We start from the raw sequence: 56004 nt of genomic DNA, 5'->3' as shown, positions 1-56004 counted from the left end.
CCGTTGCGTTCGCAGAGGCCGAGCTACGCTCTAGGGGATGGAACCCCCACATCTGCAACAGCGACGCCGTCGGCCAACATGTGGCCAAAACGCAGCAAGGTTTAACAATATCACCCTGCAATCACTCATTACCGGCTTGAACTGCCGCCACTCACTCACAAAATCCCCCGCATATCTGAGGGATAGCCAATGTATGACATTTCAATTATGACTTGGTTATGGGAAATTTACCCACGCTTTCCCCCGTTTGGACATCGGGCAGGCGTTTGCAGGTAACAAAGGTAAAACAATGGCAGATATCGGGGCCTATCTGAAAAAACACACAGAAGCGCTGGTCAAGGATGTTGGAATCGAAGCCGCGTGTGAAATTACAGGGAAATCCAAGGCCACTTTGGGGCGATACTATTCCGACAATGCTGAACACGAGGACCGGTTCATGCCTGTGGACGCGGTGGCCCGCCTTGAAAACGCGGCGACGTATCCGCATGTGACGTCGGCTTTGGCGGACCTAAAGAACATCACTTTGTCCTATAGCGACCGCAACACCTCTACCCCCCGCACCGGTGGTGTCAATTCGGATGTCATTGCGCTCAGCCAGCGGTTTGCGATGTTGATGACCGAGTATCAGGCCGCAATCGAAGACGGAATCATCACCGTCAACGAAGCCAAACGGCTGCTGAAAGAAACCAGTTTGCTGCAACAGGTTCTGATCGAGATGAAGCTGCATCTGGAAGAAGAAAGCGTCAGCTAGCCGGGGTCGGGAACCGTTGCACCCGTGACTGGCCAGTTTTCGCCTGTGCGGCCTACCTCTTTTCATGCTCGAAAAGACACAATCGCTGACTGTGCCTGTTGCCTCAATTCAGTCACGTCTGTCCTGTAAGGTCCGTCGCGGGCAAGAACGTCAAGGGCAGTGGACCATGCAGAAATCGCAGGGAACATACAGTATTTTCGCAGACCGGGTGGTTCTGCGTTTTTTTGTATGCGCCTATGCGGCACTTCTGGTGTTACTGGCCCTGAGTGGTCATCAGGAAGGCTCTGACGACGTGATGCGCTGGGTGGTCGTGCAGGATCTGTTGCAGGGGCAGGGCTGGTTCGACAGCCATCAGTATCGGCTGGGCCCCGAGGGCGGTACGCTGATGCATTGGTCTCGATTGATCGACGCGCCGATTGCTTTGCTCTACGGAACATTCGGGTTGGTTTTGCCGCCCGATATGGCCCTTCAGGTGACGGCATTCGTCTGGCCCTCACTTTTGGCGGGTCTGACCTTGTGGGCCTTTGCGGTGACGGGCAGCGTTTTGGGCGCGCGGGAAGGCGCTGTTTCGGCGCTGGTTGTGGGTGTGTTGGCGCTCGAACACTCGCGGAAGTTCGACTATTTTTCGTTTGATCACCACAATGCTCAGATTCTTCTGTTCGTCACGGCCCTGATGCTGTTTGCTTTGCGCAGGGACAAACCATATGCCGGATGGCTGCTGGGTGCCTGCCTGGCGCTTTCGGTGTCGATAGGCACCGAATCGATATTGCAGATCGCACTTGTCGCCGTGTTTTTTACCATTGACTGGATCGTAAACGGCGAACCGACCCGTCGCCGGACCATGGCGTTTGGTATCGGGCTGGTCGTGACGCTTGTGCTGACCAGCCTTGCAACAACGGGACACGAGGCCTTTCTGTTTCCAAGTTGTGACGCCCTGACTCTCAGCGTGGCATTGCCGGCGAGCGTTGCCGCGGCAGGGCTTTGCATTGCGGCATGGATCGGGTCTAGCTGGTCACTTTGGGGTCGCATCGGCGCATGCGTTGCGGTTGGTATGGTGACATTGGCCTGCGCTTACGGCTTCGCCCCGCATTGTCTCAGCAACCCGATCGAAGCCCTGCCACAGGACATGCGCGACTATTGGCTGAGCCAGGTGGCGGAAGCCCAGAAAATCAACGTCATTCTGCAACTGCACCGGGGCGAAGCGCTGGCCCTGATCGCGATGTCGATCCTGTGCATGGCAGCCGCCCTGATCTTTGCAGTCAGATCGCCTTTCAGACTGGAATACGCCCTGTTTCTGGCTCTGATCGTGACCGGCCTGGTGGTGTTCCTCTATCAGTCCAGAATGATGACATTCCTAGGTGTTTCGCTGGTGGCTGTCCAGGCGCAGATCCTGCGTGTCCTGTACAGCTCTTATGCAAGCCGTCGCCGCGCGTTGTCAGGGTTTGCGATGGTTGCTTTCATCCTCTGCATCTCGCCGAAAACCGGCGCCAGCATCGATGAGCAGCTGGGGCGTTTTGCCGGGCCGTCCCTTGCCGCATCCGCGATGCCGGCCCGACAGTCACAGCAGAGTTCGGGGGCATCCTGCAAAACGCCCGAAGCCTATGCGGCCCTGCGTGATCTTCCAGCCGGCAGGGTCCTTGTTGATTTCGACTTTGCCGCAAACGTGCTGCGCCATACCGACCATTCCGTTCTGGCGGGCAATTATCACCGGAATCAGGCTGGAATTCTGGCGCAGATCGAACTGTTCCGATCGGACGCCGACCAGGTCGGATCACGTCTGACCGAGCTGGACGTGGATTACGTCATGCTCTGCACGTCCGCACCGCGTGCCGAATTCTGGTCCTGGGCCTCACAGGGTCGTGGTTTGCAATCGCACTTGGTTGCAGGTGAAATCCTTGGCTACCTCACGCGGGTACAAACTACGGAAGATGCGGCATTCCAGGTCTTCAAAGTGACGGCGGCACGCTAGGCCGGACAGAACCGGCCATCAGGCGTGGCGCTTCACGATCACCGACCCAACGGAATACCCGGCGCCGAAGGAACAGATCAGGCCAAGATCCCCTTCCTGCAAGTCGTCGGAATACTTCGAAAACGCGATGATCGACCCCGCAGATGACGTGTTGGCATAATCCTGAAGGATGTTTGGTTGCTCGCCCGGTTCGGGTTCGCGGCCCAGAACCTTCTTGCCGATGAAGTCATTCATCGTCTTGTTGGCCTGATGCAGCCACAGGCGTTTCAGATCAGAGTTCCCAACTCCTTCGGCATTCATGTGGTCGCTGATATGTTTGCTGACCATCGGCAGTACTTCCTTGAATACTTTCCGACCGTTCTGCATGAACTGCATGTCGCGCCGGTCAGTCAGCCCATCAGGGCGCGAGCGGCGCAGAAAGCCGTTGTTGTTGCGGATATTGTTGGAAAACGCAGTGGCGCAGCGTGTCGATAGGATTTCGAAATGCGGCCCTTGTGCATCTTCGATCCGTTCGATCAGAGTTGCCGTCGCCACATCGCCAAAGATGAAATGGCAATCGCGGTCGCGCCACTCCAGATGGCCCGAGCAGATTTCGGGGTTCACCACCAACGCCGCCCGCACCGATCCCGACCGCACCATGTCCGCCGCGGCCTGAATGCCGAACGTGGCTGACGAACAGGCGACGTTCATGTCAAAGCCGAACCCGTTGATCCCCAGTTCCTGCTGGATTTCGATCGCAATCGCCGGATAGGCGCGCTCGTGGTTCGAAGCCGCGCAGATTACCAGATCAACATCCGCCGCCGTGCGCCCCGCCTGTGCCAGCGCCTTGTTGCAGGCATCCACCGCCATTTCGGTCATGATGCCGGGTTCATCATCGCTGCGCTGCCGCAGCAGTGGATGCATCACGTCCGGGTCCAGCACGCCGCTCTTGTCCATCACGTAGCGGTTTTCGATCCCCGATGCCTTGACGATGAACTCTTCCGATGAATGCTGCATCGGCTCCATCTGTCCGGCGGCGATGGCTTCGGCATTCTTGGCGTTCTGTTTGTCGGCATAAGCGTTGAATGCTTCGACAAGCTCGGCATTGGTGATGACGTTCTGAGGCGTAAAGACACCGGTACCGGTGATGGCGGGGGTATACATGGCGAGCCCTGAATGTTTCGGATTTGCCCAAAATGCAATCATGGTGTGATTTGATCAAGGTATGTTGACCTAAGGGAATGTGCGCAAAGCCGTAGCTTCATATCTTGAATAGTTCAGAAACTGAAGTATATGACCCCTCCAAACGCGCGGAGATCCCCGATGCCCGACGATATCAGCACCAGGCTTGGCCGCCTCAGCCCCGAGATTCAGGCGATCATGGGGGTATATGCCCTGTACTGGAAACTGGAAGAGACATTCGACAGCATCGAAACCGACCTGAGCCACCCCGAATGCCATATGCTGATCAAGCTGGATCAGCCGAAACGCATGGGGGTTCTGGCTGCGGATATGCTGAGTGTACCGTCCACAATCACCGCCACCGCGGATTCGCTGGAAAAAGCCGGCTATCTCACGCGCGAGCGTGACCCGGAAGACCGCCGCGCCTGGTTGCTGGTGCTGACCGAGCGTGGTGAAGAAGCCCGCAACATGCTGGTGGCCGAGGCCGGAGACCTGTTTCACAGGGCCTCGGGCCTGAACGACGAAGAAACAGCCGAATTCGCGCGACTGGCGCGCAAAATCCGTGACAACGTTTTGAAAACGGGAATTCCCGAGGGACTGAAGAAATGAAACTCCTGACCTCTCTGGGCCTTGCACTGGCCGTTCTGGCAACTCCGATTGCCGCTCAAGATACTCCGAAACCGGTCAAGCTGATGCAGGTGCGCGAAACAACGCCCGGCTTCACCCGCCAGTTCTTCGGTCGTGTTGCAGCGCGGCAGACGGTCGATCTTGCCTTTCAGGTCGCCGGTCAGATCGTCGAAATGCCGGTCAACGAAGGGTTTGTCATCCCCAAAGGCGGCCTGATTGCGCGACTGGATCAGGAGCCGTTCGAACTGCGGCTCGAACGGGCGCAGCTGCAAAAGGAACAGGCCGACCGAACCGTCGCACGCCTGTCGCGTTTGCGGGGCACCACGGCCAGCCAGGTGGCGGTCGATGACGCAGAGACCGAAGCGCAACTGGCCGCGATCGCACTGCGCGATGCCGAATACGAACTGGAACACGCGACTTTGACCGCACCATTTGACGCGCTGGTCTCCAGCCGCGCGGTCGAGGCTTTCACCACCGTATCGGCCGGCACGCCGATCGTCCGCATCCACGACATGTCCGAATTGCGCATCGAGGTGGATGTGCCCGAGATCCTGTTTCAACGCTCGGGCCAGAACGACGACATCACCATCACCGCCAAATTCCCCGTAAGTGACGAAGTCTTCCCGCTGGAAATCCGGGAATTCGACGCTGAAACTTCCAGCGTCGGGCAGACCTTCCGCATTCAGTTCGGCCTGACCCCGCCCGAGGGGCTGCAAATTCTTCCCGGCTCGTCCGTCACAGTCAACGTAAAGGTCCAGGACGAGCGCACAGGCATCATCGTGCCAGCGACGGCCGTCATCGCGGATGCAACAGGTGAGCTGAGCGTCATGGTGTTCTCTCCCGCTGGCGCGGATGAAGGCACGGTCCGCCGCGTTCCGGTGACAATCGAACCCACGCAGTCGGGCGATGTTCGGGTGTTGAAGGGCTTGTCTGACGGTGACGAAGTTGTTGTGGCTGGCGGTGCTGTGCTGACAGACGGTCAGCCCGTGCGCCGGTTCACCGGCTTCGCGAACTGAGGGGAAGACAGATGAACATCGCGCGCGCCTCGATTGATCGACCGCTTTACACATGGCTGATCATCCTCATTGCCCTCTTCGGTGGCATCTGGGGATTCACGTCGCTTGGTCGTTTGGAAGACCCGGCTTTCACCATCAAGAACGCGGTCATCGCCACGCAATATCCCGGTGCCACGGCGGAACAGGTGGCGCTTGAAGTGTCCGAACCCCTTGAATCCGCGATCCAGCAGATGGGCGAGGTGGACGTCATCACCTCGGTCAACCAACCCGGACAATCGCTGATCGAAGTAGAAATCAAGTCGACCTACGACGGGACCGAACTGCCCGATATCTGGACCCGCCTGCGGGCCAAGGTGCGCGATGCCGCCCGCGGGCTTCCGTCGGGTGTCAGCCAACCCTATGTGAATGACGGGTTCGGTGATGTGTTCGGCCTGTTCTATGCGGTGACCGCCGAAGGGTTTTCGGACGCCGAAAAGCATGAACTGGCAACGTTTCTGCGTCGCGAACTGCTGACCGTGGACGGCGTCGCCGATGTCGAGGTTCAGGGCTTGCCGGACGAGGCGATTTTTGTAGAGCCCGACCTGGCGATCTCGGTGAACCAGAACGTCCCGCTCCAAGCGATCAACGAAGCCATAGCCAACGCGGATTCGGTGAATTCCTCGGGGTCTTTGCGGTCTGAAGATGCCCGCACCACCATTCTGACGGCCGAGGGTTCGGACAGTGTCTCGGCCATTGCGGGCCTGTCTGTCGGCTCGCAAGGGCAGGTGATAAACCTGTTCGACATGTCCGATGTCTATCGCGCCCGTCAGAACGATCCGGACATCATGATCCGCTACAACGGGACCGAAGCCTTTACCCTCGGCATCGCCGGTCTGGCGACGGAAAACATCGTCGAGGTCGGCAAGCGGGCTGACGCCAAATTTGCCGAGCTGGATGCGAATATCCCCTTCGGTGTCGATATTCTACCGATCTACCAGCAACATGTGGTGGTCGAGCAGGCCTCGAACGACTTTCTGGTGAATCTGGCCATGTCAGTGGCCATCGTGGTCGCCGTACTGGGAATCTTCATGGGCTGGCGCGCGGCCATCGTCGTCGGTTCGACCCTGTTGCTGACCGTGGTCGGCACGCTTCTGTTCATGTCACTGTTCTCGATCGAGATGGAACGGATTTCCCTGGGTGCGCTGATCATTGCCATGGGTATGCTTGTGGACAATGCCATCGTGGTGGCCGAAGGGATGCAGATCGCGATGTTGCGAGGGAAACCATCGCGCGATGCGGCTGAAGATGTAGCGTCAAAAACCCAGATTCCCCTGCTTGGAGCCACCGTGATCGGCATAATGGCCTTTGCCGGGATCGGGCTCAGCCCGGATGCGACGGGCGAGTTTCTGTTTTCCCTGTTTGCGGTGATCGGCATTTCGCTGCTGCTCAGCTGGATTCTTGCCATCACGGTCACGCCTTTGCTTGGGCACTATTTCTTCAAGCAGGGCAAGGAGGGTGAGATCGACGCCTACGGGGGCATCCTGTTCCGCACATATGGCGCAATCCTGCGGTTTGCGCTCCGTTTCCGGTGGCTGGTTGTTGCGGGTCTCATCGGCGTAACCGTTGCGTGCTATGCCGGGTTCGGGTTGATGAAACAACAATTCTTCCCCAACTCGAACACGCCTTTGTTCTTTGTGCATTACAAGCTGCCTCAGGGCACGCCGATTGCCCGCACGGCACAGGACATGGCGGTTTTCCAAGATTGGCTGACCCAACGCGATGACGTGGTTTCGGTCACGACATTCGTCGGTCAGGGGGCAACCCGGTTCATGCTGACCTATTCGGCAGAGAAACCGAACCCGAGCTATGGTCACATGATCATCCGTACGGAAAGTCTGGATGACATCCCGGCCTTGCAAGCGGATCTGGAAGCGTTCGGGTCGGTCCAGTTCCCCGCAGGCGAGTTCGGAACCAAGCGCCTGGTGTTTGGCCCCGGTGGCGGTGATCCGATTCAGGCCCGGTTCTCGGGCAGTGATCCGGTGGTTCTGCGTCAACTTGCGGACGAGGCCGTGCAGCGCATGGCGGCGGCGTCGCCCAACGCGCTGCTCGTTCATCATGACTGGCGCGAACAGGAACTGGCGGTGCAGCCGATCTATGCCACGGAACGGGCCCAGACCGCGGGTGTTACGCGCGAAGACATTGCGGCCACGCTGCAATTTTCGACCGATGGCATCACGGGCGGTGTGCTGCGGGAACGTGACCGCCTGATCCCCATCATCTTACGTCGTCCGGCGGACGGAGATTATTCCATCGTCGATCAGGTGGTGTATTCGGACCAATCCGGGAAATTTGTACCAATCGAACAGATGGTCGATGGATTCGAGTACAAATCCCTTAATACGCTGGTTCATCGCCGCGATCGTGTTCTGACCATCACTGTCGGCGCGGACATCCCGCCCGACCTGACGGCGGCTCAGGTACACGCCGAAGTTCGGGACGCCATCGAGGCCATCGAACTGCCACCGGGCTACAAGTTGGAGTGGGGCGGTGAGTTCGAAAACTCGCGCGATGCGCAGGAAAGCCTGGGCAAACAATTGCCGCTGAGCCTGCTGATCATGGTGCTGATCTCGGTCCTGCTGTTCAACGCGATCCGTCAGCCGATCATCATCTGGCTGCTGGTTCCGATGTCGGTCAACGGCGTCGTCATCGGCCTGTTGGGAACTGGGCTGCCCTTCACCTTTACAGCCCTTCTGGGCCTGCTCAGCCTGTCGGGCATGCTGATCAAGAACGGCATCGTGCTGGTGGAAGAGATCGACCTGGTTCGCGCCACGGGCAAACCCCTGCGCGAATCCATCGTCGAAGCCTCCGTCTCGCGTTTGCGCCCTGTGATGCTGGCTGCGATCACGACCATTCTGGGCATGGCGCCGCTGCTGACCGATGCGTTCTTCGTCTCGATGGCGGTGACGATCATGGGCGGGCTGGCTTTTGCGACCGTCCTGACAATGGTCGCCGCGCCGGTGTTCTACCTGCTCTTCTTTGCGCGGGATGAAAAACGCGAGGCGCTGGCAGCCTGAACACGGGCCTCTTGTGGGTCCAGCTGAAAAGCTGGGTCCAATCAGGTTAGATCAAAGGAACAAACGGCACGTCACAGGCGGCCAGTGCAGTGAAGATTACGAGAACCAGAAATGTGCGCATTGTTTCATTCTCCTTATGCCTGAACGAAATGCGCGCCCGTTGAGTTCAGGTCAACGGGCGCGCATCTTTTCGTTCATTGATGAGCCAATTGTGGCTCAGGCGGGTTATCCCTGAAGGGATTTCACCTCGACATCCCCTTCGGCCTGCGCCTTGATCGCCAGAGCGGCAGCATGGCTTGCGGCGGCAGTGGTGTAATACGGGATCTTGTCATAAAGCGCGATGGACCGGATGGCCTTGCTGTCCTCGACCGCCTGAGCGCCTTCGGTGGTGTTCATCAGCAGTTGAACCTGACCGTCTTTCAGCATGTCGACCACGTCTGGGCGGCCTTCATAGACCTTGTTGACCACGTCGCATGGCACACCCTGTTCCGCCAGCCAGCTTTGGGTGCCGCGGGTGGCGACCAGCGTGAAGCCTTGTTCGACCAGAACTTGTGCGGCCTCGAGCATCGCCGCGCCCTTGTCGGCATCCTTGATCGAAATGAAGGCCCGGCCCGAAGTCGGCAGCACCATGCCCGCGCCCATCTGCGCCTTGAGGAAGGCGCGCGGGAAATCGCGGTCCCAGCCCATGACCTCGCCGGTCGAGCGCATTTCCGGGCCCAGGATGGTATCGACGCCCGGAAAACGGGCGAAGGGCAGGACCGCCTCTTTCACCGAGAACCATGGCATGTCCGGGTCGGCCAGCGTCATCTGATCTGCGATCTTGGTGTCGTCCACGGTCTTGTAGGGCGGACGCTGCGGGAAGCTCGCCAGCTTTTCGCCTGCCATGACACGCGCGGCGATGGACGCAATCGCACTGTCGGTGGCCTTTGCCACGAACGGCACGGTGCGCGAAGCGCGCGGGTTGACCTCGATCAGGTAGATCTCGTCATCCTTGATCGCGAACTGAACATTCATCAGGCCGACAACGTTCAGCGCCTTGGCCAGCTTGAACGCCTGATCCTTGATCTGCGCGATGATCTCTTTCGACAGCGAATAGGGCGGCAGCGAACAGGCGCTATCGCCCGAGTGCACGCCGGCCTCTTCGATATGCTGCATGATGCCTGCCACATGCACATCGGTGCCGTCGCACAGCGCGTCCACGTCCAGCTCGACCGCGCCAGCCAGATAGCTGTCCAGCAGAACGGGGCTGTCGCCCGAGACCACCACGGCCTCGTTGATGTAGCGTTTCAACTGATCCATGTCGCGCACGATCTCCATCGCGCGGCCACCCAGAACGTAGGACGGGCGGATCACCAGCGGGAAGCCGATTTCCTCGGCGATTTCCAACGCCTGCGTGTCGGTCGAGGCGATGCCGTTCTTGGGCTGTTTCAGCCCTAGTTCATTGATCAGCGCCTGAAAACGCTCGCGGTCTTCGGCCAGGTCAATCGCGTCGGGCGTGGTGCCCAGGATCGGGATGCCCTCGGCCTCGAGCGCGTTGGCCAGTTTCAGCGGTGTCTGTCCACCGAACTGAACAATGACGCCGTGCAGCGTGCCGTTTTCCTGTTCCTTCGTCAGGATTTCCATGACGTGTTCAAAGGTCAGCGGCTCGAAATACAAGCGATCCGAAGTGTCATAATCGGTCGAAACCGTCTCGGGGTTGCAGTTGATCATGATGGTTTCATAACCCGCTTCGGTCAGCGCGAAGCAGGCGTGGCAGCAGCAATAGTCGAACTCGATGCCCTGACCGATGCGGTTTGGGCCGCCGCCAAGAATGACGACCTTCTTCCTGTCGCTCGGGCGCGCTTCGCATTCGACCTCGCCCATCATCGGAGCTTCGTAGGTTGAATACATGTAAGGCGTCTGCGCCTCGAACTCGGCGGCGCAGGTGTCGATGCGTTTGAACACCGCTGAAACGCCCAGATTGCGGCGCGCTCGGCGGACGTTGTCTTCATCACGGCCCGTCAGCTTGCCCAGACGCGCATCGGTGAATCCCAGCATTTTCAGCTTGCGGATGCCGTCCTCGGTGACGGGCAGGCCGTCCTTGCGGAGCTGACGTTCGGCCTCGACGATCTCGCGGATACGGGCCAGGAACCAAGGGTCGAACTTGGTGACGCCGAAAATCTCGTCATCGCTCAGGCCATGGCGCATCGCTTGTGCAATGGTGCGCAGGCGGTCGGGTGTCTGCTGGCTGATCGCCTTGATCACGGCGGCCTTGTCGTCGGCCTCGTCCCAGAGGCCCACGTTCATGCCGGGGATTTCGACCTCATCAAAGCCGGTCAGGCCCGATTCCATCGAGGCCAGTGCCTTTTGCATCGATTCGTGGATCGTACGGCCAATCGACATCGCCTCGCCCACCGACTTCATCGCGGTGGTCAGATAGGGTTCGGAACCGGGGAATTTCTCGAAGGCGAATTTCGGAATTTTTGTCACGACATAGTCGATGGTCGGCTCGAACGAGGCCGGGGTGACTTTGGTGATGTCGTTGTCCAGCTCATCCAGCGTGTAACCCACGGCCAGTTTCGCAGCGATCTTTGCGATCGGGAAACCGGTGGCCTTGGATGCCAGCGCCGACGAGCGCGACACGCGCGGGTTCATCTCGATCACGACCATGCGGCCATCGACCGGGTTGATCGCCCATTGCACGTTTGAGCCGCCGGTTTCGACACCGATTTCACGCAGCACGGCAATCGAGTGATTGCGCATGATCTGGTATTCTTTGTCGGTTAGCGTAAGGGCAGGGGCCACGGTGATCGAGTCACCCGTATGCACGCCCATCGGATCGACGTTTTCGATGGAACATACGATGATGGCGTTGTCGGCAGTGTCGCGCACCACCTCCATTTCGTATTCTTTCCAGCCCAGAAGGCTTTCGTCGATCAGGATCTGACCCACGGGCGAGGCATCCATACCCGAGCGGCAAATATGGATGTAATCCTCACGGTTATACGCCACGCCGCCACCGGTGCCGCCCAGTGTAAAGGCCGGGCGGATGATGGCAGGAAGCCCCACGGTTTCAAGGGTTTCAAGGGCCAGCGCCACACCGGCGTCCAGGTCTTTCTTGCCGCTCTCGTCCTTGGGGGCGGTAACGATCTCGGCCTTGGGGTTTTCGATGCCCAGCCGGTCCATCGCCTCGCGGAACAGGGCGCGGTCTTCGGCCATTTCGATGGCATCGCGCTTGGCGCCGATCATCTCGACGCCGAATTTTTCCAGCACACCCATTTCTTCCAGTGCCAGCGAGGTGTTCAGGCCGGTCTGTCCGCCCATGGTGGGCAACAGGGCGTCAGGGCGTTCTTTCTCGATGATCTTGGCGACCACTTCGGGTGTAATCGGCTCGATATAGGTGGCGTCGGCCAGACCGGGGTCGGTCATGATCGTCGCCGGGTTCGAGTTCACCAGAATGACCCGGTATCCTTCCTCTCGCAGGGCCTTGCAGGCCTGAGCACCGGAATAGTCGAATTCACAGGCCTGACCGATAACAATGGGGCCCGCCCCAATGATCATGATCGACTGGATGTCGGTTCTTCTCGGCATGGCCTTGTTCCTTCGATTGTCCGCGAGTCAGGGCACCGCCCCAGCGCCCAAATTGTCCTGCGTTATAGGGACCGCGCAAAAAGGTGCAAGAGGTATCGGAAACAGGGGCGAAATTGCCGCTTTCCCCTCTTTCACTTGGCAGAGTATTCTCTATATGGCCCCTCACGGCAAATGAGGATGCAAGTGCGTATTCGTTTCGATCAGGGACCGGCCGGGCGAGGAACCCGGTTTCAGCGTCCGTCTCAGGTGATCCGCGCGGATGTGGCGGAGGACGTGCCCCAGGCTCTGGCGGCATTGGACGAGGCGCGCGCAGCTGGTGCCTGGCTGGCAGGGTATGCCAGTTACGAGCTGGGCTATGCGCTTGAACCCCGGCTCAATGGTCTTTTGCCGGAAGAACGACGCCTGCCTTTGTTGTGCTTTGGGGTCTATGATGCACCGGATCGGGTCGCCCTTCCGTCGCCTGCGGGCGAAGTGGGCGCATTCCGGCCGCGATGGGATGAAGCGCGATATGGCAAGGCCTTCAGCGCCGTGCATGACGCCATTGGTGCCGGCGACATCTATCAGGCCAACCTGACCTTTCCGATTGATCTGACCGTCTCGGGCAACAGCGAAACGCTCTATGCCGCGCTGGCGGCGGGGCAGCCGGTGGGCCACGGAGCACTGGTGCAACAGGATGGGCTGCCCGATCTGCTCAGCCGCTCGCCGGAGTTGTTTTTCCGCACCGATGAGGGTGGGCGGATCGAAACCCGGCCGATGAAGGGCACGCAACCGCGCAGTGAAGACCCGGATGAGGATGCGCGCCACCGGGCTTTTCTGAGCGCGGACGAAAAGAATCGGGCCGAGAACCTGATGATTGTTGATTTGCTGCGCAACGATATCAGCCGCGTCGCGCTGCCCGGATCCGTTCATGTGCCTGACCTGTTCCGGGTGGAAACCTATGCCACCGTACATCAGATGGTCTCGCTGGTGCGGGCGCAGCTGCACAAATGCGTGGGGTTGGGTGAAATACTGACAGCACTGTTTCCCTGCGGGTCGATCACCGGAGCCCCCAAGATCCGCGCGATGGAAATTCTGGCGGAACTGGAGCCATGGGCGCGCGACATCTATTGCGGAACGATTGGTTGGGCCGCGCCGGATGGTCGGTCCGAGTTCAACGTGGCCATCCGCACCTTGATGCTTGAGGATGATCAGGCCACTCTGAACGTAGGCGGCGGTGTCGTTTGGGACAGCACCGCCCCGTCAGAGTATGAGGAGGCGTTATGGAAAGCCCGCTTCGCCCGCCAGCTGAACCTGATTTCAGCCTGATTGAAACACTGGCCTTCCGCCCGGATCAGGGCTTTGTCAGGCTGGACCGCCATCTTGCACGAATGGCCCGTACTGCGCGGGTGTTCGAGATTCCTTTCAACCCCGATGAAGCGACCGCCCGACTGAATGGCGCTGCTTGTGACACCCCGCTGCGTTGCCGCCTTACGCTGGATGTGTCGGGCTCGTTCGATCTGTCGACCGGCGAACTGGTGGACAATCCCAGAACCTGGCGCGTCGCTCTGTCAGATCAACGTCTGGCTTCGAATGACCTGTGGTTGCGTCACAAGACCACGCGCCGTGCGCTCTATGATTCCGCGCGCGCAGCGCTGCCCGAAGGGGTGGACGAACTGTTGTTTCTGAATGAACTGGATGAGCTTTGTGAAGGCACCATCACGAACCTGTTTATGGAAATGCCTGATGGCCGGGTTCTGACGCCCGCTTTGTCCTGTGGGCTCTTGCCGGGGATACTGCGCGAAGAACTGCTGGAAAACAAAGCAGTCACCGAAGCCGTGCTGACCTTGACCGACCTGAAAAATGCGCAAACTGTGCGGATCGGAAATTCACTGCGCGGACTGATCGAGGTGGAGCTGATAGACGGGTGACAAAAAACAGCATGATGATCGGACCGCCGGTTGCATTGCGACGGCTGCGGCTGGAATTTGGCCTGTTCTATATTGGCTTGCCGCTGCTGATCGCTGTTCTTTTCCCTCCGAACTGGATGTTTCCGGCGCTGTTTGCGCTGACCGGGCTTGGTATCGTGCTATTGCACCGGACGCCCGGGTTTCAATGGGCCGAACTTCGTTATGACTGGGCCAACTGGACCCTGCGCGAGGTGGCTTTGTTCTCTGCCATCGTGACTGCCTTTTGTGTTGGTCTGATTCAGATCACGCGCCCGGATGCCGCGTTCTTCCTGCTTGTGCACCGCCCCGAAATGCTGGCCTTCATCTGGGTCGGCTACCCACTTTTGTCAGCGCTGCCGCAAGAGCTGCTGTTCCGCCCTCTGTTCTTTCGCCGCTATCACGCGATCCTGCCGGATGGGCGTGCGGCCAATCTGCTGAACGCGGCCATATTCTCGTTCGCGCACCTGATGTACTGGAGCTGGATCGTCGCGCTGATGACATTCGCCGGCGGCCTGCTGTTCACATGGGCCTACCGGCAGCGTGGGTCATTCTTCTATGCGGTGTTGCTGCACGCAATTGCGGGCAATATCATTTTTGCGGTGGGGCTAGGCGTATATTTCTACTCGGGCAATGTGCAAAGGCCGTTTTGAAGGGGCAACCCGCCTTGACTTTCCGGGGCTGACAGGGTGTATCGGCGCGACGAATTCTGCGCCCGAAGGGATATTCCATGCACGCCTATCGCAGCCACACCTGCGCCGCCTTGACCGCCGCCAATGTTGGAGAAACCGTTCGCCTGTCCGGTTGGGTGCATCGGGTTCGAGATCATGGGGGCGTGCTGTTCATCGATCTTCGCGACCATTTCGGCGTAACCCAGATCCTGTGCGACGGCGACAGCGCCGCCTTTGCCGAGCTGGAAAAGGTGCGGTCCGAATGGTGCATCCGTATCGACGGCACCGTCAAAGCCCGTGACCCGGACCTGGTGAACCCGAAACTGCCCACCGGCGAGATCGAGGTTTATGTACGCGAACTGGAAGTTCTGGGGGCCGCCGACGAATTGCCGCTGATGGTCTTTGGCGATCAGGAATACCCCGAGGAAACCCGCCTGCGCTATCGCTATCTGGACCTGCGCCGCGAGGCGATGCAGCGGAACATGACCCTGCGCTCGGACGTGGTTGCGTCCATGCGCAAACGGATGTGGGATCAGGGCTTTCGCGAGTATCAGACGCCGATCATCACCGCCTCGTCGCCCGAAGGCGCGCGCGACTTCCTGGTGCCTTCGCGCCTGCATCCGGGCAAATTCTATGCGTTGCCGCAAGCCCCGCAGCAGTTCAAGCAGCTGATCATGGTGTCGGGCTTCGACAAGTATTTCCAGATTGCACCCTGTTTCCGAGATGAAGATCCACGGGCAGACAGGTCCCCCACCGACTTCTACCAGTTGGATCTCGAGATGTCCTTTGTCGAGCAGCAGGACGTGTTCGACGTCATTCAACCTGTTCTGACCGGCGTGTTCGAAGAATTTGGCGGCGGTCGCAAGGTTGATCAGGACTGGCCGCAAATTTCCTACAAGGACGCGGCGCTGTGGTACGGCACCGACAAGCCGGACCTGCGGAACCCCATCAAGATGCAGGTGGTGTCCGAGCATTTCCGCGGTTCCGGTTTCGCGATCTTCGCCAAGCTGCTCGAACAGGAAGGCACCGAGATCCGCGCGATCCCCGCGCCGGGCGGCGGCAGCCGCAAGTTCTGCGACCGCATGAACGCCTTTGCCCAGAAAGAGGGCCTGCCGGGCATGGGCTATATCTTCTGGCGCGATCAGGGTGAGGGGATGGAGGCTGCGGGACCGCTGGCCAAGAACATCGGCCCCGAGCGCACCGAGGCAATCCGTCAGCAACTGGGTCTGGGTGTCGGCGATGCAGCCTTCTTCCTGGGCGGCAAGCCAAAAGCCTTTGAAAAGGTTGCCGGTAAGGCGCGTGACGTGATCGGTGAGGAATTGAACCTGACCGAAAAAGACCGTTTTGCCTTTGCCTGGATCGTGGATTTCCCGATCTATGAGCAAGACGAAGAAACCGGCGCGATCGACTTCGAACACAACCCGTTCTCGATGCCGCAGGGCGGTATGGAGGCGTTGCAGGGCAACCCGCTGGATGTGCGCGGCTACCAGTATGATCTGGCGTGCAACGGGTACGAGCTGGTTTCAGGCGCGATCCGGAACCACAAGCCGGAAATCATGCTGAAGGCCTTTGAACTGGCAGGCTATGGCGAGGATGAAGTAAAATCCCGCTTTGGTGCCCTGTTCAATGCCTTCCACTACGGCGCCCCGCCACACGGTGGATGCGCGGCTGGTATCGACCGGATCGTGATGCTGTTGGCAGATGAGGCCAATATCCGCGAAGTCATGATGTTCCCGATGAACCAGCGCGCCGAAGATCTGATGATGGACGCACCTTCGGACCCGACCTCGGATCAGTTGATGGAGCTGGGTCTTCGCATTATCCCTCAGGACCAGTAAAAAAATCCGCCCGCGTATCGCGGGCGGTTTTTTCACGCAGGCAGCCTGTGTCAGTCCAGCGGATCTTTCAGATTGGTTCGGTTGACGCGGATGGAACGCGCGGCCTGCCGTGTTTGGCGGTACAGCCAGATGCACAAAAGGGTTGCAGTGATGAAATACGCTGTCACCATTTCAAATCGCCTCTCGCTGTTCCAGTCGGTTCTGCACCATCCCGGCAACCTGCGCCGCCTGCGCCATGATCGGCGTCCCGTTCGCGCGTGACAATGCCAGCTTTCGCGCTGCTTCCGCCAAGGGCCTGTCATTTGCCTCGCGCGCGACGCCGTGCAGGAACTGTGCGGCGTAGTCCAATGTACTGTGATCGTTGGGACCTGCGAGCACATCGGCGATATGGGCCATGTCGTCCTGATAAGCCAAAGGGTCCGGGCGAATGATTTCATCGCGCACGGCATGAAGCCCGCTGGGCCGCCGGTCCTCTGGCAGGCGTTCCAGAATGGATTTCTGAAAATGTGACATTGATTTTAGCGGCTTGGACAAAAACCCATCCGCGCCGGCCGCCAGAGCCATGTCTTCGCTGCCGTCATCGCCCGAAAGGCCCATGATGACACTGATACGGGGCGTGGCCTCGGCCAATTCGGCGATCAGGTCGGCGCCGGAACCGTCCGGCAGGCCCATATCGACCAGGATGACCGAAGGCCGATAGATCTGTAGGTGCCTTCGGGCCGATTTCAGGCAATCCGCACGGCGAATGCGCGCGCCGCTGTGCAGGCACATCAGGCGGATGGCATCGCAAGCGTACCGGCTGTCTTCGACAACCAGTATGGTCTGACCCAGCAAGGGTCGAGTCGCGGTGGGCGCGGCGGTTGTGGTGGCAAGTAGGCCCGAATCGTCCATGGCAGCTCTCCTATGCAGCAGATGCTTCACGCTAGGAACTTCTGGCTAACACGACGTTAACGCGCGATTTGGCGCACTTGTCCTTTGGCGGGTCAGCCCCCATAACCCATGCAACGCAGGACAGCAGGAGTAAGACATGATTGGACGTCTGAACCACGTCGCCATCGCCGTACCGGATCTTGAGGCGGCGTCCGAGCAATACCGCAACGCGCTGGGCGCCAAAGTCGGCGCGCCGCAGGACGAGCCGGATCACGGTGTCACGGTCGTGTTCATCGAACTGCCCAACACCAAGATCGAACTTCTGTATCCGCTGGGTGACGACAGCCCGATCAACGGTTTTTTGGAAAAGAACCCGGCCGGCGGCATCCACCATGTATGTTACGAGGTCGAGGATATCATCGCGGCCCGTGATCATCTGAAAGCGACCGGAGCCCGTGTTCTGGGATCAGGTGAGCCCAAGATCGGTGCGCATGGTAAACCGGTTCTGTTTCTGCACCCCAAGGATTTCAATGGCTGCCTGGTCGAGCTGGAGCAGGTATAATCCCCCAGCCCCGGAGGGCCTGAAATGACCATTACTGCCGCGCTGGTGTTGTTTGCCGTCATCTGGTTCATGACGTTGTTGGTGGTGCTGCCCATTCGCATCAAAACCCAGGGCGATCTGGGTGACATCGTTCCCGGCACGCATGCGGGCGCGCCGGAAGTGCATCACATGAAAAGAAAGATGTGGATCACCACCGGTATCTCTGTGGTTCTGTGGGCGATCATCGCTGGAATCATCCTGTCGGGCGTGATCTCGGTGCGGGATTTCGACTGGCTGAACCAGTTGGAGCCAAGGTAATCCCCGTCAGGCCTTTTGGCCTGACAAGGCATGATAGATATGGGTGAACGTGGCGGCCCCGATGATCGGGATCACCAGGTTCACCAGCGGCACTGAAAGCGGAATGGCCATCAATGTGCCCGCCACCCAGATCGTCGTTGAATGTTTGGCCCGCAGCTTGCGCGCGCCATCGCGCCCGATCCTTCGCATCGCGGCAAGGGTAAAGTATTCACGCCCCAGCAAAAATCCGTTCATCGCCCAGAAGATGAAAGGCGCAAGCGGGGTGAAAATCGCATAGAGGATCAGCGCCAGCAGGTTTGCCACAATCAGAACGCCAAGGAAGCTGAGACCGTCCATAAGCGCCTCTGAGGCCGGGATGCGCCGTGCGGGCGGCAACGCCGGAAAATGCTTGTCCTCAACCGCCTGTGCCACCTCGTCCAGAAAGATCGAGGTGATGGCCGACGCGACCGGCACCATCAGAAAAACGGGCAGGATCAGAACGAGCACGATACCGGAATAGTTCAGAACGTCGTTCAGCCACGGCACAGCTCCCACAAACGGCAGTGAGATTTCGCTGCCGGACAGCCAGTTGATCAACCAGATCGCACCTGCACAGGCCAGAACCAGCAGCAGAATGGTCAGGCCCACGCCGCGCAGCAATACGGCGCGAAACCTGGAGTCTCCGGTCTGGCCGAGTGCGCTGAAAAAGGCGTTCAGAATGATCATTCCGTAATCCACTCTGTCAAAGCGGCAACGTTGGGCCGGGGGCGTTCCGGCGGAGTCGCTCCCTCGGTGGCGATATGGATCAAACCGGCCACGCGTTCGTTTTCGGCAAGCCCGAAAGCATCGACACAGAATTCGCGATCATGTGTTTGCCAGCCCGACAGCCAATTGGCGCCCCAGCCCGCTGCCAGCGCGGCATTCAGCAGCGCCAGACAGACCGCGCCAGCAGAGTAGGATTGTTCGATGGCCGGAATCTTATCGGATTGTTTGCGAACCTCGATGACCGCGACGGTCAGATGCCCCATATCGAACTGGCTGCGCGCCTTGGCGATGTCTTCCGGGCTTTTGTTCAGCCTTTGTCCACAGACCTCGGTCAGGGTCGCCAGGCGTGGCATGGCGCCCTTTTCCAGAACGATAAATCGCCAGGGCTCCAGTTTGCCGTGATCGGGGCTGCGGGCTGCGGCCGTCAGCAACGGCAGCAACTCTTCCCGGGTTGGGGCCGGAGCAACCAGTGTCTTGGCCGGCCGGGACCGGCGCGACTGCAAAAACTCCAGAGCGGCGGGGTTTTTCAGGGACATATGTTAACTTCCTTTACATCGGGACTCTGTATCTTGGTCGGTATTCTGCCCGTTTCAAGGGCACGCCAATGGATTGCGTGGATCAATTTCATTACGACGTGCTTCGTGCAAGACTTTGAGAAAAAAAGAGGAGACAATGGCGAAACCCAAACTGCGCGATCTGCCGGATCTCAGCGCGATGGCGCAGGCCGGGGCCGTTTTCAAACTGAAGGTGACGCCCAAGGCGGCCCGCGATCGGGTGAGCGTCGAAGACGGTCAGATCAAGGTATCAGTTACGGCCCCGCCGGAAAACGGCAAGGCCAACAGGGCCGTGCAGTTGCTGCTTGCAGAATGTCTTGGCGTCGCGCCCTCGACCCTGATGCTGAAGCAGGGGCAAGCCGCACGGATCAAGCTGTTTTCCTATGACCCCTGAGGTCCGGTTTCGCGAATTTGATAAACACCTTCGGGCAGATCCAGCGCGGCCGCCAGATCCCGCACCTGCTCGGGCGACAACGTGATCTTCTGTATTTGATCGGTGCGGGGATCAAGTTGTTCCAGCGTGACGCATTCCGCGAAATTGTTGATCACCACATCTTCCTGCAAAGGTTGTTCACCTTCGTCCACAAGCGTAATGACCGTCGAGTCGAATTCATGCTCAATCGTAAACATGAGGCCAGAGTGCAAGCCGCCGGGGCGCAATGCAAGCCGTTCGTTGAACCGGCGGTGTGGTTTCGCCGGCACGGGCGTACTATGTTGAAATCACGGCCATTCGGTCTCAAAGGATATGACATGCACAGATGGTTTGTTTTTTTGCTGTCCCTGCTGCTTGCGGCATGTGGAGAGGGGGCCTTGCGCGTCCAACCCGCCGAGGAATGGCGGGGGGATGAGCCAGAGGCCGAACCGATGGTGCAAACCTTCCGAGAGGTCAGTCGGGCCGTTGGGGCGGAAGCCCGCAGACAGTGTCTGAAACAGACGACCGGGCAGAATTGCGACTTTCGGATTCTTGTCGACTTGAACCCACAGGCTTCGGTCAATGCATTCCAGACGCTGGATGAAAACAAGCAGCCGGTGATCATATTCACCCGCTCGATGATCGAATCCACTCAGAACGCGGATGAACTGGCGTTTGTCATGGGGCATGAAGCAGCCCACCACGTGTTGGGACACATCGCCAGGCAGAGTGAAATCGCCAGCGCCAGCGCGGCTGAGTTCGGGCGGGTGGCAGAGTTGCGCGGCGGGGACGCCGCCGCCATTGAAGAGGCGCAAAAGCTGGGCGCGCAGGTCGGCGTCCAGGCTTATGTGAAAGACTTTGAGCTGGAGGCAGACCAGCTGGGAACCATCATCACGTATAATGCGGGATACAATCCGTTGGTCGGGGCAAGATTCTTTGATCGCATCCCGGATCCCGGTGACAGGTTTTTGGGAACCCACCCGCCAAATGCACAACGTGTGCAGATTGTGCGGGAAACAGCAGAGCAATTGGGTTTGTCCCAATGACCGAACTTACATGCTTGGGTGTTGTCATGACGGATCGCGGCTCGAAATACGCGGTGTCCGGGGCGCAGGTCACGACGCGGGCTGAAATCGACGCCGTTTTGAACGATTTGAAATCCGACAAGAGCTATGCCAAGGCCACCCACAACACCTGGGCCGCGGCCTTGCCGACCGGCGCGTTGAAAGCTGATGACGGAGAAAGCGGCGCGGGCATGGTGATCCTTCGGATGATCGAACGCGCCGGGCTGAAAAATCACGTAATTATCGTGACGCGCTGGTATGGCGGCAAGAAACTGGGCGGGGATCGCTTTCGCCGTGTTCAGGATGCCACGCGGGCCTATCTGGATCACATCGGCGTCCAATCTTGACCTGAGTCAATGTTTGCCTTCGCGGATGCGCTACCCTTTGGACACAGCGTGAAAGCGAAAGGAAACAGCATGCCCACCCACGAGACCCTGCGGCTGCATGCCGGATTGGTGGACGATATGGCCAGAATGCTGGACATTGATCTTGAGGAAGCCGCCATTGATGGTTCCGTTTCCGTGGACCAGATCTCTGATGCTGTTTTGCGCTGTACCGACTGCCCGAACCCGGATCACTGCAAGAGTTTGCTGAACGATCCCGGATCTGCTCGGCGGACACCCGAATACTGCCGAAATCAGGAATTGCTTCACAATCTCCTGCCTTGACACAAAGGTCTGCCATGACACATCTGGGCGAAATCATGACCCATCTGCGCTTGGTGTTGCGTATGGGGCAAGCAACCGGAACCGACTTGGCCGCGGCCTATCGGAACGGTCATCTGGAACAGGAAGAATGGGCTGAAATCGTGCAGCAGTGTCGCGGCTGTTCCTGGGCCAAGGACTGCCCGGAATGGTTGGAACGGCGCGAACAGGTTGAACAGGCGCCGTCGACATGCCCGAATCGCAAATACTTTGCCGCCCTCAAAACCAAGCAGGTGGAGAACGCTTGATGTCTCAGGTCGCGTTAGGGGAAATCGAAAAGCACTTTTGGCTTACACGCTCAGTTTCACGCTGCATGGGCATTTCAATGACCGAAGCGATGGCCGAAGGACGTCTTTCACCCGAAAAATACGCCGAGCTTGTCACACGGTGCCGCGCTGCCGGATGTGATGTGCAATGCGAGTTTTGGCTTGCCCGGCAACAGGGCACAGCGACCACTGCCCCGGATTTTTGCCCCAATGCCGAGATACTGAATGGGTTGAAAACCTGATCAAAGCCCGTTGTGCGTTCCGTCGCACAAAGGCGGTTTCGAACTGTGTTTGCAGCCACAAAAGAAGACCTTTTTGCTGCTTTCCGCAGTATATTTCACAGGCTCTAACCCGGTGCCTTTGTGCGATCCGTCGCAAAACGGCTGGCGGCTGGATTTGCCGCAGGCGCACCAGAAATAGGTTTTCCCTTCGACGACCTCGACCGGTAATGGCGATTTCTGGGCAACAATGGGCGCGTTTGACATATGGCTTCTCCGTCTTTGGCTGAATTCGCTTCAACAGTTTAGGGCGCCGGAGTCAGAAGAATAGGTTTCACGCCTCAAAGAACATCATTGCGCCATTTGATTGGCATGGATTCGCTGTGACTCACGAAGACGTGATCGATTCAGTTGCCAGATTGCTGTTCAGCCCGTATTCTTAACCTGGCCCCGAAAAGCTGGGCAATATCAGAAAAGTAATAAAGGATTGACGGACATGAAACTGAAACTCGCTGCCGTTGGCGCATTTGCACTGATCCTGACTGCCTGTGCGCAGCAGGAAGAACCGACACCTGTTTACGTTCAGCCCAGCTATGACAAAGCCGGCACACCCAGCTGTCCGGGTGGTTATCAATTGGCCACAACCGAGGCTGGCCAGACGGTCTGTGACCCAATCACTCAGTAAGCCATTCGCAGGCGGCCCGGACCCGGACCGCCTGTACGCTTTCGGGAAAAACCGTCACCAGTTGTGGCGGTTTTTTCTTGCCTGCGTTTTCACAGCTATCGGACAGGTTGCGTTCTTCGCGTTGCGCGAACCCTGTTTAGTGCCTTTTGAGGCCGTAGGTATGCTTGAACTTGAATGACTTGAATTTCTGTCGCTTGACCGAGCCATAGGGGATATGCCCGAGGACACGCCGTTTGGGAGCGGTGTATCGATAAACCGGGGCCGGCTTTTTGATATGCGCCTTGGGCCGCTTGGCATATGAATTGGCCTTCGGGGCCACGTAATACCGGTTTATCTTGTGACGGCCGTTTTTGTGAAAGCTTAGATGTTTGCCGCCAACCGTAATGAATCCGGCAGAGCCGGCCTGTGTAGGCTGGGCGTAACCGGGGGTGGCCACGAAATGCGCGACCATCAGGAAAACCACGTAGTTCAGGCCAGGCTTGAAGATACGAGACATGAAAACCTCCATGATTGGCTTTCAGTCCAAGATCGGGTCTGACCGCGTGTTCGGCCAATAAACTCGGTTCACGCTTTGCCCATATGCCGTGTGCTCGACGCGGTGTCAGACCTTAGAGGGGCTTGCCCCACAAATCGTATTCTCCGGCCTCGTCCACTTCGACCGTGACGATGTCACCGGGCCTGAGGTTTTCGAACCCCTCATCGATGAACAGATTGCCGTCGATCTCGGGCGCGTCTGCTTTGGTGCGGCAGGTGGCGGCCTCGTCATCGACCTCGTCCACGATCACCTCAAGCGTCTGCCCGACCTTCGCTCGCAACTTGGCCTCCGAGATCGCCTGTGCCTTTTCCATGAAGCGATCCCAGCGTTCCTGCTTGATTTCGGCCGGAACGTGATCGGGCAGGTCATTTGACCGCGCGCCATCGACGTTTTCATACTGAAAACACCCGACACGTTCCAACTGCGCCTCGTCCATCCAGTCCAGAAGGGTCTGGAATTCCGACTCCGTCTCACCCGGATAGCCGACGATAAAGGTCGACCGCAGGGTGATATCCGGGCAGATCGCGCGCCAGGCCTTGATTTCATCCAACGTTCTGGCCGACGCGGCCGGGCGGGCCATGCGTTTCAGCACATCCGGGTGGGCGTGTTGAAACGGGATATCCAGATAAGGCAGCACGTTGCACCCGGCATCCGCCATCAGCGGAATCAGGTCTCGCACATGCGGATAGGGATACACATAGTGCAGCCGCACCCAGGCATCGAGCTGCCCCAGCTCGCGCGCCAGATCGGTGATATGGCTGCGCACTTCACCATCTTTCCACGGGTTGATGTCGTATTTCCGGTCCAGCCCATAGGCCGAGGTGTCCTGTGAAATCACCAGCAGCTCACGCACGCCATTTTGCACCAGCTTTTCCGCCTCGCGCAGAACCGCATGCGCCGGGCGGCTGGCCAGTTTTCCGCGCATGTCGGGGATGATGCAGAACTTGCACTTGTGGTTGCAGCCTTCGGAAATTTTCAGATAGCTGTAATGGCGCGGCGTCAACTGCACGCTGCTGGCGGGCAACAGGTCCACGAAAGGATCAGGATCGGGGGGCACGGCGGCATGCACCGCATCCAGCACCTGCTCGTATTGGTGTGGGCCGGTGACAGCCATGATGCGGGGGTGATGTTCGCGAATGTAATCCGGCTCGGCCCCCAGACAGCCGGTCACGATGACTTTGCCGTTTTCCACCAGCGCCTCTCCGATCGCGTCCAGCGATTCCGCTTTGGCGCTGTCGAGGAAACCGCAGGTGTTCACGATGACAGCATCGGCCCCGGCATAATCTGGCGAAATGCCGTATCCTTCGGCACGTAGCCGGGTCAGAATGCGTTCACTGTCGACCAACGCCTTCGGGCAGCCCAACGACACCATGCCGATGGTTGGCTGGTTCGATTGGGGTGTCTCGGTGATCCGGGCAGAAGGTGCCAGGTCGGGGCGGAGGTTCGGCGGGTTTGTCGTCATGCGCGGCATATAGTCGGGAAAGCTTGCCCTTGCAAATGTGATGCGTGATTTGAATGATCACGGCAATGACAAGCCAAAAGGCGGAGAGCAGAAAATGAAATGGCTGATGCGCATCCTGTTTATCGTTGTCGCTGTGATCGCGTTGATCATTGGCGCACTGTTGCTGATGCCGGGGGAAAAGCTTGCCGCGATTCTGGCCGAGCAGGTCAAGGCCCAGACCGGGCGTGAACTGACGCTGACCGGTGATGTGCGCATTTCCTTCTGGCCGGTGGTCGGGATGGAAACCGGGCCGGTGCGTTTCGGCAACGCAAGCTGGGCCGGACCGGAGCCGATGCTCAGCGCGGATAGCCTGGCCGTCGGAGTGGACGCTGCCGGGCTATTGATTGGGGATCTGCGGATCAAACGAGTTTTTGCAGACAATCCCGTGCTGCGGTTGGAACGATCAGATGGGCGCGGCAATTGGGAGTTGAGCGCCCCGACAACCGCGACAACTGCGGTCGCGACCGGGGGGCCCACGCCGGCTGAGCCCTCGGGGCAGGTCACGCTGGATCAGCTGGAGCTGACAAATGCACGGCTGATTTACGTGGAAAATGGTTCGACGCAGATGGATTTCTCGGGCGTGACGCTATCTGCAAGCTGGCCCGAGGTGGCGGCCCCGTTGGTGATGGAGGCCGCCATGCCAGTGCCTGGAGGGGCGGTTCAGGTTGACCTGAAAATCCCGGACTTACCGGCATTTGCCGCCGGGTCAGTGACTGATCTGGAACTGGCTTTGACGGCCCCGGGCGGAGAGATCGGATTTGACGGGCGCGTCAATCTTGCGGGTGAAATGGATGGAACCACCAAGGTCGTAACGCGGAACACGGAAAGGATGCTTGCCGCCTTCGGTCAGGCTGGCACATCCGTACCGCCGGGATTGGGTAAGACCGCCGACATTTCAGCGCATATGACGTATACGCAGGACGGGCGGATTTCCATGCGGAACATGGTTGCGCAATTGGATGACAACCGGTTCGTGGGTGAGGCGGATATCACCATCTCGGACCCGCCGCGTATCGTGGCCCGTCTGGAAGTCGGTGATCTGGATCTGTCGCGGATTTCCGAAACTGCTTCTGCCTCAGGCGGCACGTCTCAGGCAAACGCTCCTGCACCTGAGGGGTGGTCGAAGGACCCTATTGATGCGTCTGCTCTGGCATTGGCGAACGGTAAGATCCGCCTGACGGCGAACTCGATCGCCGTGCCCGGGATGACGTTCGGCAAAAGCGATCTGACCCTGTCGCTGGATCGGTCGCGGGCCGTTCTGGAAATGCACCCGGCCACGCTGTTTGCGGGTCAGTTGCACGGTCAGGTGGTGGCCAACAACCGCAACGGCCTGTCGGTCGGCGGCAACGTGACCGCCACCGGGATCGATCTGAAACAGGCACTGACCACGATGGCCGGGGTCAAACGCCTGTCGGGAACCGCTGCGGGAGCGTTTGAGTTTCTGGGCGTCGGCCAGTCCGAGGATCAGATCATGCGGTCCCTCAGCGGCAAAGGAAACCTGGATGTCGGTCCCGGAGTGATTTCCGGGCTCGATCTGGACCGATTGATGGGGCAGGGCACCGGATCAGGCGGAACCACCGTGTTCAACAGCCTGACGGCCAGTTTCGCCATCGACCAGGGCGTGTTGACGAACAACGATCTGCTCATGTCACTGAAGAATTTCCGCGCAGATGGCACTGGCACCGTGGATCTGGGGGCCCGCAACATCGACTATCTGTTCACGCCTGTGGCGCTGCGCGCCAATTCCGGGCAGGGGATATCGGTTCCCGTTCGCATCAAAGGCCCCTGGAGCGATCCGACGATCAAGCCGGACCTGACCAAGGTGATCGAGGCGGCCGCAGATGTGAAGGTCAAGGAACTGGAAGACGACGCAAAACAGAAGGTTCTTGAAAAGGTCGGCAACGAATTGGATACGACGATCACCGACAGTGATCAGATCGAAGACGCCATCAAGAATAAACTTGAAGAAGAGGCAAAAAAAGGTCTGCTCAAATTATTCGGCGGCGACTGAGCAACCATCGTGCTTGGGGCATCGGGATATGCCCCAAGCAGTTGTGTTCAGATGGTTTGGTCGTATTCGCCGACACCGGGCTCGGTTCGGATGACGGCGTCAATGTCCGCGAAGATGGCGCGCATCTCAGCCTCGCTTTCGCTGCTTTCACAGACGACGACCAGATTGGGGGTATTGGACGAAGCCCGCACCAGGCCCCAGCTTCCGTTGTCCAGAATCACGCGTGCGCCGTTCACCGTGACCACTTCTTTGATTGCGCGGCCAGCGAGTGTTTCGCCCGCATCTCCCTTGGCGACCAGCTTGTCAACCAGCCGCTGAAGGATATCATATTTCTCGGTATCGGCGGCGTGTGGTGACATCGTGGGGGTAGACCAGGTCTTGGGCAGGGCCTTGCGCAGGTCCGACATGCTCTTGCCCGGGTTGCGGTCCATCAGTTTGCAGATTTCGACTGCGACACGCATTCCACAGTCGTATCCACGCCCGATCGGTTCGGCCAAAAAGTAGTGGCCTGATTTTTCGAACCCTGCCAGTGCCCCGATTTCCTTGACGCGGCGCTTCATGTGGCTGTGGCCGGTCTTCCAGTAATCGGCTTTGACGCCCAGGGCCTGCAACTCGGGGTCGCTGGCAAACAGACCGGTGGATTTCACATCCGCAACAAAGGTCGATCCGGGGTGAAGCTTGGCCAGATCACGCGCCATGATCACGCCAACCTTGTCGGCAAAGATCTCCTCGCCCTCATCATCGACGACGCCGCAGCGGTCTCCGTCACCGTCAAACCCCAGCGCCAGGTCGGCACCGCTGGATTTCACCGTGGCGGCCATGTCGTGCAGCATCTCCATAGCTTCCGGGTTCGGGTTGTAGTTGGGGAAGGTAAAGTCCAGCTGGTTATGGCTGGGCACGACCTCAACCCCGATCCGTTCGAAAATCTCGGGCGCAAAGGCCGAAGCCGTGCCGTTGCCTGTTGCGCAGACCACTTTCAGCGGGCGGGACATTTTGAAATCCCCGACCAAGTCGTCGATATAGGCCTCTTTGACGCCATCGACGAACTCGTACGAGCCGCCTTCGCGCGCGACCCCCTCGCCGTTCAGAACGATGTCACGCAGTTCCGACATCTCATCCGGACCATGGGTCAGCGGGCGGTCAAAACCCATTTTGACCCCGGTCCAGCCGTTCGGGTTGTGGCTGGCGGTAACCATGGCCACTGCGGGCACATCCAGATGGAACTGCGCAAAATAGGCCATTGGGCTGAGCGCAGGGCCGATGTCTTTGACACGGATACCAGCCTGCATCAGGCCCAGCATCAGGGCATTCTTGATCGCCAATGAATAATCTCGATAGTCGTTGCCGACTGCGATCACAGGCTCGATCCCGCGTCTGTGCATCTGCGTGCCAAGCCCCAGCCCAAGCGCGGTCATGCCGGGCAGGTTGATCTCTTCAGGATATTTCCAACGGGCATCGTATTCACGGAACCCGGTGGGCGTGATCATCGCGTCGCGCAGAAAGTTCCAGCTGTTGGGTGTTACCTCGGTGAGGGGTTTGATCATAAGAAATCTCAATCTTTAAATCTGTATCGGATTCGCTTTAGCAAGCGCATCAAATCGCATCAATGTGTCAACAAGTAGGGGCATCTGGTCGAGCGGGATCATATTTGGCCCGTCCGATGGGGCCGAGTCCGGATCCTGATGGGTTTCAATGAACACGGCCCCAACACCCAGAGAAACCGCGGCGCGGGCCATCACGGGTGCAAATTCGCGTTGTCCGCCCGAAGATCCGCCCTTGCCTCCGGGTTGCTGCACGGAATGGGTGGCGTCCATCACCACCGGATACCCGGTCTTCGCCATTTGGGGCAGCGCACGCATATCGGCAACCAGCGTGTTGTAGCCAAATGAGGTGCCACGTTCGGTCAGCAGGATATTCTGATTTCCGGTGCTTTCGATTTTGTCGACGATGTTGGTCATTTCCCAAGGTGCAAGGAATTGCCCCTTTTTCACATTGACCGCTTTGCCGGTGTTCCCGGCCGCCAGCAGCATGTCGGTCTGACGGCACAGGAATGCCGGAATTTGCAGAACGTCCACCGCCTCGGCGGCGATGGCGCATTGCGCTTCGGTATGAACATCGGTCAGAACCGGGATACCCATCGTTTTGCGGATGTCATCCAGTACCTTCAGCCCCGCATCGATGCCCATGCCACGCTTGCCCGACAGGGATGTTCGGTTCGCCTTGTCATAAGACGCCTTGAAGACGTATTGCGCCCCGGCTGCGTCGCAGGCTTCTTTCATCTTGCCCGCAATCATCTGCGCATGGTCTGCCGTTTCAAGCTGACATGGCCCAGCTATGATGGTCAGCGGAAGGTCGTTGCCGACTGTCAGGTCGGAGATTTTAACATGTTTCATGAGTTTTATGAGGATACCTGTTCACGAAGGACCGACGCGGTAAGCGAGATCATCAGGTAGATACCAGCAAACAACAGGAATGCCAAAATCGTATTTTCGAACTTGCGCGGATAACTGGGTTCCTGACTGGGAACGGGGTTGACCGAGACGGTCAGATAGCGCACCTGCCGGTTGGCTTCGGACCGGGTCGCTTCCATTTGCTGCATTGCCGTTTGCAGCATCATGTCACGCGCCGCCAGGTCCGCCTGCGCGATCTGGATACGCACGCTCAGCCGCGCCAGCGAGTTTTCGCCGTCCGAGGCATCCTGCATCTCGGCATTCAGTTCTCTCAGAACCTTTTCCAGGCGGGCGATATCTGCCTTGACGCCATCAACCTTTGCCTTGTTCGGGCGCAGGTTGTCCTGAAGCGCGGCGAGCTCAAGCTCTTTGTCCTGAACCAGTATTTCGATTTCGTTGATGCGGGCTCGCAGGCTGGCAATGACGTTTTCGGGGTCAAGAACCGCGCCCTGAAGCTGAAGCTCGATCAACTCTTCCTGAGCCTGCCTGCGCGCTTCCTGCGCCGCTTCGAAACTTTGCAGCGCGTCGCGCATCTGGTCTTCACGTTTTTTTCCGGACAAGGCATTCACCCTGTCTTCGGCATAAGAGATCAGGCGCTCGGAAAATTCGGTCGATGTCTGCGCGTCGGGGGCGGCAACCTCCATCCGAATGACCCCTTCGGTCGGGTCATAGCCGATGGTGATCATGCGTTTGAACAGCTTATAGGCGTCTTCAAGCGAGGCGTCCGGTGCCAGTCTTTGAATAGGGTCGATCCATTCCTGCTTGAAGACATCAGAAAACCCGGCATCGCGGTCCAGCAACAGCAATGCTTCTTTCGATTCCAGAAAGGACTGAACCGAGATCGAATCCTGCGTGGTGGCGAATTGCGTGCCGGCAAGCAGACCGCCGATATTGCCCGGTCCGCCATCCGCTTGCAGGATCAGGAATTCGGAATCGCTGGCATACATCGGCGTGGCGATGCGGTAGAAATAGAAGCCGACAATGAAGGTCGGCAGGAACACAAAGGCCGCCAGACGCGCAAACAGTCCAAACAATTTACGTTTGCGACGACGGGCGATGTCTTTTTGGATTTGGCCAATTTCAAAATTGCGCCGCTCAGCCGGGCTGAGCTCGGGCCCGGGCAGGTTTGTTTTCTCGGCACCCATGGCCTGCGGCAGTTGAACGTTGATCCTGTCCTTGGGTTTGTCACCCTCGTCCGATGGCCTTGCGGCGGCAAGGTCCAGAAGATTGGTGCGCTGGAAGGGGTCGATGCCCTTTTTGCGCAGCAATCGCACCGCGTCATAGTCCGACGTTGCGGCCAGACCGTGTTTCTGCGCCAGACGTCGTGCGATACGCAATTGACGGCCCGTCAGGCCTTCGCGCTTGATGTCATCCAGCTGCGTGCCGGGCTGCGCTTCGCCGGCGGCCTCGGGGCCCTGCGTCGCGTTGCGAATACGCGAGATGGCGTCCGATCGCGCCTCGGCCGAACTTTCCGTCTGGCGTCTGCGGCGCCAGTTGTATTTTCTAACCTTGGGTTTCGTAGTCATAAAGCTGCTTTGCCTCTTCCAAGGAGTCAAACATATACAATTGCCCGTCCAGAAGTACGGCCGCTTTCTGGGCGAATTTCTCCAACACGGACGGGCTGTGCGATACGATCACCAAAGTCGTCGTGCGCAACCTTTCCTTCAGGATCGCCCCTGCCTTTTCGTTGAATTCGACATCTGTTGTCGCCGGCATCCCTTCGTCGATGAGATACATGTCAAAGTCCAGCGCCAGCATCAAAGAAAAGGTGAAACGCGCCCTCATCCCAGAGGAGTAAGTGGCAAGGGGCTGGTCGAAATATTCGCCCAGACCGCAGAGCCATTTGCAGTAGGCCTCGATATAGTCGGGGTCCATACCGTAGATCTTGGCGATGTAGCGCGCGTTCTCAAGCGCTGACAGTTTTCCCGACACGCCACCGGTGAACCCCATGGGGAAAGAAACCCGGCATTCGCGACGGACCACGCCTTCGTCGGGTTTCTCCAGGCCGGCCATCATGTTGATCAACGTGGTTTTTCCGGTTCCGTTCGGGGCCAGAACGCCCAGTGAGGTACCCAGTTCGACCCGAAACGAGACCCGATCCAGAATCACCTTGCGGCGCGTTCCGGTCCAGAAGGATTTGCTGACGTTGTCGAATTCTAGCATTCGGGGTCTGCTGCTCGTTTCGTTCGTGTTGTCGTACTTGCGGGCGGCCAGAAAGGGTATTTTTTACCGTCCCATGTTGGCTACATTATGTCGAATTATGAAACAAATGATCAATGCGGTCCGGTTGCGCGCATGAATGTCTGATTGGGTGCAGCAAAGGTTATCGGTCACTTGGTGCCGCGTCAGGTCGTTATTATCTGTTTTGGCAGCCAACAACAGACCGGATGGGCAGGGGCCTTCAGGATCAGATGAACGCGTTACGTCAGGAAATCCGCGCCTGCCGCTTGTGTGCCGACAGGTTCGCGCAAACAGAAACCGCACACGAGCCGCGCCCGGTGGTCTGGTTCCGCCCCGGAACACCGATCCTTGTCGCGGGGCAGGCACCGGGCGCCCGTGTGCACGAGTCGGGGCGGCCCTTCACCGACCCGTCCGGCGACAGGCTGCGGCACTGGCTGGGGATTGGTGAGTCGGTTTTTTACGATCGCGACCGTGTTTCGATCGTACCGATGGCGTTCTGCTTTCCTGGGTATGATGCGCGCAATGCTGATCTTCCGCCACCTGCGATTTGCCGCAAGACCTGGCACGACCGGGTGATGCAGGACCTGGGGCGTGTGCCGCTGACCGTGTTGGTCGGAGGTCATGCACACAAGTTTCATCTTGGCGCGCGCGGGTCGGTGACGGACACCGTTCGCAACTGGCGGGACCATGCGCCGCGGGTCTTTGCCTTGCCTCACCCGTCCTGGCGCAATACGGCATGGTTGAAGAAAAACCCGTGGTTCGAGGCTGAACTGCTGCCTGTTTTGCGTACACGGGTCCAAGAGGTGCTGAATGACTGAATCCACGGCGTTGGACACTGCGCATGCCGCGATGCAGGCGGACCCGACAAGTGATGCCGCCCGTCTGCGTTTCTTTGAACGGCTTGCGGATAGCGAGCTGTTTCTGATGCTGACCGAAGAAGCGCGGGACGAGAATATCTCGCCCGAATTGTTCGATGTGGCTGACGGGCGCTTTGTTCTGGCCTTTGATCGTGAGGACCGGCTGGCGCAGTTTGCCGAGCGGCCCGTGCCTTATGTGGCGCTGTCGGGGCGGGTGCTTTCGGGGATGCTGTCGGGGCAGGGCATCGGGCTTGGTCTGAACCTGGAGACTGCGCCATCTTCCATGCTGGTCCCGGCGGAAGCCCTGGAATGGTTGGCTGAAACGTTGCAACACAGCCCGCAAGAGGTCGAGGAAGAGCTTGCCGAGTTTTTGCCCCCTGCCGGTCTGCCGCAAAACCTGCTGACCGCGCTGGATGCGAAACTGGCGACGGCGGGCGGACTTGCCAGCGCAGCCTATCTGGTTGCCACCAAGTCCAAATCGGGCGCGCAGGGCCATCTGTTGGGATTTGTCGATGCGATTGAAGGGGCCGAGCCCGCTTTGGCCAAAGCCGCATCCGAGGCGCTGACCTTTTCCGGGATTGAGGCAGGCGCGATGGATGTCGGGTTTTTCACCGCAAGCGAGGCCGCCGCCGCGCTTCTGGCCAAGGTGGGCCTTCGGTTTGATCTGCCCCAGCCGCAAATTGCCGAAGCGGTCCGCGAAGCCCCCGGCAGCAATCCGGACAACCCACCCATTCTGAAATAACCATCCAAACGCAAACACGCGGCACAAGCTGCACCGCGTGTCGTTGCGCCTGGGATATGTTTATTCCGCCGCCGCTTCCAGCTTGTCCTGCGTGCGGGTTTCGAAATCGCTGGCGTCGTGGCGTTCGTGAAGCTGCGTGTGCGGCTCGCCAAAGGCGCGGTTGACCATGCGGCCACGCTGAACCGCAGGGCGCGCGTCGATTGCCTTGGCCCATCGCATGACGTTCTTGTAGGATTCCACGTCCAAGAACTCTGCCGCGCTGTAAAGGCGGCCCAGAACCAACTGGCCATACCAGGGCCAAATCGCCATGTCCGCGATGGAATAGTTTTCGCCCGCGATGAAGGTTTTTTCCGCCAGTTCACGATCCAAAACATCCAGTTGGCGCTTGGTCTCCATGGCGAAACGGTTGATCGGGTATTCCCATTTCTCGGGTGCATAGGCGTAGAAATGCCCGAACCCACCGCCCAGATACGGCGCGCTGCCCATCTGCCAGAACACCCAGTTCATCACCTCGGTCCGCTCCGGGCCGGATGCGGGCAGAAACGCGCCGAACTTTTCAGCCAGATGGAACAGGATCGAGGCGCTTTCAAAAACACGAACAGGTTTGTCGCCCGACCGATCCCAAAGCGCGGGGATTTTCGAGTTCGGGTTGGCCTCGACAAAGCCCGAGCTGAATTGGTCGCCTTCTCCGATGTTGATCAGCCAGGCGTTGTATTCAGCGCCTTCATGACCAAGTGCCAACAGCTCTTCCAGCATCACCGTGACTTTCACGCCATTAGGTGTCGCGAGCGAGTACAGCTGAAGAGGATGCCGTCCGACCGGCAGGTCCTTGTCATGGGTCGCGCCGGCGATCGGCCGGTTGATGTTGGCGAATTGTCCGCCACTTTTACTGTCCCAGGTCCAGACCGTTGGAGGGGTATACGAGGGTTGGTCGCTCATCTCTTGCCTTTCTTGCCTATGTCAGGGCTGCCATACAGCTAATATTGCAAACCGCCGAGTCCAACCCTACTCAACTGGCGTATTCTGTAACAATCCGCCGCCAAACTCTCACGTTTTCTCGTGTCGGGTCACAGCGGCGTTAGGGGGACTACGCACCGCTTGGGAATCGCATATTGTCCTGTCAGACCTGCCGCAAGGCATCACGGATTTAGTTGACCCGAAAAGGATAGACGACATGAAACGCTTTGCATTGACACTCGCTACGGCCATAGCTCTGGCGGTTCCGGCTTTTGCCGGCCCTCAATATATCGACGGCACAGGTTTTGCTGTTTCGGGTTATGATGTCGTTGCCTATCGCAGCCTGGATCAGATGCCAGTTGGCCAGTCGCAGCCCGAAGGTGTGCGTGGAAATACCAACATCACCGCCGAGTACAACGGTGCGACCTGGGCATTTGCGACCGAGGAAAACCGCGACAAATTCCTTGAAAACCCAGCATACTACGCGCCGCAATATGATGGGCACTGCGCTTACGGCGTGTCGCGTGGTGGCAAGGTTCCTGCAAATCCAAACCTGTGGCGGATCGTGGATGACAAGCTGTATCTCAACATCACCGACGTGGTTGTCGGATTTTTCGAGGAAGACATTCCAGGCAATATCAATCTTGCCGAAGGCAACTGGCCCGGTATCGAACCAAGCGACGCCTCGACCAATGTGATCCCGAAATTCACGTCGGAAGGCCCGGTTTCAAACTGATCCGGCATCAAAAGAACCAAGCCCGGCTGGTCAAGCCGGGCTGAGGCCGTTACCCCGCAAGCCAGAATTGATCCCGAATATCCTGATCGGCATCAAACCTGATCCGTACACTTTTGGCCCCCGGAAACTTCCGTTCGCGGATCGTATCGGGGATGATGACTTCTCCGGCGCCGGTATCTTTTGACTGGAAGCTCAGAATTTCAGCCTCGGTGTGACGCGCGTTGGTCAGGACGGTCGTTGGCAAGGCCACGCGATTTGACCCATGATGCACGGGCGTGGTGACAAAATAGGTCAGATGCCGCCCGTAACACCCGACCGCGTCGGGAACGTGATCCGAGACACATGCATCAGATCTGTCCTGAACATCCGCTTCATCGTGCATTTGCGGCAACCTTTGGTCGGGATTCAGCATCGCCTTGCAGGCGGCGATATCCTCCAGCGGAAGTTCGATGATGCGCTTTTTCAAGCGGGGTCGGCGCGGTTGCGGAGGGCCGGAACTGGCACCACCTTTTGTAACCAACCCTTCCTTGCGCAGAAAATCATATGCCGCTTTGGCGCGCGAAAAACCGGAACTGTCCCCATCCGTATGATCGGGATGTGAATGGAAGGCGATCTGCCTCCAGGCGTCCCTGATCGCTTGGGAACCGGCGCAGGGACTCAACCCCAGATCCGCCAACGCATCCGCGCGCGCCCGCACTTTATCGACAGGTTCCATACTCAAAACACTCTTTACAAACTACACAGAACCAGTGTGGTCACAGTCATAGTTTTGTCAAATTTCAGGGATGATTTGCCGGGCTGGGGACAACAATCGCGATGCTGAGATTCAATTGTCCCTCAAAGGCACCGTTTTACGGGCGGGGTTGTGACACAGTACACATCTTCTGAAACGACAAACGCCCGGGCGTAAACGTAACCCGGGCGAATCATTGGGTTTTTTGAAAGTCAGGCGACGTTTTCCAACTCAACGCTCGGTGTAATGCCCAGTGCAAAGCAGACATCGCGCGTCAGTTCGGGACGGTTCAGGGTATAAAAGTGCAGCTTGTCCACGCCGCCTTCGATCAGGTCTGAACACAGCTCTGTGCAGATTGCCGTGGCCAACAGATCCTCACGCTCGTCGCGCACCGCCTTTTCAAACGCCTGTTCGACCCACTGGGGAATATGCGTGCCACAGCGCTTGGCGAAGTTGCGAGCACCTGCCCAGTTCTCGATCGGCAAGATGCCAGGCACGATCGGTTTGTCGATGCCGGCCTTGACGCAAGCATCGCGGAACCGGAAAAAGGTTTCGGCTTCGAAAAAGAACTGCGTCAGCGCTTCGTCTGCGCCTGCGTCCAGCTTGGCCTTCAGCCAGTCCACATCCGCAGCCATGTTTGCGGCCTCGGGGTGGGTGTCGGGATAGGCCCCGACACGAATGCTGAACATTTCGGTTTCGGCCAGTGCCTCGATCAGTTCGACTGAACTGGAAAACCCGTCGGGGTGCGGCACAAACTTGTCCTGACCCTTCGGCGGGTCGCCGCGCAGGGCGACGATGTCCTGCACGCCGGCGCGCGCAAAGGTGTCTGCGATCTCCAGCGTTTCCTGCCGCGAAGCATCGACACAGGTCAGATGAGCGGCCACGTTCAGGCCCGATGACTTGTGAAGGGTCGAAACCGCGTCGCGTGTCAGTTCACGCGTCGTGCCACCAGCGCCGTAGGTGACGGAAACAAAGCGGGGATCCAAAGGGGCCAATGTCTGGACCGTGTCCCAAAGGCGGAAAGAGGCTTCCAAAGTTTTGGGCGGAAAGAACTCGAAGGAAATTTCAGGTTTGGACATCGTGGCCTCACTGGATCAACTGAGCCTCTTGTGCCATGGCGAGCATTGTGAAACAAACTCATATTACTCAACAACAACATGAATGCTGTTTGAAATGCATATTGAATTCCGGCACCTGCGCACCATCAAGGCGATCCATGAATGCGGCGGGCTGGCCCGCGCTGCGGATCAGTTGAACATCACCCAGTCCGCATTGAGCCATCAAATCAAAGGGTTGGAGGATCAGGCCGGGGTCGAGCTGTTTCTGCGCCGCTCCAAACCCATGAAACTGTCGGCTGCCGGTTTGCGCCTGTTGCGATTGGCCGAGCAGATCCTGCCGCAGGTCGAAGCCGCCCAGAATGAATTTTCTTCGCTGCGGGACGGGCGCACAGGGCGGATGCACATAGCCATTGAATGCCACGCCTGTTTCGAATGGCTGTTCCCGGTGCTCGAATCCTTCAGGAAATCTTGGGGTGACGTCGATGTCGATATCCGCCCCGGTCTGGCCTTCGACGCGCTTCCGGCCTTGCAGAAGGAAGAGGTCGATCTGGTGGTCTCGTCCGATCCCGAAGACCTGCCGGGCGTCGAATTTGTCGAACTTTTTGATTATAACGCGGTGTTTGTGGCCGCTTCGACCCATCCCCTGGCCAAGAAAGGCTTTGTCGAGGCCGAGGATTTTCGCGGCCAGACCCTGATCACCTATCCGGTGGAACGCACGCGTCTGGATGTGTTCAGCCAGCTGTTGATCCCGGCACGGGTTGAGCCTGCAACGATCCGGCAGGTGGAACTGACCGCCGTCATTCTGCTGCTGGTTGCATCGAACCGGGGCATTTCAGTGCTGCCGGATTGGGTCGTGCGCGAGGTCAAATACAACTCGGACTACGTCACCAGACCCTTGACGAAAGAGGGTATTACACGGCGTCTCTATGCCGCGGTCCGGTCGGAAGATCTGGAGAAACCCTTTGTGCAGGAACTGGTGAAACTGGCCCGGGAAGAAGCGCGCAAGCTGCAATCCCAGTAACGGCGTTTCCTGCGGGTCTGTTATGCGCATCATTCCTCTTGGCAAGGGCGCGTTGCGGCAGTATACGCGCGGTTTGACCGGACAGGAGCCTTTTGACAATGGTTGGCAGCGCAAATCTCAACATCATGATCAAGGCCGCGCGCAAGGCGGGGCGTTCTTTGGTCAAGGATTTCCGTGAAGTCGAGAATCTGCAGGTGTCGATGAAAGGTGCCGGTGATTTCGTCTCGAAGGCCGACATCGCCGCCGAAGCCATCCTGAAAGAAGAGCTGCTGGGCGCACGGCCGACCTATGGCTGGCTGGCCGAAGAGGGCGGCTCCATCGATGGCGAGGATCCGACCCGCCGCTGGATCGTCGATCCGCTGGACGGCACCACTAATTTCCTGCACGGCCTGCCGCATTGGGCGATTTCCATAGCACTGGAACACAAGGGCAAGATCGTTGCCGGCGTGATCTATGACGCCGCCAAGGACGAGATGTTCTTTGCTGAAAAGGGTGAGGGCGCCTGGATGAACGACACCCGTATTCGCGTGTCGGGCCGTCATCGCATGATTGAATCGGTCTTCGCGACCGGTTTGCCCTTTGGTGGCCGCTCGGATCTGCCTGCGACTTTGCAGGATCTGGCGCGTCTGATGCCCGCCTGCGCCGGTGTGCGTCGTTGGGGCGCCGCCGCGCTGGATATGGCATACGTGGCCGCAGGCCGATACGAAGGCTTTTGGGAACGCCGCCTGAATGCTTGGGATCTGGCCGCCGGTGTGATCATCGTCAAAGAGGCTGGCGGTTTCGTGCAGGCGCTGAACCCTGAAGGCAACGTGCTGGAAGATGGTGAAGTGATCTGTTCGAACGAACCGATCTTCGATCAGTTCGCCAAGGTGATCCGGGGCTAGGCGCCCTTTGAACCAGCTTTAGCGGCGCGGAACGCGCGGAATGCGGGATTGTGACAGCTTGTACTTCGCCTCCGGGTGGGGCGGGTGTCCATGGGTGCGATCCCAGAACTGAATTCCGCCGCGTCTCAGCCACAGCGGTATGCACAGGAACAGGCCAACGGCAAACCCTCCGGTATGGGCCCAATAGGCGATGCCGCCTTCGTCCGGATTGCTGGTGACGCTGCCAAAGAACTGTATCGCCAGCCAGACGCCCAGCATGATGAAGGCGGGAATGGTAAAGACCCTGAAATAGACGATCAGGATCAGCAGGATATCCACCCGTGCTTTCGGGAACAGCAACAGATACCCGCCCATCACGCCCGCAATCGCGCCCGAGGCCCCAACAGTGGGAACTTGGGACTCGGGCCCGGTGATGACGTGAATCAGGCCCGCGCCGATTCCAGCCGCCATGTAAAACAGCAGGAAGGGCAGATGGCCCATCTCGTCTTCCAGATTGTCACCGAAGATCCAAAGAAACAGCATGTTGCCCGCCAAGTGCATCCACCCCCCGTGCAGGAACATGGATGTCACGAGGGTTTCCAGTCCGAACCCGTCGCTGACCCGCGCCGGGATGATGGCGTAGTCGAAAAACAGCCTGCCGATCCGTGGCCCATCATCCATGATCCCCGCATAGCTGAGGAATATCAGGGTATTGGCCGCCAGCAAGGCATAGACAACATAAGGTGTGCGCCCCGAGGGGTTATGGTCGCGGATCGGAAACATGCCGTGACGCTGGGCTTTTGTGCGTCCAGCGTCAAGGCAAGCTTATGCCGCACCTCCCAACAAAGCTGCGTTTCCGCCCGCCGCGGTCGTGTCCACGCAGACATGGCGTTCACCCAGAACACGCGCGCGGTCGGGCTTGCCGGGTATAAGCGGCAGAATCGGGCCGTCGCGGCGCGCCAGATGCTGTTCGATCAGCCGCGCTGTTTCGTCATCTCCCCACCAAAACACGCCCGAAATGCCGGTCAGGTTTTCCAACCGGTGCAGGTCAAGCATCCCGGTCGCCTGAATGGCGGTGCCACCCAGCGCGAGTACAGCATCGGCCTGCGCACGCGCTGCGGCCTCTCCGGGTCCCAAGCACAGAAGAGGCGGACGGGGATACTCGCTCAGGCGGTTTGATTCACCGGTCGGGCCGGGCAGGGACCGGGTTTTGACCTGCGCAGGTTGACCTTGTGCCGCAGGCAGATCAGCCACGGCGCCCCAGGTATCCGCCGTGCTTTGACGGTCGGGAGCGCAGAACCGGATCATGTAGTTCGGCCCGCCCGCCTTGGGGCCCGTGCCTGACAATCCTTCGCCACCAAAGGGCTGAGACCCGACGATGGCGCCGATCTGGTTGCGGTTCACATAGATGTTGCCCGCATGGATCGCCTCGGTCACATGCTGCACGCGGTCGTCGATGCGGGTGTGCAGGCCGAAGGTCAGGCCGTATCCGGTGGCGTTGATATCGGCGATGATCTTGTCGATCTCTTGCGACTTGAACCGGGCGACGTGCAGCACCGGGCCGAACACCTCGCGTTCCAGCGCGGCGATGCCGGGGATCTCGATCAGTGTCGGAGCAACAAAGATACCTTCGGGCGGCAACGGAAGCTCTTTCAGCACCCGCCCTTCGTGGCGCGCCTTGGTCACATGCTCGGCGATGCCCTGGCGGGCCTGTTCGTCGATCACCGGTCCGCAATCCGTCGACAAAAGCCAGGGGTCGCCGACCGACAGCGCATCCATCGCCCCTTTGAGCATGGTCAGAACGTCATCGGCGATGTCTTCCTGCAAATACAGGCAGCGCAGGGCGGAACAGCGCTGGCCCGCCGACTGAAAGGCGCTTTCGATGATCGACTGCACGGCCTGTTCGGGAAGGGCGGTGCTGTCGACGATCATTGCATTCAGACCGCCGGTTTCCGCGATCAGCGGCGTACCGGGGCGCATGGATCCGGCCATCGCCGCGCGGATTTTCAGCGCGGTGGCTGTTGACCCTGTGAAGGCCACGCCCGAGATGCGTGGATCCGACGTCAGCGCCGCACCCACGGCAGGCCCGCCTGGCAACAGTTGCAGCACGTCGCGCGGCACCCCCGCCTCGTGCATAAGCTGAATGGCACGATGTGCGATCAGGGGCGTCTGGGGCGCAGGCTTGGCCAGAACCGCGTTTCCGGTTGCCAGCGCAGCAGAGATCTGCCCAGAGAAAATCGCCAGCGGGAAGTTCCACGGGCTGATGCAGGTGAAAATCCCCGCGGGTTCGGCATCGGGGATGTTGGCTGCATAGTAACGCAGGAAATCCACCGCCTCGCGCAGTTCGGCCACCGCATCGGGCAGCGACTTCCCAGCCTCACGCGCCAGCAGGGCAAACAACTCGCCATAATGGGCTTCGTAAAGATCGGCTGCGGCATTGAGGATGCGGGCGCGTTCGGCAGCGGGGGCATCCCAGGGGTTGGCCGAGGCCAATGCCATTTCCACATCCGCCGCGCTGGCTGGGGCCACCGCGCCGGGCCTGTCCTGCGGCCGTGCCGGATTGATCACCGGCTCATCCGCATCGGGTTTGGCCGCATCGGCCAGCAAGGGTTGCGCATACCAGTGATGGGCGCGGAACTGATCCCGTGCCGCATCAATCTGATCCAGGGTTGGTGTGTGATGCAGGTCAAAACCCTTGGAATTCGGTCTTTCAGGCTGGAACAATTCCGGCCCGGTCGGCAGTGCGGGCGGAGGGGTCCGGATCGCAACAAACGGATCGGCGGCGACCACTTCCGGTGGCACATCCTCGTCCACAATCTGGTTGACGAAGGATGAATTCGCACCGTTCTCCAACAAGCGCCGAACCAGATAAGCCAGCAAGTCGCGATGCGCCCCGACCGGTGCATAGATGCGGCACCGGGTGTTCTGCTTGTCCATCACGATCTGATGCAAGGTCTCGCCCATGCCGTGCAGGCGCTGGAACTCGAACGGTTGATCTTTGGCCATGTGAAGGATGGCGCTGACCGTGTGCGCGTTGTGCGTGGCAAATTGCGGATAGATCCGATCGGTCATGCCCAGCAGTTTGCGTGCATTGGCGATATAGGAGACGTCGGTTGCCGCCTTGTGCGTGAAGACGGGAAAGCCATCTACCCCTTCTACCTGCGCGCGTTTGATCTCGGTATCCCAATAGGCACCTTTGACCAATCGCACCATAATCCGGCGATCGTGACGTTCGGCCATGCCATACAGCGTATCCAGTACCAGGCCTGCGCGCGGGCCATAGGCCTGAACCACGATGCCAAACCCGTGCCAGCCGGCAAGGGCCGGGTCGGACATCACCGCCTCTATCACCTGCAACGACAGCGACAGGCGATCCGCCTCTTCTGCATCGACGTTCAGGCCCATTCCGGCCGCCTTGGCCAGCAGGGCCAGCGCCCGCAGTCGCGGCACCAGCTCGTCCATCACACGCTGTTCCTGTGCCAGCTCATAACGGGGGTGCAGGGCGGACAGTTTTACCGAAATGCCCGGGTTGGCGCGGATATCGTGATGGGTGCAGGCCTCGGCAATGGCCGAGATTGCGCGGGAATAGGACAGGTGATAGCGCGCCGCGTCCGCTTCGGTTCGGGCTGCTTCGCCCAGCATGTCGTAGGAATAGGTATAGCCTTTCTCCTCCATCCCGCGTGCGCGGTCCATGGCGGACTGAATGGTTTCCCCCAGAACGAACTGCCGGCCCATCTCTTTCATCGCGCGTGCCACGGCAGTGCGGATCACCGGCTCGCCCAACCGCTTGATCGCACCGCGCAGCGCCCCGACCGGAGACGCCTTGCCCTCGTCCAGCACCTTTCCGGTCAACATCAGCGCCCATGTCGAGGCGTTCACCAGCGAGGACGAGGATTGCCCCAGATGCTTGCCCCAATCGGAGGGCGCGATCTTGTCTTCGATCAACGCGTCAATTGTGTCGGCATCCGGCACGCGCAGCAACGCTTCGGCCAGACACATCAGGGCGATGCCTTCGTCGGTGGACAGGCCATATTCGGCCAGAAACACCTCCATCAACCCCGGAGAGGTGCTGGACCGGATATCGCGCACAAGCTGCGCAGCCGCGGCGCCGATGGCGCTGCGATCCGTGTCCGTCAGGCTGGCCTGAGAGATCAGTGTCTCAAGAACTGCCGACTGATCGGCATAGGTGGAAGTATCGATGAGGGTGCGCAGGCTGTGTGACATATGTCCTCCGGTCTTTGTGATAATATAATGCGGAAAAATCAGGACAACGGACTGAGTTTGATGTAATTGAAGGAGAATAACCTGAACTTTTGCCAGCGGACAGTTCAAATGAGTTTTCCTGATCTTGATCGGTTTGACCGGTCGATTCTAAGGATTCTGGCCGAGGACGGCCGTATCTCGGTGGCCGATCTTGCGCGCGAGATCGGGCTGTCAAAATCTCCGACGCAAGCGCGGCTCAAACGGCTGGAGGCGAGCGGAGTGATCACGGGCTATCGGGCGATGCTGGATCCGATCCGGCTGGGCCTGGATCACGTCGCGTTTGTCGAGGTGCGTTTGACCGATACCCGCGAAAAGGCGCTGGCCGAGTTCAACGCAGCCGTCCGCAAAACCGCCGAGGTCGAGCAGGCCCATATGATCGCGTCCAATTTTGACTATCTTCTGAAAGTGCGCACCGCCACGATGTCGGAATACCGCCGTGTATTGGCCGAGAAGATTTCGTCTCTGCCGCATGTCGCCAATACCTCAACTTTTGTTGCGATGGAGGCCGTGAAGGAAACCGGTATGCTGGGCGGTTTTGAACATCAGTCTTGACCCGGCGGAATTTTGGCCCACCCTTGTTGCGTGATGCGAACCTGTGCTGCAACGTTTTTTCTGATCGCGTTTTCATGCTCGGCCATGGCTGAGACATGCCCCACGGCTCCGGATCATTCCGAAGGGGTGAATGCGCTGATCAAGCAGGTCCAAAAGGCGGAATCGCAAGGCGACGCCCGGGTCATCTCGAATCAAATGTGGGAACTCTGGACGGACGCGCCGGATGCCCGGTCGCAGACACTGCTGGACCGGGGAATGGCGCGACGAGAGGCGTGGGATTTGTCGGGCGCATTGGACGATTTCAACCAGCTTGTCGAATATTGCCCGGATTACGCCGAAGGCTACAATCAGCGGGCTTTCGTAAACTACCTGAGGCAGGATTTTGAAGCGGCGCTGCGCGATCTGAATGTCACGATCGAAATGTCGCCAAACCATATCGGTGCGCTGAGTGGGCGGGCTTTGTCCCTGATGGGGTTGAGACGCCTGGAAGACGCGCGTGCAGCACTGTCCGAGGCGCTTGAGCTCAACCCGTGGCTGTCCGAGCGGGCCTTGTTGGAACCCGGCGGCCTTCTGGAACCGCCCGGAGAGGATATCTGACAGCCAGCTCGGGTAAGTTTTGAAACCGGTCGAAAACCGCCAAACAGGAGAGTTTCACGGCCACCTCGGAGACTGGGCCCCGCAATCAGAAAGGCAAATGGGTGACAACGCCGTCAGCGCGACAGTATCCGGCGCTTTTCGGCCATGGCTTCGCGTCGCCGCTGTTCAATCCCGAGTTTGAAGGACTCTTCGACAAAGTCGATGTGATCCGTTGCCGCTTTTTCGGCCCGCTCCTCATCACCTTCGATCACTGCGCGGCCGAGTTCGAGATGTTGCTGCAACAGCTTTTCGCCGGTCCCATCGATCGTGCGCAGGAAGTCGCGATTGTAGAAAACGCCCTTGCGGGTGAGTTCGTAGATCGACGCCATCATGTGGATCAGGGTCGCGTTCTGGCTGGCATCCACAATCGCGGAATGCAGCGCAAAGTCCGCCTCTTGCGAAGCCTTGGTGTCCTGCTCCTGCCAGGCACGCTCGTTTTCATCAAGGATCTCGGAAATCCGTTCCTTGTCTGCCTTGGTGGCGCGACGTGCGGCAAGCCGGGCCGCGAAACCTTCCTGCTCGCGGCGATACTCCAGATAGTCGAAGAAAGCCGGCTCGTGGCGTTCGTACAAAGCAAGAAGCGCGGGCATCATGGCTTGTCCGGTCAGGGCCGCGACGAATGTTCCCTCACCGTGTTGCGTTGTGACCAGCCCGCGTTCTTCCAGCACCTGAAGGGCCTCGCGCAGCTTCGGGCGCGACACGCGCAGCATCTCGGCCAGATCGCGCTCGGAAGGCAGTTTTCGGCCCTGCTTCAGGATGCCCGAAGCGATCAGGTCCTCGACCTGTGAAACCACCGCATCAGCCAGCGATTCGTGTCCAACCGGTTCAAAAATCGCCGTGGTGTTCATGAGATATTGCCCCGTGTGACGCTGAAATAACCAGAATAACTGGTAAACAAAGATAACCATATCCGTTCAGATTTCAAGCGCGAGGCTGTTCTTCCCGAACGTGAATTACGTGTCTGTTTCTGAATGATTTTTGGAGAATCTGTTAGTTTTTGATGCAGTCATATCGGGATTTTGCGTGGCTTGTAGAAGGCGAGATTCCAGTTTCGGTTAGAGTCAGTGGTAAACAAAGTTATTGACTGGTTTTAGCTGGTAAAGTTAGTTTACCACCGGAGCGGCGCTGGAAGAGCCTGCGCCACTGATCGGAGAAAACCCGACCAACCCTGGAGGAGATTTCATGAAGAAGACCCTGACAAGCCTGGCCGTGGCCGCCAGCCTGCTGGCGGCACCCGCAGTTGCGGCGGACAAGCTGCTGCTGAAAACACCGATTGCCTTTTCGACCGAACTGCCGGGCCTGGGTTCGCCTATTCCACGTGTGGCTGATCAGCTGGAACTGATGTCCGGTGGCACGTTGAAGATGAAGGTGTACGAGCCGGGAAAACTGGTGCCGCCCTTCGAAATTCTGGACGCCGTGTCCACAGGCAAGATCAACTCGGGCTACACCACGGCTGGTTACTGGGCCGGGAAAATCCCGGCTGCTCCGCTGTTCTCGGCCGTGCCGTTCGGCCCCGAGGCGGGCGAATACATGGCTTGGCTGTATTATGGCAACGGCATGACCCTGTATCAGGAGATGTATGATCAGGCCGGTTACAACGTCAAAGTACTGCCCTGCGCCATCATCGCGCCGGAAACCTCGGGCTGGTTCGCGTCCGAAATCAATTCGCCCGAGGACCTGAACGGGCTGAAGATGCGTTTCTTTGGTCTGGGCGGCAAGGTGATGCAAAAACTGGGTGTGGCGACCTCGCTGCTGCCAGGTGGCGAGATCTTCCCCGCATTGGAAAAAGGCGCGATTGACGCGACCGAGTTTTCAATGCCTGCCATCGACGCGCGCCTGGGCTTCCACAAGCTGGTCAAGTTCAACTATTTCCCGGGCTGGCATCAGCAGGCGACCGTGTTTGAACTGCTGATCAACAAGGACGTCTGGAACGAAACCAGCGATCAGCACAAGGCAATCATCGAAAGCGCCTGCAAGGCTTCGATGGCGGACAGCTTTGCCGAAGGCGAAGCCATCCAGCACGCGGCCCTGATCGACAACGTTGAAAACAACGGCGTCACCATAAAGCAGTGGTCACCCGAGATGCTGGATACCTTCCGCGCGACCTGGGAAGAGGTTGCCGCAGAAGAAGCCGCCAATGATGCCTTCTTTGCCAAGGTTCTGGCCGACATGAACGAATTCCGTGACGGCTATAACCTCTGGAAGACGAACGCCTTCCTCCCACGTCAGTAATCTCTCCCTCACTGACGTTGCCGGGGCGGCCCGATCCGCCGCTCCGGTTCCTGCTTTTCGATCTTCGGACTTTCTAACCTTTCACTACCCGTATTCCGGGTTGCTGAGCGAGGAATGACCATGACCACCCAAAAGAACCTCAACGATCCGGTCGAAGCCTATGAAGGCATCCTGGAACACCCCGATTCCGACCGCCAGAAAATCGCCGTCGCGATCGACGCCGGGGTCAAGGCTGTGGGTCATGTCGTCATGTGGGCCAATGTCCTGCTGATGGGCGCGATCTTCGCACAGGTCTCGCTGCGCTACCTGTTCAGCCAGAACTACCCGAAACTGGATGAGATCCAGTGGCATTTCTATGGAATCGTCACGATGATCGGCATCTCGTATGCCCTGATCACCGACAGCCATGTGCGTGTGGACGTCCTGCATATGCAGCTTTCGCGCCGCGCGCAGCGGATCATCGAAGTGATCGGCATCCTGACCCTGCTGACCCCGTTCATCTATCTGATGGTCGATCAGGGCTATGATTATTTCTACGAAAGCTTCCGCGTCAACGAACGCTCGGACAGCCCAACTGGCCTGCCTGCACGCTGGGCTTTCAAGGCGGTTATCCCGATCAGCTTTGTGCTGTTGGCTCTGGCGGCGTTGGCGCGGCTGATCCACGACGGGCACGCGCTGATCTACGGGCCGGCCTCGGAACGTGAAGGCGCGCCGCTGCGCCGTATTCTGCTGGTTCTGGCCGTGTTCGCCGCTGTTTGCGTGGGCTTGACCTTCCTTGTCGAAACGACCGAGGAAAAGCTGGTCATAGCGATGTTCCTGACCTTCATTGCGCTGCTGTTCACTGGCTATCCGGTGGCATGGGTGCTGGCGGGTGTCGGTGTGGCTTATTGCGGTCTGGCTTACCTGTTCGACAACGATCTTATGCTGTGGACGGGTCTTGAGAGCACCTTTACCGGGCTCGATTACCTGACCCTGGGTGCTGTGGTGAACCGCGTTTATGCCACCATGTCTAACGCAGTTCTGGTTGCGCTCCCGATGTTCATCTTCATGGGGCTGATGCTGGACGAATCCGGAGTGGCCGAGCGTCTGATGTCCTCGATGCAGCGCCTGTTCGGGACGGTGCGCGGAGGACTGGCCATCACCGTGACCCTGATCGGGATCATTCTGGCGGCCTCGACCGGCATCATTGGTGCCTCGGTTGTTCTGCTGGGCGTGCTGTCGCTGCCGTCGATGATGCAGCAGAAGTACCAGCCGACGCTGGCGGCGGGCGTGGTTTCGGCCTCGGGGACATTGGGCATTCTGATCCCGCCCTCGATCATGCTGGTGATCATGGCCGATCAAATGGCCCTGTCAGTCGGTGACCTGTTCATGGCCGCGGTTTTCCCGGGCGTGATCATCGGCGCCTTGTATCTGACCTACATCTTCATTCTGGCTCTGGTGAAACGCGACGCGGCCCCCGTACCCGAAGGCGCGAAAGCCCCCGACTGGGCAGCCGTGAAGGACGTGCTGATCGCAGTCATCCCGACGCTGATGCTGATCCTTGCCGTGTTGGGGTCGATCTTTGCCGGTCTGACCACGCCAACCGAAGCGTCCGGCATCGGTGCCTTGGGTGCGACCCTGCTGGCGCTGGGCTATCGCAAGCTGACCTTTGCCAAACTGTGGAACGTGTTGGTGTCGACCTTCAACACCACCGCCTATATCTTTGCGATCTTCCTCGGTGCGACTGTGTTTTCCTATGTCCTGCGCGAGTTGGGCGGGGATGAGCTGATCGAACACGTGGTGCAATCCACCGGCTTTGGCGCCAACGGGACAATTCTGTTCATCCTGTTCATCGTCTTCCTGCTGGGCTTCGTACTGGACTGGATCGAGATCACGCTGATCGTGCTGCCCCTGATGCGCCCCATCGTGAACGGTCTGGGCATCGATATCCCCGGCTTTGGCGTTCTGGATGAACCGGCGCTGGTGTGGTTTGTGATCCTGGTTGCGGTGACGCTGCAAACCAGCTTCCTGACGCCGCCCGTTGGCTTTGCCTTGTTCTATCTCAAAGGTGTTTGCCCACCAGAGATCAAGCTGACGCATATCTACAAGGGCATCATCCCATTTGTCCTGCTGCAATTGACCGGATTGGCGCTAGTGTTTCTGTGGCCGACCCTTGCCACCTGGTTGCCGTCGGTCGCCTACTAAGGAGCTTATCGGATGCGCCTGAGCCAATGTCATAACTTCCACGACTTCCGGCGGCTGGCCAAGCAACGACTGCCGGGGCCGATCTTCAATTACATCGACGGTGGCGCGGATGATGAGGTGACGTACCGGGAAAACACCAAGGCGTTCGACCGCTGCGATCTGTTGCCTTCGGTCCTGCGTGGGGTTTCGGACGTGGACATGTCCGTCACTGTGATGGGGCAGAAACTGGACATGCCGGTCTATTGCTCACCCACCGCGTTGCAACGCCTGTTCCACCATCAGGGCGAGCGCGCCGTCGCGGCGGCGGCCGAGAAATACGGCACCATGTTCGGAGTTTCCTCTCTGGGAACCGTCTCGCTGGAGGAGCTGCGCCAAAAACACAAGAACCCGCAGGTCTATCAATTCTACTTTCACAAGGATCGCGGGTTGAACGCCGCCATGATGCAGCGCGCCAAAGAGGCCGGTGTCGAGGTCATGATGCTGACCGTCGATAGCATCACCGGCGGCAACCGCGAGCGTGATCTGCGCACGGGGTTCTCGATCCCGTTCCGCTTGACGCTGGGCGGCATGATACAGTTTGCGATCAAGCCGATGTGGGGGATCAACTATGTCACCCATGAAAAGTTCCGGCTGCCTCAGCTTGAGGAACATGTGGATATGGGCGGTGGGGCCAGTTCGATTGGCGGGTATTTCACCGATATGCTCGATCCGTCGATGGACTGGGATGACGTGGCGCAGATGGTGCGCGACTGGGATGGTCAGTTCTGCCTGAAGGGGATCATGACCGTCGAAGATGCCAAACGCGCGGCTGAGATCGGTTGCACCGGCATCATCCTGTCGAACCACGGTGGCCGCCAACTGGACGGATCGCGCACGCCGTTCGATCAACTGGCCGAGATTGTCGATGCCGTCGGCGACAAGCTGGACGTGATGATGGACAGCGGCATTCAGCGTGGCACCCATGTGCTTAAGGCGCTGTCGATCGGGGCCAAAGCCGTGGGTATCGGGCGGCACTACCTGTATCCTCTCGCTGCCGCGGGGCAGGCTGGGGTCGAACGGGCCCTTGGGCTGATGCGTGCCGAGATCGAGCGCGACATGAAGCTGATGGGTGTCACCAGTGTTGGCCAGCTCAGCCGCGAAAATATTCGTTTCCGCAATCCCTAACCCGAAACGGGGGCCGTTATGACCAATGACGCGTTGATCAAACATTTCCGCTCTATCGTCGGTACGCGTCACGTGCTGATTGGAGAGCGCGCGACAGAGCGCTTTCGGCGCGGTTTCCGCTCGGGCGAGGGTGAGGCGCTGTGCGTCGTTCAGCCGGGGACTCTGCTGGAGCAATGGAAGATCCTGCAAGCCTGCGTTGCAGCCGACAAGATCGTCATCATGCAGGCGGCCAATACTGGCCTGACCGAAGGGTCTACGCCGTCCGGCACCTATGACCGTGACGTAGTTCTGATCAACACGCGTCGGATGGATACTCTGGTGCCCTTGAACGACGCAGAGCAGATCGTCAGCTTTCCGGGCGCCACGCTTTTTGCGTTGGAAAAACTGTTGGCCCCGTTCGGACGCGAGCCGCATTCGGTGATCGGTTCGTCCTGCATCGGCGCGTCGATCGTGGGTGGGGTATGCAACAATTCCGGCGGTTCTCTGGTAGAGCGCGGTCCGGTTTACACGGAACTTTCCGTCTATGCCCAAATCACCGAACAGGGTGAATTGGAACTGGTCAACCATCTGGGCATCGATCTGGGCAGCACGCCAGAAGAGATCCTTGCAAACCTCGATGCAGGCAGGTTCGAACGCAATCCCGGGGCAACCAACAAACGCGCGTCGGCCAGCGACTACGCACAGATCGTGCGGGACGTGAATGCGGAAACGCCTGCGCGGTTCAATGCGGACAAGGCCAAGCTTTTCGAATCTTCGGGCTCGGCCGGGAAGCTGGCCGTTTTTGCCGTGCGCCTTGACACCTTTCCCAAGAACGAGGTCGAGAAGGTGTTCTATGTGGGCACCAACAATCCCGACGATCTGGCGGACCTGCGGCGCCACATATTGTCAGAGTTCAAATCGCTGCCGGTTTCGGCCGAATACATGCATCGCGAAGCGTTCGATATTGCAGCACGCTATGGCAAGGACACGGTCGTGATGATCGACAAGCTTGGCACGGACCGTCTGCCGATGTTCTTTGCGATGAAAGGCGCCGTGGATGCACGCCTGCGGCGCATTCCGTTTTTGCGAAATTTCACTGATCGTTTCATGCAGGCAGCAATAGCTTTGTGGCCCCGTGTACTGCCCAAACGGATGACGGACTTCCGCGACAAATACGAACATCACCTCATCCTGAAAATGAAGGATGAAGGTGTGTCCGAGGCCGCTGAGTGGTTGCCGCGATTTCTGAGTGACCGGGATGGCGGATTTTTCGAATGTGATGCGCGCGAGGCCAGGATCGCAGGCCTTCATCGTTTTGCGGCGGCTGGCGCGGCGGTGCGTTACATGGCGATCCATTCGGACGACGTCGAAGATATCATCGCACTTGACGTCGCACTGCGCCGCAACGACCAGGACTGGCTAGAGAAGCTGCCGCCTGAGATCGAAGACCAGTTGGTTCACAAACTCTATTACGGGCACTTTATGTGCCACGTGATGCATCAAGACTACATAGTCAAAAAAGGGGCTGACCCAAAAGCTCTGAAGGCCGCAATGTTGAAACTGTTTGACGAACGCGGCGCGGAATACCCTGCTGAACATAACGTGGGGCACCTTTACAAGGCCAAGCCGGACCTGGCGGCACATTACAAATGCTGTGACCCGACCAACGCGTTCAATCCGGGTATCGGCAAAATGTCCAAGGCGAAGAATTACCAATAGCCGGTTTTCCTGCGCGGCAGGGTGCTGTGAAAACGGCCGACAGATTCGTCGGGTTGTGATGAACAGGGTGTTGGTGCCCGACAGCCTGATATCCTGAGCGCAACCCGGCACGCATCTGCCGCGCAGAAGGCTGCTAGAACCGATTGAACGTCGCGTGCCAGGTGTAGGGAAGATTCGGAAAGCGCAGTCGGGGTCGACGGAGTCGGCAAGGAATCTCGCGTTGAGGCGCGGAATTCAGCCGCGTTTGGCGCAGATCGTTTGGTTTTGAGTATCACACACACGCAATTGTCAGGCTGTCCGGGATCTGAACCGGCGGTTTCATGCGGTCAATTGGCAGAGCACCTTTCTGTTCAGGTAATTTCAGGGTCGCGTGATTTCTGACAGGTTTTCCTAGGGTTACCCTTGGCTTGCAATCGGCTTGCAGATCATCCCTGCGAAGCTGCGGGCCAGAAGCCCGTCTTGCATGCGAAAATTTGCAGATGACCGGGGCCGGAAAAACGCCATTTATCCCTTATTTTTCGCGTTTTTTGGGGAACTACGGGAAACCCCCAATTTCGCGCCGCGACAAACAGGGGTAAACATAACTTACCGTACTTACCACACAAACACACACGGTATTAACTTTCCCCGATGAGGGGCTGGCCACACCCCCTCGGCCGGCCCCTCTTAACTTTTGGGGGTCATGGCAGTCGGGGTCGGTGGCCATGCGGATCGCTACGGGCGTCGAAGGGCGCGATGATCTTCGCGACCGGCGTCAGCTTTTGATCAATTTGGCGACGAGGGCGGGCAAATCTTGTGATGCACCATAGGCCAGGGTGTGTGGAATTTCGGCGACCGGCGTCTTCCGGTATCCTTCTGTAAACAGCAAAAACGGGATCTTCGCACGCGCAGCCGTTTCCGCGTCAACTTCGCTGTCGCCGACGAACAGACGCGGGCCGGACGTCTGAAGCGCATCGAAGCTTGCGAACAGATGGTTGGGGTCCGGTTTTCGCGTCGAAAGGCTGTCGCCACCCAGAACCGCGTCGAAATACCGGGACAGGTTCAGTGCTTCCAGCACATGCCGCGCCGGTGTTTCGGGTTTGTTGGTGCAGACGCCCAGAACGCATCCCATTTGCTGCAATTTGGCCAATGCCTCTGGGATGCCGGGGTAGGGAACAGTCGTTTCGCTGGCCGCGGAATTGTAGTGTTTGAGGGTCAGTTGGGTCAGTTCCGCGTGGCGATCCAGCGGTAGCCCGCAATGCCGGATCATACGTTCGACCAGCTTGGGTAAACCGTTGCCGACGAATCCTTTGATGATATCCGTCGCCAATGGATCATGCCCAACGTCGTTCAGCGTGCGGTTGGCCGCCGCCGCCAGATCGCCCAGGCTGTCCACCAGCGTTCCGTCCAGATCGAATACAACTGCTGCGGTCATGTTTGCTTGCCCTTCATCGCCCGACCCAAGACCTAACCCGCCCTGTACCGGGGGGCAATCGCCTGTTTCAAAACGATGCTTGACAATCCTTACTAAAATAATCAGATTAAGCGGCAGGAACAGAAAGCCAGCCCTTTCGGGGTCAGCCAAATCAATTGAAACGCGATAGATATGGCACCATGCCGAAACGCTCTGGAGATGTCCCGATGAACGTACAGAACCCGACCCCAACCCAAGGTTACGCTGTCTCGATGCTTCCCGCGCACAAGGCCGAGGATCTGACCAAGGGCGGCAACCTAGCCCATATAGAACTTGGCGATCAACTCTATACCCTGCGCATCACCCGTGCAGGCAAACTGATCCTGACGAAATGAGCGCGCCTTTCAAGCGCGGCGGCGCAGCGGTTGGCCGCCTTGCCGATCTCGATCCCATCGAAGCGGGTGCCGTGATGTATCTGCGGATGTGGAGCGAAGGCGAGGGCGGTCGTGCCGACGCTGCCAGCGATTTCCAAGTCGCGCTGGGCGCGGATTGCGGGCGTGCGGCAATGCTGACTTTGGATCGCTTGTGCTCGCTATGCGCCACCCATGGCCGCCGCCCCCTGATCCGGCATGGTCTTGGATGTGCGTGCCTTGGCGCGGATGAGAATTGCTTTGCACAGATGATCGCGGCAGCGTCCGAAGGGGCGCGTGAAGATGCGATGATGCTGGCGTCTTTGATCGTACGTCCGGATTTTGCCCCCGCGCTGGCATCCCTGTCGGAAGAACTGGGGCTGACTCTCAGACGTATGACCGCAGATTTCAAAATGCCGACCACCGGCCACCAGACCCCCTCGGCCGTGCTCCACTGACCCTGTGTGTGAAACGGTTGAACCCCGGCGATGCGCCGGGGTTTTTTCGTTCAGCAGCACCCGCATCCGGCATGGTGATGGTCATGATCGCAAACAGGGGCAGGGGTAAAGTCGCCCACCTCGGACAACACATCCCGCAGCGCCCACAGGATCATGTCAACATCCTCGGCCTCGATGGTCAGGGGCGGGCGGATTTTCAGGGTGTTGTCCCTGGGCCCTTCGCTGCCGATCAGGATGCGGTGATCGCGCATCCGGTTTTTGACATAGCTGCAAATCTCGGTGCCTTCGCTTCCATCGGGGTTGATCAGTTCCACGCCGAGAAACAGCCCCATACCCCGCACGTCGCCAACGCAACCAAAGTCGGCTTCGATCTGGCGCAGCCCCGCCATCAGACGATCCCCCATCCGGCGGGCATTGTCCTGCAACCCCTCGTCATCGACGATATCCAGCACCTCTTTGCCGATCCGGCAGGACAGGGTCGAGCCGCCAAAGGTCGAAAAGAACTCGATCCCGTTGTTGAAGCTGTCCGCGATCTCTTTGGTCGTCACCAGCACGCCCAGCGGGTGCCCGTTGCCGATTGGCTTGCCCATCACCACGATATCCGGAACCGCGCCCTGGTGTTCGAAGCCAAAATAGTATTCGCCCAGTCGTCCCAGACCTGTCTGCACCTCATCGGCGATGCAAACGCCGCCGGCAGCACGGATTTTTTCGTAAACCGCAGGCAGATAGCCCTTGGGCGGAATGATCTGGCCGCCGACCGACGGGAAGGTTTCCGCGATGAAACCGGCCACGCCCTGTCCCCGGTCCCGAAGGGCCGCAATCGCCGGATCGACAAGATCAGCAAATTTCTGTGCCCGGTCCGCATCGTCACGCCTGAATGACCCGCGATAGTCATCGGCAACCTCGACCAGTTCAACCCAGTCGGCTTTCCCAATGCCGCCCGGTTTGTTGAATTTGTAGGCCGAGATCGCCACCGCAGCGTTCGTGTTCCCGTGATAGCCGTGATCCGGCGTCACGATCCCCTTCGCGCCGGTATGGGCGCGGGCCAGCCGCAGGGCCAGTTCGTTTGCCTCGGTTCCCGAATTGACGAAAAAGCAGACCTGTAGGTAATCCGGCATCTTCGACAGGATCTTGTCGGCAAATTCCACCTGTGCCGGATGCAGATAGCGGGTGTTCGAGTTCATCCGCTTCAACTGGTCCGCAGCCACGGCCTGAATGCGCGGATGGGCATGGCCCACATGCGGGACGTTGTTGTAGGCATCCAGATAAGGGCGGCCCCATTCGTCGAACAGGTGATGCTTCCAGCCGCGCACCAGCATGACCGGATCGTCATAGGTCAAGGATAAGTTGCCCCCGAAAAGCGCCCGCCGTTTGTGCAGGATGTCCGCTTTGTCAGTGGGGTGATAGAACACCTTGTCATCCGGCAGGTTCAGCAACGCCGCCGGGTTCGGGCAGACCGCGTGCCACAGCTCCAGTTCGTCCGGGTTTCCGACACCGGGCCAGTCCGCTTCCATGCCATCGGTGGTCAGGGCCAGCTGGAAATGCACATGCGGGGCCCATCCGCCATTCTGGCCGGCATCGCCCAACCGCGCAAACGCGGCCCCCTGTGCCACCGGGTCGCCGGGTTTCAGCCGATCACAGCATTCCGGGTCCAGATGGCCATAGAGCGTATAGAACGGGTCGCCTTCAGGCGTTTCGTGATGCAGGATGATCACCCCGCCGTAATCAAGGTGCTGGTCGCGGTTTTCGACCACTTCGACCCGCCCGCTCATCGGTGCATGCAGAACCGTCCCGGCAGGCGCGAACACATCCACGGCCAGATGAACCGTCCGCCTGTCCGAGGCTTTCCACGGGCCCTTGCGAAACCCCGGCTCGGCATAGATCAGGCGGGGCTCGTTATAGTAACCCAGCCACAGGTCCTGCCCGTATTCCTCGCCAACGCGCGCGGCCTCGGCCAAAGGCATGTGGAATGGGTCTTGCGGCCAGACGCAGTTTTCGACCGAAAGCGAGCCCATGGGCACACCGCCCAGGTCCTGGCCGAACATGTCGGCAAAATGTCCCCGGTGTTCCTGAAGATAGGCGTGGATGCGTTCAGCCCCATCAACCACGGGCAAGCCGCAAGCCGCCCGCAACCGCGCCGACATCAGCCCGCCATTGACGGATGTGTTCTCAAGGAACCGCCAAGCGGGCGCCTGAGAGATCGTCACATAGGGATCATCCGGATTCTCGGCCGCCATCAGGGTCGAGTTGACGACCGACACGGCAAGCCGCATCCTCAGCAACGGCCAGATCAGGTCAACCTCATCCGCCCGCAGCCGATTGGCCGCGTGATAGCCCTTTACCAACGCAGCCAGTGCCCGTTCCGGTTTGGGGTGATCCAGCACGACATACGCGCCGGCAATCGCCAGATCGCAG

Annotated in this window: 53 protein-coding genes (1 of these 53 cut by a window edge); 32 read left to right on the top strand and 21 right to left on the bottom strand. The window is 59.1% G+C overall.

Annotated elements, in window-relative coordinates; all coding sequences use genetic code 11:
* Positions 1–289: 289 nt before the first annotated feature.
* Positions 290–751 carry a hypothetical protein gene (locus tag GOW56_RS13780; protein ID WP_152458969.1) on the top strand — a complete coding sequence of 154 codons (462 nt, stop codon included), beginning with the start codon at positions 290–292 and terminating at the stop codon, positions 749–751.
* A 166-nt stretch (positions 752–917) separates the two neighbouring features.
* The gene (locus GOW56_RS13775; protein WP_171206249.1) at positions 918–2720 is read left to right on the top strand and encodes a hypothetical protein; all 1803 of its coding nucleotides are present in this window, start codon (positions 918–920) and stop codon (positions 2718–2720) included.
* Positions 2721–2738: 18 nt separating this feature from the next.
* On the opposite strand, the gene GOW56_RS13770 is transcribed toward GOW56_RS13775, so the two are convergent.
* Positions 2739–3863 (bottom strand): beta-ketoacyl-ACP synthase III, encoded by a 1125-nt coding sequence (locus GOW56_RS13770; protein ID WP_171206248.1) that lies wholly within the window; start codon positions 3861–3863, stop codon positions 2739–2741.
* A gap of 159 nt (positions 3864–4022) precedes the next feature.
* On the opposite strand from GOW56_RS13770, the gene GOW56_RS13765 reads away from it, so the two are divergent.
* Genes GOW56_RS13765 through GOW56_RS13755 form a run of 3 tightly spaced genes read left to right on the top strand, consistent with a single transcriptional unit; the run spans position 4023 to position 8577 of the window.
* Positions 4023–4490, top strand: coding sequence for a MarR family winged helix-turn-helix transcriptional regulator (locus tag GOW56_RS13765; RefSeq protein WP_152458966.1), 468 nt, complete (start codon positions 4023–4025; stop codon positions 4488–4490).
* Complete coding sequence (locus tag GOW56_RS13760) at positions 4487–5524, top strand: efflux RND transporter periplasmic adaptor subunit (protein ID WP_171206247.1); 1038 nt, start codon at positions 4487–4489, stop codon at positions 5522–5524. The genes GOW56_RS13765 and GOW56_RS13760 overlap by 4 nt, the downstream gene beginning before the upstream one ends.
* 11 nt (positions 5525–5535) lie before the next feature.
* A complete protein-coding gene (locus tag GOW56_RS13755) occupies positions 5536–8577 on the top strand; it encodes an efflux RND transporter permease subunit (protein WP_171206246.1) in 3042 nt (1013 codons plus the stop codon).
* A 225-nt stretch (positions 8578–8802) separates the two neighbouring features.
* Here the strand turns inward: GOW56_RS13755 and carB are convergent, their stop codons facing one another.
* Positions 8803–12147 (bottom strand): carbamoyl-phosphate synthase large subunit, encoded by a 3345-nt coding sequence (carB, locus tag GOW56_RS13750; RefSeq protein WP_171206245.1) that lies wholly within the window; start codon positions 12145–12147, stop codon positions 8803–8805.
* Positions 12148–12324: 177 nt separating this feature from the next.
* Here carB and GOW56_RS13745 point away from each other — a divergent pair, with 177 nt between their 5' ends.
* The 4 genes from GOW56_RS13745 to aspS all read left to right on the top strand — a co-directional run bounded on the left by GOW56_RS13745 (position 12325) and on the right by aspS (position 16578).
* On the top strand, positions 12325–13452 hold the full coding sequence (locus GOW56_RS13745; RefSeq protein ID WP_171169296.1) for an aminodeoxychorismate synthase component I: 1128 nt from the start codon (positions 12325–12327) through the stop codon (positions 13450–13452).
* Positions 13407–14054, top strand: a complete 648-nt coding sequence (locus GOW56_RS13740) for an aminotransferase class IV family protein (protein ID WP_171168882.1) — start codon at positions 13407–13409, stop codon at positions 14052–14054. Before GOW56_RS13745 ends, GOW56_RS13740 begins: the two co-directional genes overlap by 46 nt.
* Positions 14051–14722, top strand: a complete 672-nt coding sequence (locus GOW56_RS13735; RefSeq protein WP_371807910.1) for a CPBP family intramembrane glutamic endopeptidase — start codon at positions 14051–14053, stop codon at positions 14720–14722. Before GOW56_RS13740 ends, GOW56_RS13735 begins: the two co-directional genes overlap by 4 nt.
* Positions 14723–14799: 77 nt before the next feature.
* Entirely contained in the window at positions 14800–16578 is a 1779-nt protein-coding gene (gene aspS / locus GOW56_RS13730) for an aspartate--tRNA ligase (protein ID WP_170346084.1), read from the top strand.
* 171 nt (positions 16579–16749) lie between these two features.
* Here aspS and GOW56_RS13725 read toward each other — a convergent pair whose 3' ends face one another.
* Positions 16750–17469, bottom strand: coding sequence for a response regulator (locus GOW56_RS13725; protein WP_152458959.1), 720 nt, complete (start codon positions 17467–17469; stop codon positions 16750–16752).
* Between the two features lie 136 nt (positions 17470–17605).
* Between GOW56_RS13725 and mce the strand changes: the two genes are divergently transcribed.
* Together mce and GOW56_RS13715 are read left to right on the top strand one after the other, a co-directional pair.
* Complete coding sequence (gene mce / locus GOW56_RS13720) at positions 17606–18010, top strand: methylmalonyl-CoA epimerase (RefSeq protein ID WP_170346086.1); 405 nt, start codon at positions 17606–17608, stop codon at positions 18008–18010.
* A gap of 24 nt (positions 18011–18034) precedes the next feature.
* A complete protein-coding gene (locus tag GOW56_RS13715) occupies positions 18035–18307 on the top strand; it encodes a DUF1467 family protein (protein WP_117867937.1) in 273 nt (90 codons plus the stop codon).
* Between the two features lie 6 nt (positions 18308–18313).
* On the opposite strand, the gene GOW56_RS13710 is transcribed toward GOW56_RS13715, so the two are convergent.
* Together GOW56_RS13710 and GOW56_RS13705 are read right to left on the bottom strand one after the other, a co-directional pair.
* Positions 18314–19012: an EI24 domain-containing protein gene (locus tag GOW56_RS13710; RefSeq protein ID WP_171206244.1), complete on the bottom strand. Its 699-nt coding sequence runs from the start codon at positions 19010–19012 to the stop codon at positions 18314–18316.
* Entirely contained in the window at positions 19009–19587 is a 579-nt protein-coding gene (locus tag GOW56_RS13705) for a nitroreductase family protein (protein ID WP_171206243.1), read from the bottom strand. The genes GOW56_RS13710 and GOW56_RS13705 overlap by 4 nt, the downstream gene beginning before the upstream one ends.
* Before the next feature lie 136 nt (positions 19588–19723).
* On the opposite strand from GOW56_RS13705, the gene GOW56_RS13700 reads away from it, so the two are divergent.
* The gene (locus tag GOW56_RS13700; protein ID WP_171168874.1) at positions 19724–19999 is read left to right on the top strand and encodes a DUF167 domain-containing protein; all 276 of its coding nucleotides are present in this window, start codon (positions 19724–19726) and stop codon (positions 19997–19999) included.
* On the opposite strand, the gene GOW56_RS13695 is transcribed toward GOW56_RS13700, so the two are convergent.
* A complete protein-coding gene (locus GOW56_RS13695; protein ID WP_170346090.1) occupies positions 19987–20235 on the bottom strand; it encodes a hypothetical protein in 249 nt (82 codons plus the stop codon). The genes GOW56_RS13700 and GOW56_RS13695 overlap by 13 nt on opposite strands.
* A 120-nt stretch (positions 20236–20355) precedes the next feature.
* Here GOW56_RS13695 and GOW56_RS13690 point away from each other — a divergent pair, with 120 nt between their 5' ends.
* The 5 genes from GOW56_RS13690 to GOW56_RS13670 all read left to right on the top strand — a co-directional run bounded on the left by GOW56_RS13690 (position 20356) and on the right by GOW56_RS13670 (position 22293).
* Positions 20356–21063 carry a M48 family metallopeptidase gene (locus tag GOW56_RS13690; RefSeq protein ID WP_171118712.1) on the top strand — a complete coding sequence of 236 codons (708 nt, stop codon included), beginning with the start codon at positions 20356–20358 and terminating at the stop codon, positions 21061–21063.
* On the top strand, positions 21060–21428 hold the full coding sequence (locus tag GOW56_RS13685) for a YigZ family protein (protein WP_171206242.1): 369 nt from the start codon (positions 21060–21062) through the stop codon (positions 21426–21428). The genes GOW56_RS13690 and GOW56_RS13685 overlap by 4 nt, the downstream gene beginning before the upstream one ends.
* 69 nt (positions 21429–21497) lie before the next feature.
* Positions 21498–21749, top strand: a complete 252-nt coding sequence (locus GOW56_RS13680; protein WP_152458952.1) for a DUF6455 family protein — start codon at positions 21498–21500, stop codon at positions 21747–21749.
* Positions 21750–21763: 14 nt separating this feature from the next.
* Positions 21764–22033 carry a DUF6455 family protein gene (locus GOW56_RS13675; RefSeq protein ID WP_171206241.1) on the top strand — a complete coding sequence of 90 codons (270 nt, stop codon included), beginning with the start codon at positions 21764–21766 and terminating at the stop codon, positions 22031–22033.
* On the top strand, positions 21976–22293 hold the full coding sequence (locus tag GOW56_RS13670; RefSeq protein WP_371807909.1) for a DUF6455 family protein: 318 nt from the start codon (positions 21976–21978) through the stop codon (positions 22291–22293). Before GOW56_RS13675 ends, GOW56_RS13670 begins: the two co-directional genes overlap by 58 nt.
* Here GOW56_RS13670 and GOW56_RS13665 read toward each other — a convergent pair whose 3' ends face one another.
* The gene (locus tag GOW56_RS13665) at positions 22294–22536 is read right to left on the bottom strand and encodes a CDGSH iron-sulfur domain-containing protein (protein ID WP_171206240.1); all 243 of its coding nucleotides are present in this window, start codon (positions 22534–22536) and stop codon (positions 22294–22296) included.
* Positions 22537–22765: 229 nt separating this feature from the next.
* Between GOW56_RS13665 and GOW56_RS13660 the strand changes: the two genes are divergently transcribed.
* Complete coding sequence (locus GOW56_RS13660; RefSeq protein WP_050604769.1) at positions 22766–22954, top strand: hypothetical protein; 189 nt, start codon at positions 22766–22768, stop codon at positions 22952–22954.
* Positions 22955–23090: 136 nt separating this feature from the next.
* Here the strand turns inward: GOW56_RS13660 and GOW56_RS13655 are convergent, their stop codons facing one another.
* A complete protein-coding gene (locus GOW56_RS13655) occupies positions 23091–23450 on the bottom strand; it encodes a hypothetical protein (RefSeq protein ID WP_171206239.1) in 360 nt (119 codons plus the stop codon).
* A gap of 112 nt (positions 23451–23562) precedes the next feature.
* Positions 23563–24951, bottom strand: coding sequence for a 30S ribosomal protein S12 methylthiotransferase RimO (gene rimO / locus GOW56_RS13650; protein WP_171206238.1), 1389 nt, complete (start codon positions 24949–24951; stop codon positions 23563–23565).
* Between the two features lie 40 nt (positions 24952–24991).
* Between rimO and GOW56_RS13645 the strand changes: the two genes are divergently transcribed.
* Complete coding sequence (locus GOW56_RS13645; RefSeq protein WP_254447226.1) at positions 24992–27001, top strand: AsmA family protein; 2010 nt, start codon at positions 24992–24994, stop codon at positions 26999–27001.
* Between the two features lie 47 nt (positions 27002–27048).
* Here GOW56_RS13645 and GOW56_RS13640 read toward each other — a convergent pair whose 3' ends face one another.
* The 4 genes from GOW56_RS13640 to GOW56_RS13625 are packed head-to-tail and all read right to left on the bottom strand — an operon-like array spanning position 27049 to position 31614.
* A complete protein-coding gene (locus GOW56_RS13640) occupies positions 27049–28545 on the bottom strand; it encodes a phosphomannomutase/phosphoglucomutase (protein ID WP_171206237.1) in 1497 nt (498 codons plus the stop codon).
* A gap of 15 nt (positions 28546–28560) precedes the next feature.
* Positions 28561–29394, bottom strand: a complete 834-nt coding sequence (gene kdsA / locus GOW56_RS13635) for a 3-deoxy-8-phosphooctulonate synthase (protein WP_171206236.1) — start codon at positions 29392–29394, stop codon at positions 28561–28563.
* 5 nt (positions 29395–29399) lie between these two features.
* A complete protein-coding gene (locus tag GOW56_RS13630; RefSeq protein ID WP_152458944.1) occupies positions 29400–30977 on the bottom strand; it encodes a capsule biosynthesis protein in 1578 nt (525 codons plus the stop codon).
* The gene (locus tag GOW56_RS13625; RefSeq protein WP_152458943.1) at positions 30955–31614 is read right to left on the bottom strand and encodes an ABC transporter ATP-binding protein; all 660 of its coding nucleotides are present in this window, start codon (positions 31612–31614) and stop codon (positions 30955–30957) included. Before GOW56_RS13625 ends, GOW56_RS13630 begins: the two co-directional genes overlap by 23 nt.
* Positions 31615–31838: 224 nt before the next feature.
* On the opposite strand from GOW56_RS13625, the gene GOW56_RS13620 reads away from it, so the two are divergent.
* Positions 31839–32450, top strand: coding sequence for a uracil-DNA glycosylase family protein (locus GOW56_RS13620; RefSeq protein ID WP_253283471.1), 612 nt, complete (start codon positions 31839–31841; stop codon positions 32448–32450).
* Positions 32443–33231, top strand: coding sequence for an SseB family protein (locus GOW56_RS13615; protein ID WP_171206235.1), 789 nt, complete (start codon positions 32443–32445; stop codon positions 33229–33231). The genes GOW56_RS13620 and GOW56_RS13615 overlap by 8 nt, the downstream gene beginning before the upstream one ends.
* A 60-nt stretch (positions 33232–33291) precedes the next feature.
* Here the strand turns inward: GOW56_RS13615 and yghU are convergent, their stop codons facing one another.
* Positions 33292–34170 carry a glutathione-dependent disulfide-bond oxidoreductase gene (yghU, locus tag GOW56_RS13610; protein ID WP_171118694.1) on the bottom strand — a complete coding sequence of 293 codons (879 nt, stop codon included), beginning with the start codon at positions 34168–34170 and terminating at the stop codon, positions 33292–33294.
* A 235-nt stretch (positions 34171–34405) separates the two neighbouring features.
* Between yghU and GOW56_RS13605 the strand changes: the two genes are divergently transcribed.
* On the top strand, positions 34406–34924 hold the full coding sequence (locus GOW56_RS13605; RefSeq protein ID WP_171118692.1) for a YHS domain-containing (seleno)protein: 519 nt from the start codon (positions 34406–34408) through the stop codon (positions 34922–34924).
* A 49-nt stretch (positions 34925–34973) separates the two neighbouring features.
* On the opposite strand, the gene GOW56_RS13600 is transcribed toward GOW56_RS13605, so the two are convergent.
* A complete protein-coding gene (locus tag GOW56_RS13600) occupies positions 34974–35639 on the bottom strand; it encodes a J domain-containing protein (protein WP_171206234.1) in 666 nt (221 codons plus the stop codon).
* 230 nt (positions 35640–35869) lie between these two features.
* Positions 35870–36736 (bottom strand): methylenetetrahydrofolate reductase [NAD(P)H], encoded by an 867-nt coding sequence (gene metF / locus GOW56_RS13595; RefSeq protein ID WP_171168860.1) that lies wholly within the window; start codon positions 36734–36736, stop codon positions 35870–35872.
* 94 nt (positions 36737–36830) lie between these two features.
* On the opposite strand from metF, the gene GOW56_RS13590 reads away from it, so the two are divergent.
* Entirely contained in the window at positions 36831–37736 is a 906-nt protein-coding gene (locus GOW56_RS13590) for a LysR family transcriptional regulator (protein ID WP_171119037.1), read from the top strand.
* Between the two features lie 98 nt (positions 37737–37834).
* Positions 37835–38620 (top strand): inositol monophosphatase family protein, encoded by a 786-nt coding sequence (locus tag GOW56_RS13585; protein ID WP_171118687.1) that lies wholly within the window; start codon positions 37835–37837, stop codon positions 38618–38620.
* A gap of 18 nt (positions 38621–38638) precedes the next feature.
* Here the strand turns inward: GOW56_RS13585 and GOW56_RS13580 are convergent, their stop codons facing one another.
* Together GOW56_RS13580 and putA are read right to left on the bottom strand one after the other, a co-directional pair.
* Positions 38639–39382 (bottom strand): rhomboid family intramembrane serine protease, encoded by a 744-nt coding sequence (locus tag GOW56_RS13580; RefSeq protein WP_171206233.1) that lies wholly within the window; start codon positions 39380–39382, stop codon positions 38639–38641.
* Positions 39383–39424: 42 nt separating this feature from the next.
* Complete coding sequence (putA, locus tag GOW56_RS13575) at positions 39425–42823, bottom strand: bifunctional proline dehydrogenase/L-glutamate gamma-semialdehyde dehydrogenase PutA (RefSeq protein ID WP_171206232.1); 3399 nt, start codon at positions 42821–42823, stop codon at positions 39425–39427.
* A gap of 108 nt (positions 42824–42931) precedes the next feature.
* On the opposite strand from putA, the gene GOW56_RS13570 reads away from it, so the two are divergent.
* Together GOW56_RS13570 and GOW56_RS13565 are read left to right on the top strand one after the other, a co-directional pair.
* A complete protein-coding gene (locus tag GOW56_RS13570; protein WP_171206231.1) occupies positions 42932–43414 on the top strand; it encodes an Lrp/AsnC family transcriptional regulator in 483 nt (160 codons plus the stop codon).
* Between the two features lie 84 nt (positions 43415–43498).
* Complete coding sequence (locus GOW56_RS13565; RefSeq protein ID WP_171206230.1) at positions 43499–44011, top strand: hypothetical protein; 513 nt, start codon at positions 43499–43501, stop codon at positions 44009–44011.
* 113 nt (positions 44012–44124) lie between these two features.
* Here GOW56_RS13565 and GOW56_RS13560 read toward each other — a convergent pair whose 3' ends face one another.
* Positions 44125–44898 carry a FadR/GntR family transcriptional regulator gene (locus GOW56_RS13560; RefSeq protein ID WP_171206229.1) on the bottom strand — a complete coding sequence of 258 codons (774 nt, stop codon included), beginning with the start codon at positions 44896–44898 and terminating at the stop codon, positions 44125–44127.
* A 334-nt stretch (positions 44899–45232) separates the two neighbouring features.
* On the opposite strand from GOW56_RS13560, the gene GOW56_RS13555 reads away from it, so the two are divergent.
* From GOW56_RS13555 to dld, 4 genes are all read left to right on the top strand, one after another.
* Positions 45233–46282: a TRAP transporter substrate-binding protein gene (locus tag GOW56_RS13555; protein WP_152458932.1), complete on the top strand. Its 1050-nt coding sequence runs from the start codon at positions 45233–45235 to the stop codon at positions 46280–46282.
* Positions 46283–46402: 120 nt separating this feature from the next.
* Positions 46403–48466 carry a TRAP transporter large permease subunit gene (locus GOW56_RS13550; protein WP_171206297.1) on the top strand — a complete coding sequence of 688 codons (2064 nt, stop codon included), beginning with the start codon at positions 46403–46405 and terminating at the stop codon, positions 48464–48466.
* A 12-nt stretch (positions 48467–48478) separates the two neighbouring features.
* Positions 48479–49630, top strand: a complete 1152-nt coding sequence (locus GOW56_RS13545; RefSeq protein ID WP_171206228.1) for an alpha-hydroxy acid oxidase — start codon at positions 48479–48481, stop codon at positions 49628–49630.
* An 18-nt stretch (positions 49631–49648) separates the two neighbouring features.
* A complete protein-coding gene (gene dld, locus GOW56_RS13540) occupies positions 49649–51328 on the top strand; it encodes a D-lactate dehydrogenase (protein ID WP_171206227.1) in 1680 nt (559 codons plus the stop codon).
* A gap of 754 nt (positions 51329–52082) precedes the next feature.
* On the opposite strand, the gene gph is transcribed toward dld, so the two are convergent.
* Positions 52083–52742, bottom strand: a complete 660-nt coding sequence (gene gph, locus GOW56_RS13535; RefSeq protein ID WP_171206226.1) for a phosphoglycolate phosphatase — start codon at positions 52740–52742, stop codon at positions 52083–52085.
* Between the two features lie 206 nt (positions 52743–52948).
* Here gph and hemP point away from each other — a divergent pair, with 206 nt between their 5' ends.
* Together hemP and GOW56_RS13525 are read left to right on the top strand one after the other, a co-directional pair.
* Positions 52949–53116: a hemin uptake protein HemP gene (hemP, locus tag GOW56_RS13530; protein ID WP_083445319.1), complete on the top strand. Its 168-nt coding sequence runs from the start codon at positions 52949–52951 to the stop codon at positions 53114–53116.
* Entirely contained in the window at positions 53113–53589 is a 477-nt protein-coding gene (locus GOW56_RS13525) for a hypothetical protein (protein WP_171206225.1), read from the top strand. Before hemP ends, GOW56_RS13525 begins: the two co-directional genes overlap by 4 nt.
* Positions 53590–53639: 50 nt before the next feature.
* Here GOW56_RS13525 and GOW56_RS13520 read toward each other — a convergent pair whose 3' ends face one another.
* Positions 53640–56004, bottom strand: the 3' portion of a protein-coding gene (locus GOW56_RS13520; RefSeq protein ID WP_171206224.1) for an aminotransferase class III-fold pyridoxal phosphate-dependent enzyme. It continues 701 nt past the right edge of the window; the window shows 2365 of its 3066 coding nt (coding positions 702–3066); its start codon lies beyond the right edge, outside the window — the gene reads right to left on this strand; it ends in the stop codon at positions 53640–53642.

This window comes from Ruegeria sp. HKCCA0235A (assembly GCF_013033235.1).
Taxonomy (GTDB): Bacteria; Pseudomonadota; Alphaproteobacteria; order Rhodobacterales; family Rhodobacteraceae; genus Ruegeria.
The sequence above is the reverse complement of the archived record's forward strand: the minus strand, read 5'-3'. Positions and strand labels throughout refer to the sequence as shown.

Coding starts and splice junctions, on each gene's coding strand:
- GOW56_RS13615 (WP_171206235.1), top strand. CDS start 32,443: ATGACTGAATCCACGGCGTTGGACACTGCGCATGCCGCGATGCAGGCG.
- GOW56_RS13680 (WP_152458952.1), top strand. CDS start 21,498: ATGCCCACCCACGAGACCCTGCGGCTGCATGCCGGATTGGTGGACGAT.
- GOW56_RS13660 (WP_050604769.1), top strand. CDS start 22,766: ATGAAACTGAAACTCGCTGCCGTTGGCGCATTTGCACTGATCCTGACT.
- GOW56_RS13665 (WP_171206240.1), bottom strand. CDS start 22,536: ATGTCAAACGCGCCCATTGTTGCCCAGAAATCGCCATTACCGGTCGAG.
- GOW56_RS13780 (WP_152458969.1), top strand. CDS start 290: ATGGCAGATATCGGGGCCTATCTGAAAAAACACACAGAAGCGCTGGTC.
- carB (WP_171206245.1), bottom strand. CDS start 12,147: ATGCCGAGAAGAACCGACATCCAGTCGATCATGATCATTGGGGCGGGC.
- GOW56_RS13770 (WP_171206248.1), bottom strand. CDS start 3,863: ATGTATACCCCCGCCATCACCGGTACCGGTGTCTTTACGCCTCAGAAC.
- GOW56_RS13585 (WP_171118687.1), top strand. CDS start 37,835: ATGGTTGGCAGCGCAAATCTCAACATCATGATCAAGGCCGCGCGCAAG.
- putA (WP_171206232.1), bottom strand. CDS start 42,823: ATGTCACACAGCCTGCGCACCCTCATCGATACTTCCACCTATGCCGAT.
- GOW56_RS13640 (WP_171206237.1), bottom strand. CDS start 28,545: ATGATCAAACCCCTCACCGAGGTAACACCCAACAGCTGGAACTTTCTG.
- GOW56_RS13580 (WP_171206233.1), bottom strand. CDS start 39,382: ATGTTTCCGATCCGCGACCATAACCCCTCGGGGCGCACACCTTATGTT.
- rimO (WP_171206238.1), bottom strand. CDS start 24,951: ATGACGACAAACCCGCCGAACCTCCGCCCCGACCTGGCACCTTCTGCC.
- GOW56_RS13740 (WP_171168882.1), top strand. CDS start 13,407: ATGGAAAGCCCGCTTCGCCCGCCAGCTGAACCTGATTTCAGCCTGATT.
- GOW56_RS13690 (WP_171118712.1), top strand. CDS start 20,356: ATGCACAGATGGTTTGTTTTTTTGCTGTCCCTGCTGCTTGCGGCATGT.
- GOW56_RS13670 (WP_371807909.1), top strand. CDS start 21,976: ATGCCCGAATCGCAAATACTTTGCCGCCCTCAAAACCAAGCAGGTGGA.
- GOW56_RS13550 (WP_171206297.1), top strand. CDS start 46,403: ATGACCACCCAAAAGAACCTCAACGATCCGGTCGAAGCCTATGAAGGC.
- GOW56_RS13645 (WP_254447226.1), top strand. CDS start 24,992: ATGCGTGATTTGAATGATCACGGCAATGACAAGCCAAAAGGCGGAGAG.
- GOW56_RS13755 (WP_171206246.1), top strand. CDS start 5,536: ATGAACATCGCGCGCGCCTCGATTGATCGACCGCTTTACACATGGCTG.
- GOW56_RS13630 (WP_152458944.1), bottom strand. CDS start 30,977: ATGACTACGAAACCCAAGGTTAGAAAATACAACTGGCGCCGCAGACGC.
- GOW56_RS13545 (WP_171206228.1), top strand. CDS start 48,479: ATGCGCCTGAGCCAATGTCATAACTTCCACGACTTCCGGCGGCTGGCC.
- GOW56_RS13525 (WP_171206225.1), top strand. CDS start 53,113: ATGAGCGCGCCTTTCAAGCGCGGCGGCGCAGCGGTTGGCCGCCTTGCC.
- GOW56_RS13695 (WP_170346090.1), bottom strand. CDS start 20,235: ATGTTTACGATTGAGCATGAATTCGACTCGACGGTCATTACGCTTGTG.
- GOW56_RS13745 (WP_171169296.1), top strand. CDS start 12,325: ATGCAAGTGCGTATTCGTTTCGATCAGGGACCGGCCGGGCGAGGAACC.
- GOW56_RS13560 (WP_171206229.1), bottom strand. CDS start 44,898: ATGAACACCACGGCGATTTTTGAACCGGTTGGACACGAATCGCTGGCT.
- GOW56_RS13765 (WP_152458966.1), top strand. CDS start 4,023: ATGCCCGACGATATCAGCACCAGGCTTGGCCGCCTCAGCCCCGAGATT.
- GOW56_RS13725 (WP_152458959.1), bottom strand. CDS start 17,469: ATGGACGATTCGGGCCTACTTGCCACCACAACCGCCGCGCCCACCGCG.
- GOW56_RS13705 (WP_171206243.1), bottom strand. CDS start 19,587: ATGTCCCTGAAAAACCCCGCCGCTCTGGAGTTTTTGCAGTCGCGCCGG.
- kdsA (WP_171206236.1), bottom strand. CDS start 29,394: ATGAAACATGTTAAAATCTCCGACCTGACAGTCGGCAACGACCTTCCG.
- hemP (WP_083445319.1), top strand. CDS start 52,949: ATGAACGTACAGAACCCGACCCCAACCCAAGGTTACGCTGTCTCGATG.
- GOW56_RS13625 (WP_152458943.1), bottom strand. CDS start 31,614: ATGCTAGAATTCGACAACGTCAGCAAATCCTTCTGGACCGGAACGCGC.
- GOW56_RS13590 (WP_171119037.1), top strand. CDS start 36,831: ATGCATATTGAATTCCGGCACCTGCGCACCATCAAGGCGATCCATGAA.
- GOW56_RS13600 (WP_171206234.1), bottom strand. CDS start 35,639: ATGGAACCTGTCGATAAAGTGCGGGCGCGCGCGGATGCGTTGGCGGAT.
- GOW56_RS13760 (WP_171206247.1), top strand. CDS start 4,487: ATGAAACTCCTGACCTCTCTGGGCCTTGCACTGGCCGTTCTGGCAACT.
- GOW56_RS13775 (WP_171206249.1), top strand. CDS start 918: ATGCAGAAATCGCAGGGAACATACAGTATTTTCGCAGACCGGGTGGTT.
- GOW56_RS13710 (WP_171206244.1), bottom strand. CDS start 19,012: ATGATCATTCTGAACGCCTTTTTCAGCGCACTCGGCCAGACCGGAGAC.
- GOW56_RS13620 (WP_253283471.1), top strand. CDS start 31,839: ATGGGCAGGGGCCTTCAGGATCAGATGAACGCGTTACGTCAGGAAATC.
- GOW56_RS13570 (WP_171206231.1), top strand. CDS start 42,932: ATGAGTTTTCCTGATCTTGATCGGTTTGACCGGTCGATTCTAAGGATT.
- GOW56_RS13605 (WP_171118692.1), top strand. CDS start 34,406: ATGAAACGCTTTGCATTGACACTCGCTACGGCCATAGCTCTGGCGGTT.
- yghU (WP_171118694.1), bottom strand. CDS start 34,170: ATGAGCGACCAACCCTCGTATACCCCTCCAACGGTCTGGACCTGGGAC.
- aspS (WP_170346084.1), top strand. CDS start 14,800: ATGCACGCCTATCGCAGCCACACCTGCGCCGCCTTGACCGCCGCCAAT.
- GOW56_RS13700 (WP_171168874.1), top strand. CDS start 19,724: ATGGCGAAACCCAAACTGCGCGATCTGCCGGATCTCAGCGCGATGGCG.
- dld (WP_171206227.1), top strand. CDS start 49,649: ATGACCAATGACGCGTTGATCAAACATTTCCGCTCTATCGTCGGTACG.
- GOW56_RS13675 (WP_171206241.1), top strand. CDS start 21,764: ATGACACATCTGGGCGAAATCATGACCCATCTGCGCTTGGTGTTGCGT.
- GOW56_RS13555 (WP_152458932.1), top strand. CDS start 45,233: ATGAAGAAGACCCTGACAAGCCTGGCCGTGGCCGCCAGCCTGCTGGCG.
- GOW56_RS13685 (WP_171206242.1), top strand. CDS start 21,060: ATGACCGAACTTACATGCTTGGGTGTTGTCATGACGGATCGCGGCTCG.
- mce (WP_170346086.1), top strand. CDS start 17,606: ATGATTGGACGTCTGAACCACGTCGCCATCGCCGTACCGGATCTTGAG.
- GOW56_RS13565 (WP_171206230.1), top strand. CDS start 43,499: ATGGCTGAGACATGCCCCACGGCTCCGGATCATTCCGAAGGGGTGAAT.
- GOW56_RS13655 (WP_171206239.1), bottom strand. CDS start 23,450: ATGTCTCGTATCTTCAAGCCTGGCCTGAACTACGTGGTTTTCCTGATG.
- gph (WP_171206226.1), bottom strand. CDS start 52,742: ATGACCGCAGCAGTTGTATTCGATCTGGACGGAACGCTGGTGGACAGC.
- metF (WP_171168860.1), bottom strand. CDS start 36,736: ATGTCCAAACCTGAAATTTCCTTCGAGTTCTTTCCGCCCAAAACTTTG.
- GOW56_RS13715 (WP_117867937.1), top strand. CDS start 18,035: ATGACCATTACTGCCGCGCTGGTGTTGTTTGCCGTCATCTGGTTCATG.